This is a genomic window from Streptomyces sp. NPDC055239 (assembly GCF_053606205.1).
Window position 1 is genome coordinate 886,872 of the sequence record NZ_JBSGRD010000003.1, and the last position, 56,646, is coordinate 943,517.

Sequence of the window (56,646 nt, forward strand, 5' to 3'; positions counted from 1 at the left end):
ATTGTCAGGTTTGACGGTATCGGGTGAAGAGGAACCCGGCCTCTTCCAGTACGGAAACCAGTGCGAACCGTTCCGGCACCTGGACCCCGGACCCCCAGGAGATCCGCTGCGCGTCCCCCGCCGTGAGCATCGGGGACACCGTCAGACAGAGCTCGTTCAGGGCCCCGGCCGCCACGAACTGGCCGAGAAGACGGGGTCCGCCCTCCGTGAGCAGCCTGGTCAGGCCGCGCTCGGCCAGGGCGGGCGCGACCCGCTCCGGCTCGACCGCCGCCCCCTCCCCCGCGATCACCACAACGGCGCCCGCCTTCTCGGCCGCGGCGATGCGGTCGGCGGGCGCGGCGGCGCCGGTCACCACGAGCGTGGGCACCAGCGGCTCGGTGAAAAGCGGAAGGGTGAAATCCAGGTTGAGGCTCGCGCTGACGACGGCGATCGCGGGCGCCACCGTCTGCCCGGCCGCCGCCCTACGCTCGGCGAAGGCTTCACGCGCGCGTGCCGGTCGGTAACCCTCTTGGCGGACCGTTTCGGCGCCGACGATCACGGCGTCGGCGATACCGCGCAGGGTGCCGAAGATCCGCATGTCCGCGTCGTTGGAGATCGGCTGCGAACGGCCGTCGTGCTGGGCCGCGCCGTCGAGCGTGGACACCATGTTGGCGCGCAGCCAGGCGGTGCCTCCCGAGGGAGCGGTTCCGTCAAAAGGAGCTGCGTCACCCGAGGGATAGGCGTACGCGTCGGCCAGCTCCCCCAGCTCCCATTCTCGTACCGCTGTCTCTCGTACTGCTGTTTCTCGTACTGCTGTTTCGTCCGTCTGGTCGGTCACAGGGAACAGGCGTCGCATGTCCAGCAGTCTTGCACGGCGCTTAGAGTTAGGAACCGTGTCGTCCTCCACCGCCGCCCCCGGCCATAGCCCCATAGCCGAAGCGGGTCCCCAGTCGCTCTGCGCCCGCGAGCCCCACGTCCCCGCCGACCGTCTGGTCGCCGAGATGGTGCCGCCGCCGCGCTTCGACTCCGTCCGCTTCGATACGTACATCCCGGACCCGAATCAGCCGAGCCAGACCGAGGCCGTGCGGGTCCTGAGCGGCTTCGCTGCCGGGCTCGGCGGGGCGCACGCGTCCGGTGCGGGCAAGCGCCGCTGGTTCCAGAAGAAGGCGGCAGCACCCACAGGACCCCGCGGTGTCTACCTCGACGGCGGCTACGGAGTGGGCAAGACCCACCTCCTCGCCTCCCTCTGGCACGCGACCCCCGCGGCGCCCGAGCAGAAGGCCTTCGGCACCTTCGTCGAGCTGACGAACCTGGTCGGGGCCCTCGGCTTCCAGCAGACCGTACGCACCCTCAGCGGGCACCGGCTGCTCTGCATCGACGAGTTCGAGCTCGACGACCCGGGTGACACCGTGCTCGTGTCCTCGCTGCTCGCGCGCCTCGTCGACGAGGGCGTCGCGCTCGCCGCGACCTCGAACACGCTGCCGGGCAAGCTCGGTGAGGGCCGGTTCGCCTCCGCCGACTTCCTGCGCGAGATCCAGGGCCTCGCCACCCACTTCAAGTCGCTGCGCATCGACGGCGAGGACTACCGCCACCGGGGCCTTCCGGAGGCGCCCGCTCCGTACTCGGAGGAGCAGGTCACCAAGGCCGCGTACGCGACCGAAGGCGCGAGCCTCGACGACTTCCCGCACCTGCTCGACCACCTCGCGCGCGTCCACCCCAGCCGGTACGGAGCGCTCACCGACGGGCTCGCAGCCGTCTGCCTCACCGATGTGACGCCCGTCCCCGACCAGTCGACCGCGCTGCGCCTCGTCGTGCTCGCCGACCGCCTGTACGACCGCGAGGTCCCCGTGCTCGCATCGGGTGTCCCCTTCGACCAGCTGTTCAGCGAGGAGATGCTGAACGGCGGCTACCGGAAGAAGTACTTCCGGGCGATATCGCGTCTCACGGCCCTCGCGCGGGACGCCCAGGGCCTCGTCAAGGCATAACGACTCACCGCTACGCGCGTGGTTCCCGCACGCCTAGGCGCGTGGTACACACATCCGGTCATGTTCCTGTCCGCCAGCAGGAGGTCGACCTTTTATGTCCACGACACGACGTCAGGTGCTAGCCCGTACCGGTGCGGTAGGTGCGGGAATCGCCTTCACCGGCGCCCTCTCGGAACTCTTCGCGGGGAGCGCGGCAGCTCAGGGCAAGGCCGGGTACGGGCCGCTTGTGCCCGACCCCGCCGGTCTGCTCGATCTGCCGAAAGGTTTCCGCTACAAGGTCCTCTCACGGGAGGGCAGCGATCTTCCCTCCGGTGAGGGCAAGGTCCCGAGCAACTTCGACGGCATGGCCACGTTCCGCGGCAAGCGCGGCGGAACCAACCTCGTACGCAACCACGAGAACCGCGTCACCGGCAGAGTCGCCGTGCCCACGGTCGAGGGCATCACCTACGACCCGATGGGCAAGGGCGGCTGTACGGCGCTCGAACTCGACCGCCACAACAACGTCCTCGGCGAACGCGTCGCGATCGCCGGGACCGCGGTCAACTGCGCGGGCGGCCCTACCCCTTGGGGCACCTGGCTGACCTGCGAGGAGACCGAGGACAAGGCCGGCACGAACGGCTACACCAAGGACCACGGCTTCATCTTCGAGGTCGACCCCGTCGACCCGCACCGCACCGGAGCCGTGCCGCTCACCGCGATGGGCCGCTTCCAGCACGAGGCGATCGCCGTCGACCCCAGGCGCGGTGTCGTCTACGAGACCGAGGACGCCTTCCTCAAGCCCTTCGGCCTCTTCTACCGCTTCCTGCCCAAGAAACCCGAGGGCGGCCGGGGCTCGCTGCGCGCGGGCGGCAAGCTGCAGGCCATGCGGGTGCCGGGCGTGCCCGACCTGTCCGCGATCCAGGAGACGGGTGCCAGCTTCAAGGGCATCGAATGGGTCGACGTACCGGACCCGCTGGCCGCCAAGACGCCCATCAGGGACCAGGACTTCGGCCCCAAGGGCATCACCCACGCGCAGAAGCTGGAGGGCTGCTACTGGGGCGGGAAGTCCGTCTACTTCGTCTCGTCGTTCGCCCACAGCGCGGAGGGCTCCGCGGCCGACCACTTCGGCCAGATCTGGCGCTACGACCCTTCCGAGCGCCGTCTCACCCTGGTGATCGTCTTCGGCCCGAGCACCGACATCCAGCTGCCCGGCGAGTCCCCCGACAACATCTGCCTCGCCCCCAGCGGCGGCCTGATGGTGGCCGAGGACGGCGGTGGCGCACAGCACGTGTACGGCCTGACGCGCCGCGGCGAGGTCTACGCGATGGCCCGCGGGCAGCAGAACATCGGCACGCCCCAGGAACCCGAGTGGGGTGAGTTCGCGGGCGTCTGCTTCTCGCCGGACCACGACACGATGTACGTCAACTGCTACACGCCCGGCACGACGTTCGCGGTGACGGGGCCCTGGCACAGGACCTGACCAGACCGGACCGGACGCCGGGTGCGTGGCGACCGCCGCGCACCCGGCCCACGGCGGCTAGGAGCCGATCAGCGGATAGTGGTCGGACAGGTTGGTGTAGGTGTACTTCTTGCCCCAACTGGAGACCGTCCAGGGCGCGCTCTGCTCCTTGACCACCTCGTTGTGCCAGGTGGCGGGGCGGGCGTTGCCCTTGCGGTGCAGGACGTAGTCCAGGTCCTCGCGGGGGTCGTCCGGGTAGCGCTCGGCGGCGATGGAGTTGTCCCGGGTGTCGAAGGAGTACGGGTGCCCCGTACGGCCGTCGGCGGGGGCGAAGCCGCCGTCGGCGAGCATCGAGGCGTACTCACCGCTGTGGGAGTCGACGTTGAGGTCGCCCGCCACGAGGACCTGTTCGTCCGCCGGGATGTTCTTGGCGTCCAGGAAGGCGTCCATCTCCTTGAGCTGCGAGGAGCGGGTCGCGGCCGCCTCGCCGGAGCCGCAGCCCGGGTCGGTGGACTGGGTGTGGGTGCCGACGACGTGCACCTTCTTGCCGTTGACGTTCAACTGGGCGTAGACGAAACCCTTGTTGGAGTACGAGTCGGAGCCGCACGCCTCCTTGTAGACGTACTGCTCCTTGCGCTGGATCGGCCACTTGCTCAGGACGGTCACTCCGCCGTCCTCCGGGGTCACCGAGGAGTACGCGCCGCCGGTGGCGTCCCAGCCGTCCTTGCTCCGGCCCAGGACGGGGGTCTGGTGCGGATAGCGGTCCGCGGCATTCGCCTTCAGGGCGTCGGACGAGGAGTTGTCGAAGGCCTCCTGGAGGACGACCACGTCCTTGCCCTGGAAGAAGTCCGCGTCCGCGATCGCCTTGGCGCGGTGGTCCTGACCCCAGTTCGGGTAAAGGTTCTTGCTCATGAGAAACGCGTTGTACGTGAGCACTTTGAGTGCGGGAGTGTCGACAGAGGCGGCAGGTGCGTCGGCGGCGGTCGCGGAAGGGGCGACGGCAACGAGCGTGGCCGCGGCGAGCACCGTGGTGATCGCGACGGCGTGAGTCCTGCGCAGCGCTGGGTGCGGCACTTGGTCTCCTGAGAGTGGGGGGGTGTGGCGCCGCATATCCAATCAGCCGCGATTACTTCTGGGGATACGTCGAGTGAACAAAGATCCCGCGGCAGGGGCATGACGTTTTTGTGTGGGCTGTTCCGTGTGAGCTGCTCCGTGTGAGCCGTTCCGTGTGGGCCGTCAGAGATCGGCGAGTGTGCTGTCGACCGTGTCGAGGAGTGCTTGTCGGTCGTCCTGGACGCGGGCGAGGACGCGCAGGCCGTAGTACGTGCTCTGCACCCTGCGCGCGACGGCACTTGCGTCGGCCGGGGAGCGGAGCTCGCCCGTGCGTCTGCCGGTCGCCACGACCGCGCGCAACTCCTCCTCCACCCGGTCGAAGTTGCGCCGCACCGCGTCCTTGACCTCCGGGTCGATCCCGGCGATCTCGACGGCCGCGTTGATCGCGAAGCAGCCGCGTCCTTCCGCCTCGTCGAGATCGGCGTCCACGGCGTGGACCATCATGTCCCGCAGCCGCTGTTTCACCGGTCCTTCGCCGCGCAGGATCTCGATCTGCTCGGCGGTGATGGTGTCGTAGTAACGCCGCAGGGCGCGCAGGTAGAGCTGACGCTTGCCGCCGAAGGTGTTGTAGAGGCTGGAGGGCCCGAGTCCGGTGCTTTCGCACAGCGCGCGCGTCGATGTGCCCTCGTAGCCGTGACGCCAGAACGTCTCCATGGCCGCGGTGACGACGCGGTCCTCGTCGAACTCTCGTGGCCTGGCCATGGTCCTCACAGTACGGGTTTTGGAATACGCGTACAAAACGCGTGGTCCCGCTCCGCCCGCTGGAGCCGTGCCGCCCAGAGCACGGCCACCGTTCCGGCGGTGGCGAGCGCGGCACCGACCCAGGCCACGGAGGCGTAGCCGAGTCCGGCATCGATGGTCATGCCGCCGAGGAGCGGGGCCAGGGTGTTGCCGACGTTGAACGCGGCCGTGTTGGTGGCGCCGACCAGCGTCGGGGCCGCCGGGGCGAGGGTGAACACCCGTGACTGGAGTGCCGGGTTGGTCACGTACCCGACGAGACCGAGCAGAAAGACCAGCGCGATCACTACGACGGTGGAACCGGCCGTCAGCGCGAGCAGCGCGGAGAAGAGGGCGAGTGCGCCGAGCCCGAGGCCGAGGGTCCGCAGGGGGCGCGCTTCGGCCGTGCGCCCGCCGATGACCAGGCCCACCATCCCGCCGACGCCGAACAGGGCGAGGACGGCGGGCACCCACCCCTCGGACACTCCGCTCACCTCGGTCAGCAGGGGCGCGAGATAGCTGAAGGTGACGATGACCGCGCCGAAGGCGAAGGCCGTGATGGCGTACGAGAGCCAGAGCTGAGGCCTCGCCATGCCGCGCAGCTCGGCCTTGACCGACGTGCGCCCGGTTTCACCCCGGCCGCCCGGGACCACGAGCAGCGTGCACACCAGGCTCACCACGGTGGCCGCGGCCACCGCCCAGAACGCGGCGCGCCAGCTGGAGTACTGGCTCAGGACGGTGCCGGCCGGTACGCCGACGACCGTGGCAAGGGTCAGGCCGCCCGCCACGACGGCGACCGCCTTGCCCTTGGCCTCCGGTGGTACGAGGGCGACCACGGTGGCCACGGCCACGCCCCAGTACCCGGCGTACGCGAGGGCGCTGACCACGCGCGTGACGAAGAGGACTCCGTAGCCGGGCGCGAGCGCGCCGATCACGTGGGCGACGACGAAGGCCGCCTGGAGCGAGACGAGGGCGGTCCGCCGGGGCCAGCTGAGGGTGGCCACCGCGAGCAGCGGTGCGCCGACGACCATGCCGATCGCGAAGGCCGAGATCAGCAGCCCCGCGTCCGGGATCGACACCCCCAGATCGGCGGCCATGCCCGGCAGGAGGCCGGACAGCATGAACTCCGAGGTGCCTTGGGTGAAGATGCCGAGCCCAACTATGTATACCGCAGGTGGCATTGACGTACGCCCTCCGATCGCGACCTACCTTTTGAAGCACTCGCTCCAAAATCGACGATCAGGACGCTAGCACATTATGAATCGATCGCTTCAAAATGGCCGTCGCGGGGGGCGCGCCCAAGTGCCGTTGTCAGTGGCGGGTGCCAGTCTGGCCGTCATGAATCCGCTGCCCCTGACCGGTGCGAATCCGCTGACTCTGACCGGCATCGACGCGGCGCTGCGCGCCGCGTGGTCCGCCGACACCTGCTCGCCCGACGACGCCGACCGCTCCCCGTGGACCACCGAGAACCCCGCATGGGGGCACTGCGACATCACCACGGTCCTCGTGCACGACATGTTCGGCGGCGAGTTGCTGGTCGGCGAGGTGTGGTCGGTCGACGGCGAGCAGCAGGGCTTCCACTGGTGGAACCGTCTCGCGAGCGGGGTCGAACTCGACCTGACGCGGGAGCAGTTCCTGCTCGGCCAGCGCGTCACGGTGCCGCGCTCCGTGGTGCGCCCGCCGGGCCGCCTGCCGCGCCGCCAGGAGGAGTACGAGCTGCTGCGGCAGCGGTTCACCGAGGCGGCGTCGCCGACGGCGGTGATTGCGGCGCGTTGAACACTCCGGCGTGTGCCGCGTGAAAGGCGGCTTCGGCGCCCGTGTGGACCAGGCGTTCGTCGATGGCGCCGCGGAGGATGAGGAGGCGGTAGTAGAAGGGCGCGCTCAGGGCCGCGAGACCCACCTGACGGTTCGATGGTTCGGCCGTCCGGGGCAGTGCGGCTCAGCCTTCAGCATTTAATCCTTTTTGTGCCGATACGTTCGCCACATGATCACCCTGGCACGGAGACTGACCGCACAGAGGTTGGCCGCCACCTGCGCCCTGACCGCCCTGACCCTCACCTCGCTCGCCGCCTGTGGTTCGGACCCTGCTCCGGGCAGCCGCGATCAGGCAGCCGTGCGTGCCACGGCGAGTGCTCCGCCCCGCCCCGCGACGCTCGCCCCCGGCCCCGCGGGCCTCACCCCGGTCTTCAAGAACGCCCCCCGCACCCCGGCATCCGCCGCCCCCACCGTCGCCCTCACCTTCGACGCCGACATGACCGCCGATCAGGGGCCCCGCGCCGCGGCCGGTGAGCGCTTCGACCATCCGGCACTGGTGGCGACGCTGCGCCGGCTGAAGGTACCGGCGACGTTCTTCATGACGGGACGGTGGGCCGAGGAGTACCCGGCGCAGGCCAAGGACATCGGACGGGACCCGCTCTTCGAGGTCGCCAACCACTCGTACAGCCACTACGCCTTCACCAAGCGCTGCTACGGCCTGCCGACCGTCCCCGCCTCCGGCATGCGCGCCGACATGGAGCGCGCCTTCGCCGCCTTCCGCAAGGCGGGCGTCGAGCACCCGGTGCCGTACTTCCGTTTCCCCGGGGGCTGTTACGACAGGCGGGCGCTGCGTGCACTGGCCCCTGGCGGGGTCACGGCCGTGCAGTGGGACGTGGTGAGCGGCGACGCGTTCGCGACGGACGCCGACGCGGTGGCCCGGCAGGTGCTCGACGGGGTGCGTCCCGGCTCGGTCGTCGTCATGCACTGCACGCGCAGCGCGGCTCCCACGACGGAGCGCGCCCTGCGGAAGATCGTCCCGAAGCTGCGCGAGCGCGGCTTCCGGTTCGTCCGGGTGTCGGAGCAGATCCGGTCGGCGGGCGCACGCGGACAGCACGGATAGCCAGGACAGCGGGGATAGCCTGGCCCTCATGGTCGACACCGCAGACACCTCCGACGCCTCCGACTCTGCCGAGGGCCCGTTCGCCGAGTGCGTGCTGTGCCGCGAGCCCACCGAGTATCCGGAGACGCACAAGGGCGTGACGCTGTGCCCCGTATGCGAGTGGCACGAGGCGCAGCGCACGGCCTGCTCGGGCTGAGTCACCGGGCCCCCACGGGCATTTCGGGGCGCTCAGCCCCGGCGTGAAGCCGTCCCGCCGGCCACCCACACCGCCGCCACCGCGAGCACCCCTGCCGCCGCGGCAGGCAGCGGCTGCACCGGCACCACTCCGTCCCGTGACCCCGTGACGAGCCCGGTAAGGACCGCCTTCGCGGGAGAGCCCGCGGTCACCAGGGCGAGCAGCGAGGCGAGCAGCATCACCGGGATCGCACGCCCCGGCGACCGCACCAGCGGCGGGCTGGTGACGGCGCCGATGGCGGTGCCGAGGAAGGCGCTCACCAGCATCGCGAGCAGCCCGGCGCCGCTCGCCGCGAGCCGGTTCACAGCCGTCCGGTGGTCCGTGCTCGCCGGGTCGCTGATCACCGCGACGACGACGGTGGCGACGGTGCCGAGCACGGCCGTCGCGAGGAAGGCGGAGAGCAGGCAGGCCAGCTGCGCCCGCAGGGGGCCGACCGCCGCCGCCACGCAACTGCGGGCGGCGGGAGGCTCGTTGGTGGCGCAGATCCGCACGATCCAGGCGGCGACTGGCAGCAGCGCGGCGGCCCCGTACGCGAGGGAGTCGAGGATCGGCTGCCCGCTCTGTACGCCGATCGCGAGGAACGCGGCGTACAGGATGACGGGGGCGAGCCAGCGCTGGGAGCGCAGGAGGAGAGCGGACTGGTAGCGGAGCAGGGCATTCATCGGTCACGCACCTCACCGGTCGTGGGCTCGGCGGAGGACTCGAAGGACGCGGGCTCGGGGACGGCCCCCGACGCCGGGGAGGACCCGGCAGACGCGGGCCCGGGAACGGACCCCGACGCCGGGGAGGACCCGGCAGACGCGGGCCCCGAAACAGCCCCCGCCGCCGCAGACCGCCCAGCAAGCGCGGGCCCCGAATCAGACTCCGAAGCCGGGGAGGACCCGGCAGACGCAGGCCCTGGAACAGATCCCGCCGCCACGGACGGCCCAGCAGACACGGACCCCGGAACAACTCCCGCCACCGCAGGCCCCGTCACCGACACCACATGCCACGGCGGACGCGCCGTCAGGAGTGCGCGCAAGGCCACGTCCGAGTGCGTCGCCGCCACCCTCAGCCGCAGTGCCCCCTCCGGGGAGTGCCCGGTGACGACACCCGGCAGGGAGGGCGGCGCGGCGCCCGCAGAGCCCTGCGCCTCGATCACGACCGAAGGGACTCCCGCGGCAGTAGCTGCGCCTTCCCGCGAAGTTCCTTCCTGCGTAAGGGAGTTCACCGCCGAGCCGATCACCGCGTACGTCATGTCCACCGCACCCAGGAGCCGCCGGGGGTCGTGGTCCACGAAGACGACGGCGCCGCCCTCCGCGACCCGCTCGGCGACCGCGCGGTCGAGCTCGTCGCGGGCCTCGGCGTCCAGGCCCGTCCATGCCTCGTCGAGGACGAGCAGTTCGGGTTCCGCGAGGAGCGCCTGGGCCACGGCGACCTTCTGGCTGCTGCCCTTGGACAGCTCCGACAGGGGCGTACGCGCGTGGTTCCCGGCGCCGAAGCGCTCCAGCCACTCCTCCGCGCCCCGCGCCGCCGCTCCCTTCGTCAGGCCGTGGATGCGGCCCAGGTGCGTGAGATACCCGGCGGCCGTGAACGGCAGCGCCGCCGGGAAGCGTTCGGGGACGTACGCCGTGCGCGGCCGTCCGACGACGCGGCCCTCGGTCGGGGCGTCGATCCCGGCGATCAGCCGCAGCAGCGTCGATTTGCCGGTGCCGTTCGCTCCCTCGATCCGCACCAGCGCGCCCGCGCGCAAGCCGAGCCCGACGTCGCGCAGGACCCACGGCCCGCCCATGGCATAGCGCCGCCCCACCCCGTCGAGCCGCAGCGCGGCCCCCGCAAGATCACTGTCCATGCGGACATCCTCGCGCAAGGGTGGGGCAGCGGGACAAGAGGCGAGAACGGGAAGCAAAGCCCCTGACCGGTCAGGGACCGGCCCCTGACCGGCCCGATCTTCCGCCGGGCGGACTGGCAGACTGGGGCCGTGAGCAGCGACCAGACCTCCGCCGGGAAGCCCCAGCCGCAGGACACCCCAGACCCCCAGGACAGCCCCTTCCGCGTGGAGCAGACGACGCGCGACGAGGCACCGCAGTACGTACTGCCTCTGGTGGCGCGCATCGAACGCGCCGAGCCCCCGCACCGTACGGACGCCCTGGAGACGGCAGCACGCGCGGTGCTCGTCATGCTCGGTGACGAGCGGTCCCTCGGTGACGGCGAGTGGGCGCAGGCCATGCGGGACTGGCAGGACGCCCGGATCCGCAAGGTGGTGCGGCGGGCGCGCGGCGCCGAGTGGCGGCGGGCCGAGGCGCTTCCGGGCATCACGGTCACGGGCAAGTCGGCGGAGGTGCGCGTCTTTCCGCCGGTGCCGCTGGACGGCTGGCCCAAGGACCTGGCGCGGCTCCAGGTCTCGGGCACGGACCTGGACGATCCGGAAGCGGTGCCGCCGCCGGACGCGGCCTCACCGGTCCTGTGGATGAGCCCCGACGTCGAGATGTCGGCGGGCAAGGCGATGGCGCAGGCCGGGCACGGCGCCCAACTGGCCTGGTGGGAGCTGTCGGACGAGGAGCGCGCTGCCTGGCGGGACGCCGGTTTCCCGCTCTCCGTCCGCACCCCGGACGCCGCGCTCTGGCGCGAACTCGTGGCGAGCGGCCTGCCGGTGGTGCGGGACGCGGGCTTCACGGAGATCGCGCCCGGTTCCTGCACCGTGGTCGCCGACCACCCCGCCCTGCGTTGAGTCAGGTAGTGACGGTGGCGACGGGGGCGAGGCCGTAGGTACGGGCGTAGCCGTTCTCGGTGCCGACGAGGAGGTCGACGATCTCGAAGTAGCGGTCCCAGAACGGGGTTTCGCGCAGTGCGTCGATGAGGTGCTGGTAGGCCTCGTGGTCGTCGGCCTCCCAGACCCACACGTCGGTGACGCGGGTGGAGTAGAACTCCGTGTCGTAGAAGCGTGACCGGACGCCGGTCGTCCTGGCCTTGATCGCGGGGATGACCTGGGTGGAGAAAGCGTCCACCCGCTCCTGAACGGTCATGGCGAGCCACTCAGGCATGGTCTTGATGAGCATGAACGCGGTGACCGGGGGTGTGGTGTTCTCGGCGGACATGACAGGTGCCTCCTGGGCGTTGGGTGGTTCGGCTTGGTGGTTCGGCCGAGTGATTCGCCGGGTGGTTCGAGTCCGGCGGCTCGGGTCCGGCGGTTCGGTGGGGCGTGCCGGATCGGTACGTCCCTCATCCTGCGGAGGATCACGGTGTTGCCACAATGGGAACATCAGCAAGGGATCATTGCCTGAAATGGAATTACGCCTGTGAGCAGCAGTCCAGGGTCGCCAGAGGCCTCAGAACCCGTCATCGACGCCAACCTCGCCGTCGCGCTCGACGCCCTGCTGGCCGAGCAGAGCGTCACTCGCGCCGCCGCGCGTCTGCACACGTCCCCCGCCGCCATGAGCCGCACGCTCGCCCGTCTCCGGCGCATTCTCCAGGACCCCCTCCTTGTCCGGGCCGGCCAGACGATGGTCCCCACCCCCCGCGCCCAGGCCCTGCGCGACGAGGCCGCCACGGTGGTGCACCGGCTCGGAGCGCTGCTCACTCCCGACGCCGGGGCCGACCCCGCCTCGCTGCGCGGCACCTTCACCCTCCAGGCGGCCGACCTGGTCGGCGCGGCCCTTGCCCCCGGGCTGCTGCGCCTTGCCCACCAGGAGGCGCCGGGGGTGTCGTTGCGGTTCCGGGCCGAGGATCTGGAGGCCGGACCGGCTCTCCGCGACGGCCGGATCGATCTGGAGGTCGGATCCATCGACCACGTCGATCCCGAGACCCGGGTCGAGGAACTCGTCACGCTCCGGATGGCGGCAGCCGTCCGTCCCGGACACCCCCTCACCCAAGGGACGTTGACCCCGGACCGGCTCGCCGCCGCCGAGCACGTCGTGGTGAGCCGCCGCGGCCGGTTCAAGGGACCCATGGACACCGCCCTGGCCGAGCTGAACCTCCGGCGGCGGGTCGCCGTCGTCCTCCCCAGCCACATGGCCGCGATGGCCCTGAGCGCCGCCAGCGATGTCGTCTGCCTCGTCCCCACCGCGCTCCCCGGCGCCGCCCCCTCTCCCCTCACCGACCCGGCCACCACCCTCGGCCTGCGCCTTCTCGACATCCCTCTGCCGCTGCCGCCCGTGTCCGTCGGCCTGGCATGGCATCCACGCCAGGCGGCCGACGGAGGCCACCGCTGGCTCCGCGACACCGTCCGCAGGACGCTCCTCGCACCCCGGAGCCCGGCTGTCTGACGTGTGCGCCCACAGGCCGGGGGCGACAGGAGAGGATGTACCTCGAGAAACGCACGACGGACGGAACGGCGCTGAGGAGACCGGCATGGCGAGCGAGACCGGCATGGCGAGCGAGCTCGGCGTGAGCGACGACGCGCAGGCGGGAGCGGCGGGAGCGAGAGCGGGGGGCGCCAAGCTCGACGGCCGCGTGGAGCGCGGCAACCAGACCCGCCGTCTCGTCCTGCGCCGCACGGTCGACATCGCGTCGGTCGAGGGCCTGGACGCGCTCTCGGTCGGCCGCATCGCCACCGAGCTGAAGCTCAGCAAGAGCGGGGTCTTCGCGCTCTTCGGCTCCAAGGAGGAGCTCCAGCTCGCGACCATCCGCGCGGCGGGCCGCATCTTCCTGGACAACGTGGTGGAACCGGCCCGGCAGACCCCGCCCGGCATCGGCCGCGTGTGGCAGCTGTGCGCGCGCTGGCTCGACTACTCGGAGCAGCGGGTCTTCCCCGGCGGCTGCTTCTTCTACGGGGTGATCGCGGAGTTCGACGCCCGCGAGGGCGCGGTGCACGACGCCCTTGTCCACGCCGACCGCGACTGGAACGGCCAGGTGCGGGAGTGCATCGCCGAGGCACTCGACACCGGTGAACTGCGCCCGGACACCGACATTCCCCAGCTCGCCTTCGAGTTCATCGCCCTCATGGAGACGGCGAACGCGCACTCGGTGCTGCACGACGAGCCGGTCGCCTACCGCAGGGCGGGCGTCGCCATCACGGCACGGCTGCGTGGGGCGGCGACGGATCCGTCGGTGGTGCCGCAACTCCCCTGAGGCTCCGGCCGATCGGAGCCGGGACCAACTCCGGGACCGAGTCCAGGATCAGTTCTGGGACCAACTCCGGGAAACAAGCAGCACGACCGTTCGTTTAGATTTATGCTTGCCGCATGCTCCCACCGATAACGCGCTCGATCATGCGTACGACCTGGCAGCCGGGACCCGAGACGATCACGCCGGATCCTGGCCCGACCCTGGTGAGCCTCACCGAGTTCACCGCCCACCGGCACACCCAGACCGCCGCGATCGCCCTGGCGGGGCTGCGACTGCGCCGGAGGTGGCCACAGACTCCCGGCGCCATCGGCATGTGGCTCTGGGTCGACCCGTGGCGCAAGCGCTCGGGGTCGCTCTCGGTCTGGGCCGACGAGCGATCGCTGTACGCGTTCGTCGGGCGCCCCGACCACGTACGGATCGTCCGCGCCCACCGGGACCGGGGCACGATGCGCGCCACCGCGTGGACGGCGGACCGGCTCGACCCGGATGCCGCGTGGGCCACCGCGCACACGCTGCTCACCCACTCAAGTCCCTGGCCGGATCCGGCCGTTCACGCCCAGGAAGGACCGTGAGGACCTCATGACCGACCTCGCCACACCCGACCTCATCGCACTCGACCGCACCGCCGTCCAGGAATCGCTCCGCGTCCTGCGCGCCGCCCGGGACGCAGACTGGGAACGCCCGTCCCCCTGCGCCGGCTGGACGCTGCGCGACCTGGTGGCGCACATGACCGCACAGCACCACGGATTCGCGGCGGCGGCACGGGGATCGGGCGCCGACCGTACGTACTGGATCGCCCCGGATCTCGGCCGCGACCCGCTCAAGATCTACGAAGAGTCGGTACGCCACGTACTGGCCGCGTTCACCGAAGAGGGCACCATGGAAAGGGGGTTCACGCTTCCCGAGATCGGCGGGACGTTCACGGGACGGATCGCCGTCGGCTTTCACTTCCTGGATTACGTGGTGCACTCCTGGGACGTGGCGACGACCATCGGCATCGACGTCGACCTCCCCCTGCCGGTCGTCGAGGCCGCGCTCGAAATCGCCCGCAGGGTGCCGAAGGACCCCGAACGCCGGGTCCCGGGTGCCGCGTTCGCACCCGTCCTGCCCACACCGGAGCACGCGTCACCACTGGAGGAGATGCTCGCTCTCCTCGGACGTCCGGACGGACGCCCGGACGGACACCCGGAGCGTTGAACATCACGCACGCCTCTTCCGTATCTCCTGGTACCAGGAAGTAGCTTGCCCTCCACAATCAGGTGCACGGGCAGGTTGACGGGCAGGAAGGCACGGCACATTGCGGCGCATCAACGGCACGGCTCTGATCATCGCGGCACTCGTGGCCACAGTGGGCGCGCTCGCGTTCCCCATGTGGTCCTACGCCGACCGTTCGGGCACCGGGCCCGCCAACCTGGCCGCCGGGTCCGTGGCCACACAGTGGGGCCCGCTCTCGACGGCCGACCGCGATCTGCTGGTGAAGGTGCGGCTCGCCGGTCTGTGGGAGATACCCGCGGGCCAGCAGGCGGTCGAGCGGGCACCGACGAAGGCGATCAAGGAGGCCGGTGACCATCTGATCGTCGGCCACACCGACCTCGACAAGCGGGCCCGTTCGGTCGCGGCGCAGCTCGGCGTGGAGCTGCCGAACCAGCCGACCGCCCAACAGCAGGGATGGCTGCAGGAGTTGACGGAGGCCAGCGGCGAGACGTACGAGCGGAAGTTCGCGAATCTGCTGCGCGCCTCGCACGGCAAGGTGTTCGCCGCGATCGCGCAGGTGCGGGACAGCACGCGCAACTCGCTGATCCGGCAGCTGGCCACCGACTCCAACCAGACCGTCCTCGACCACATCACGATGCTGGAAGCGACCGGACGCGTCGACTTCGACGACATCGCGAACGGCGGCGCCGCCACCGCGACGGCCAGCCCCACCGGGCCTCCGCCGCCCTCCGGCGTCGCTCCCCCGGAGCCGCCTCCCGCCGGTCCGACCGGCGACGTGTCCACGACATCACGGCCTTCACCGGCCGCACCCGGAGAAGTCAACACGAACAGGCCGGAACCTCAAATGTAGCTCTGAACGTCCCCCCTCATGGGTTCGGCCGCGGCTGCCGGGGCCATCACCTCTGCACACGTTCACAAGACACGGGCACGACGCGGGGTCTTGGCGGCGGGGTGTTGGCGAAGGAGGGGGAACATGAAGCATTTGGGGACCGGAATCGGGTGGCGTCCGGAGATCGCGGACGCCGTGGAGCGGATGCCCGGCATCGACTGGGTCGAGGCCGTCGCGGAGAACCTGTGCCCCGGGCACCTCCCCGATTCCCTCCTGCGGCTGCGCGAGCGCGGTGTCACGGTGGTGCCGCACGGCGTCTCGCTCGGCCTCGGCGACGCCGGGCGCCCCGACGAGACGCGCCTCGCCGCGCTCGCCGAGCGCGCGCAAACTCTCGGCTCGCCACTGGTCACCGAGCACATCGCGTTCGTACGCGCCGGGGGCCCGCTGACGGCTTCGCAGCCCCTTGAGGCGGGCCACCTGCTTCCGGTGCCGCGCACCCGTGACGCCCTCGACGTGCTGTGCGAGAACGTACGCATCGCGCAGGACGCGCTGCCGGTGCCGCTCGCGGTGGAGAACATCGCGGCGCTGATCTCCTGGCCCTGCGAGGAGATGACAGAAGGGCAGTTCCTGTACGAGCTCGTCGAGCGCACGGGCGTACGCCTGCTCATCGACGTGGCCAACCTCCACACGAACCACGTCAACCGCGGCGAGGACCCGGCGAAGGCCCTGGACGAGCTGCCGGTCGAGGCCATCGCGTACGTCCACGTCGCGGGCGGCTTCGAGCGGGACGGCGTCTGGCACGACAGCCACGCCCACCCCGTCCCCGAGCCGGTCCTGGACATCCTGGCGGACCTGGCGTCGCGGGTGACCCCGCCGGGCGTCCTCCTTGAACGCGACGAGAACTTCCCTGCGCCGCAGGAGCTCGAGCGGGAGCTGGACGCGATACGGGAGACGGTACGGGCGAGTGCGCCGACCACCGGTGAGCCCGCCGCGGCCACGTCATCGGCGACACTCCCCGCCTCCGCTCCCGTCGTCCCCGCCCCCACCCGGCAGCGTCTCGCCCTCGCGCAGACCGCGCTCCTGTCCGCGCTCGTCGCGGGGACGCCCGCGCCCGAGGGGTTCGACCGGGCCCGGCTGACCGTGCAGAGCCGGGCACTTACCGGCAAGCGGGCCGATGTCGTGGCGAAGGTGGCGCCCGAGCTGCCGGAGATTCTCGGCGAGGCCTATCGCGCGCAGTTCTTCTCGTATGCCCAGACACGGCCGATGTCCGGCGGGTACCGGCGCGACGCCCTTGACTTCGCCGAGCGGCTGCTGCTCGCCGGGCAGCCCGAGGACTCCGAGGCGCGCGGCCGGTTGACCCAGTGGTGGCTGGAGCGTTCGGGGCCCGCGCCGCTTGACGCGCGGCCGGTCACGCGGTGGCTGCGGGCGGCCCGGTTCGCCCTGCGGCGGGGTTAGGGGGCGGCCGTGCAGATCCTGTCCATCTGCTTCGCCCTCCTTCTCGCGGCCTCGTCGTTCGGCCTCGTCGTCGGCGTCTCGCGCATACGGCAGGCCGCGCCCGAGCAGCCCGACGCACAGCACGGAGCCGTGTTCGACCCCCTGGAGGCCGCCTTCCTCGCGGGCGGCCCCGGCCGGGTCGCCGACGCCGCCATCGCGGCCCTGCACGAGGACGGGCGCCTTGTCGTCGCCTGGCCCGGCATCGTCGAGATCCAGTCGGCCGAGGCCCGCAACCCGGTGGAGGGCGCGGTGCTCCAGGCCCACGCCGACGCACCGAGCGGCGCCCTGCACTGGCTGCGTATCGGCGCGATGCGCAGCCCCGCCGTACAGGCGCTGGGCGACGGCCTTGCCCGACGCGGCCTGATGGCGCGGCCCGAGGCCCTGGACCGCTTGCGGCGCCGGAGGACCCGGCACAACGTCCTGAGCTTCGTCGGGTTCTTCGTCGTCGTCGCCGTCATCGCCGTCGAGGACGACGACGGTCCCTCGTGGGATCCCGTGAGCGTGCCGACCATCGTCCTCATCGTCACCTGGGTGCTCGGCGCGCTGATCGGCTGGCTCTGCCGCAGCGCCGCCCGCGCCCGGGTGACCGCCTCGGGCCGGACCGCGCTCGCGGAGTACCGCGCCGCCGGCGCGGACGCACCCGGCGCGGCGCACCGCGTGGCGGTGGACGGCCTGGTCGGCGTCCTCGACCCCGATCTGCACGCACAGCTGCGAGCCGCGCACAGCTTCCGCCCCGGGCGTACGACGACGGGGACGTCCACGTCGTACGCGAGCTCCGGGACCACCATCGCGTGGTGCGGAGGCGGCGCGGGCGGGGACGGAGGCGGGGGCGGCGGAGAGGGTTCGTCATGCGGCGGCTCCGGCTGCGGGAGTTCCGGCAGCTGCGGCGGAGGCGGCGGCTCGTCGTGCGGTGGAGGCGGCGGGGGCGGCTGCGGGGGCGGAGGGGGCAGTTCCTAGCGCTCCCGCCCGGGGAGGAGCGCGTACCCGCATCCGATATCGCGTGGTGCGGCGGGGGCGGAGAAGCAGGAGAAGGTTCGTCATGCGGCGGCTCGGGCTGCGGGAGTACCGGCGACGGGAGCGGCTGCGGGGGCGGAGGGGGCAGTTCCTAGCGCTCCTGCGCGGGGAACAGTGCACGCCCGCACCCGATGCCCCTTACCCGTACGGCGGTTGACGTACTCCGGGAGGTATCCCGCAGGCGCGTCCTCGCGGCGCACTAACGTGCGGTGCCGCAACAGGAGGCACCATGCGATCCATCAACGGCACCGGCCTCATCGTCGCGGGGCTCGTCGCGACCCTGGCCGCGCTGCTCTTCCCCCTCTGGTCGTACCAGGACAGGTCGGGCACCAACCTGGCCCAGCTCAACGCGGAGACCGTGTCGACCCAGTTCGGCCCGCTCTCCGCGCTCGACCGTGAGTTCATCACCAAGGTCCGGCTCGCGGGACTCTGGGAGCTCCCCGCCGGACAGCAGGCGGAGGTGCGCGGCACGACCAAGGCCGTCCAGACCGCCGGCAAGCATCTCGTCGAAGGCCATACGTTCCTGGACGCGCGGGTACGCGAGGTGGCGACGCGGCTCAATCTCGAACTGCCCAACCAGCCGAACCCGCAGCAGCGGAGCTGGCTCGACACGCTGAGCGCGGCGCACGGCGAGGCGTACGACGAGAAGTTCGCCAACATTCTGCGCGCCGCCCACGGCAAGGTCTTCGCGGTGGTCGCCCAGGTCCGCGCGAACACCCGCAACTCGCTGGTGCGCGCGCTCGCCGACGACGCGAACACGACCGTCCTCGACCACATCAAGGCCCTCGAAGGCACGGGCCTCGTCGACTTCGACAAGCTGGCACGCGACGCGGCATCGGCGAGCCCCGCCCCGGTGACCCCGTCCCCCGCCCCACCGGGCCCGACCGAGTCGCCCGCTCCGGCGACTCCCGTCTCCCCCTCCCCCACGTTCCCGCTCCCGCCACCGGCGTCCCGCCCCAAGCCCACGACGAAGGACAAGGGAGACCCGCGTCCACATGCTGAATAATCCGTGGCGCCACCCTCGCTCCCTCGCATAGAACACCGGCATGTTCTGGCTCCCCCTCCTCCTCGTGGCCTGGGTCGTGTCGGGCCTGGCCTGCGCCCGGCTCTGCCTCACCGCGTTCCGCGCCGCCCCGCACGGCGCGACCCCGGGGCACCTTCACGAACTGACGCTCTACGAAGCCGCCTTCCTCTCCGGCGGCCCCGCCCGCGTCACCGACCTCACCCTGGTGTCGATGGCCCGCACCCGGCGCCTGCTGCTCGCGCACACCGGATGGGCGACGGTCGTCGACCCGGTGGGCGGGGACGACATGGAGCGTTCCGTGCTCGGCGCGATAGGGCCCGCGGGGCAGTCGCCGATAGCGCCGGTGCGCCGGGCAGCGGCAGGCACCGACGCCATGCGCGCCCTCGCGGACCGACTCGTCGCGGCGGGCCTCGCCCTGCCGGACGGCACCTGGTCGGGGGTCGCGGGAGCGGTCAGACAGGTGCGGGCGGCCACCGTCGCGGTGGCCGCCCTTGGCGCCGTCGCGCTCCTGATGCCCGCCCAGGAACCGCCGGGGCAGGTGCCCGTGGCGCTCTGGTTCGCGCTGCCCCTGGTCCTGAACGCGAGCTGCCTGGCCGTCGCCCGCTTCGAGGTCCACCCCTACCCCCGCTGGGCCTCACCCGCGGGCCAGCTCCTTCTGAGCGCGCTGCCCGCGCGCGGCGGCTCCGACCTCACCGTCATCGCCGTACGAGGCACGCGCGCGCTTGCCGACCCGAAACTGCGTGCGGCTTTCGCACACCGGGATGCGGCGCATCGGGGTCATTGAGCCGACTTCGGCGGGGCGGTGCTTTACTTCGCCATTTACCGAACGAATCATCCCTTTTATTCGAGCAACGCACGGCCGAATGAAGGAATGAAGAGCGATGAGAGCAGCAGCCGCCCTCTACGGAACCGCCGGATCCCTGGTCCTGACCGCACTCGTCGTCGCCCCCACGGGAAACGCGTCCGCGGCCGGTCCCTCCCCCTACCCGGAAGCACACGGCACCATGGTCGCGGCCCAGCGCGCCCAGGCGGCCGGTGTCCGCTTCGGCGCCTGTCCCGCGGCGGAGGGCCTGCCCTCCTCGGTCAAGTGCGGCACCGTGTCGGTGCCGCTCGACTACGCGAACCCGGACGGCAAGCAGATCAAGCTGACCGTCAGCCACACCAAGGCCACGCGGAAGGCGGAACCACGGCGGGGCAAGGCCGTCAAGCGGCAGGGCGCCCTCGTGTTCAACCCCGGCGGCCCCGGCGGGTCCGGCATGTACTTCCCGATGGTCGGCATGCTCCCGGAGTGGAAGCGCATCGCGGCGGCGTACGACCTCGTGGGCTACGCCCCGCGCGGTGTCGGCCGCTCGGCCCCGATCTCCTGCCAGGACCCGAAGAAGTTCGGCAAGGCACCGAGCCAGGCGCCGACCCACCCCGACGACGCGTACAAGCAGAAGCGCATCAAGCAGGCGAAGGCGTACGCGGAGGGCTGCGTCAAGCGCTCCGGGCAGGCCGTGCAGTACTACACGAGCCTGAACAACGCCCGTGACCTCGATGTGCTGCGGGCCGCGCTCGGCGAGAAGAAGCTGACCTTCATGGGTGCTTCCTACGGCACCTACTTCGGCGCCGTGTACGCATCGCTCTTCCCCTCGCACGTGCGCCGCATGGTGTTCGACTCGGCGGTCAACCCCGACCCCCGGCAGATCTGGTACGGCAACAACCTCGACCAGTCGGCGGCCTTCGAGCACCGCTGGGGCGACTTCCGCACCTGGGTGGCCAAGCACGACAAGGCGTACCACCTGGGCAAGACGCCCCAGGCGGTCCTGCGCAGCTACGAGAAGGTGCGCGACAAGCTGGCGGCCAAGCCCGCGGGCGGCAAGGTCGGCCCCGGCCAGCTGCAGTCGGCGTACCTCCAGGCCGGTTACTACGACGACTACTGGCCGACGCGTGCGTCGGCGCTCTCGGCGTATCTGAAGGGCAACCCGAAGCCGCTGATCGAGCAGGCCGCGCCCGAGCCGAAGGCGGCCAAGGAAGCGGAGAACGGCAACGCCGTCTACACCGCGGTCGAGTGCAACGACGCGCCCTGGCCGACGGACTTCGAGACCTGGAACCGCGACAACTCGGCGCTCGCGCGCAGCGCTCCCTTCGAGACGTGGGACAACGCCTGGATGAACCTGCCGTGCGCCTACTGGCCCGCGCCCCGGCAGCGGCCCGTCGACGTCCGCACCCAGGAGGGCGAGCTTCCCCCGACGCTGATCCTGGCCGCCGAGCGGGACGCCGCGACCCCGTACGAGGGCGCCAAGGAGCTGAACCGCAGGCTGGGAGGCTCGGTGCTCGTGACCGAGCGGGACGCGGGTACCCACGGCATCGGCGCGGGGCCCAACAAGTGCATCAACGGCCACATGGAGTCCTACCTCCTTGAGGGCAGGCTCCCCGTGCGGCGCGCGGCGTGCGCACCGCACAAGGAGCCCCAGCCGCTGTCCGGCGCGCGGGCGGCGGCTCTTCCCAAGGGACAGCACTAGCTCGACTGGCTACAAGGCGCCGAGCCGTTCCAGCGGGAACGGCGGCTGTGCCAGTGGGCGCACCGCGAGCCGGGTGAGCGGCAGGACGTTGTCGTCGCCCGCCGTGCGGTTGGCGTGCAGGACGCCGCAGTGGGTGCAGCGGTGGACGAGGATCCACTCGCCGTCTCCTCGTACGGAGATGGCGAGGGGTTCCATCCTGGCGCCGCAGTCCGCGTCCCGGTCGCCCGGGGTGTCGTCGAGGTGACGGCTCCACAGGCAGTTGGGGCAGTGGTTGCGGTGGTCGGTGCCGGGCGCGGTCATCGATACGTCGAGACCGCAGTGCAGGCAGCGGAAGGACTGGGCGCGCGCTTCAGTGCGGGCCCGCCGAGAGGTGTTGCGGGACATGTTGCGGGACATGGTGGGAGTGACTCCAGTGCGTCGCGGAATGGGCTGACTTCGAGCTGTTCCGCGGGGCCCTGGGCATACACGCACCATCTTCCTGTTCTCGGGTTCGACCTCTCGATGAAAACGCGGACCGGGCGGGCGCGGCAACCGAATTACGGCTGCCGCGCCCGCCCGGTGCACGGAACGGAGGGGGTTACGGGGTTACGCAAGACCCGCCACGAGCTCGGCCACGGACTTGCGGCGACCGGTGTAGAACGGGACCTCTTCGCGTACGTGCATGCGGGCCTCGGAGGCGCGCAGGTGCCGCATGAGGTCGACGATGCGGTACAGCTCGTCGGCCTCGAAGGCGAGCAGCCACTCGTAGTCGCCGAGCGAGAACGAGGCGACCGTGTTGGCGCGCACGTCGGGGTAGCCGCGGGCCATCATGCCGTGGTCCTTGAGCATGCGGCGACGGTCCTCGTCGGGCAGCAGGTACCAGTCGTAGGAGCGCACGAAGGGGTAGACGCTGATGTAGTTGCGCGGCGTCTCGTCGGCCAGGAAGGCCGGGACGTGCGACTTGTTGAACTCGGCGGGACGGTGCAGCGCCATGTTCGACCAGACCGGCTCCAGGGCGCGGCCCAGCTTGGTGCGGCGGAAGAGGTTGTAGGCCTCCTGCAGCTCGTCGGCGGTCTCGGCGTGCCACCAGATCATGACGTCCGCGTCGGCGCGAAGGCCCGACACGTCGTACGTGCCGCGGACGGTGATGTCCTTGGCGGCGAGCTGGTCGAAAAGATCCTGGACCTCGTCGGCGTAGCCCGCGCGGTCCTCGGGGAGCAGGTCCCGAAGCTTGAAGACGGACCACAGCGTGTAGCGGATGACCTCGTTGAGGTCCTTGGCCTTCTTGCCCGCGTTCGGGCTCTTGGCGGGGGCGTCGTCACTCATGGCCCTATTCTCCTCCGCCGCCGTGCAGGCTCTGCACCGGGTTGGCGGTGAGCTCCTGCACACCGGCCAGGTCACCGCCGAGCTCGTCGACGGCCGCGTACGCGCTCGCGATGCACGCGGGGATGCCCACTCCGTCGTACGCCGCTCCGCACACGGCGAGGCCCGGCAGCTTGCTCACGTGCTCGCGGACGCGGGCCACGCGCGCGTGGTGGCCCACGGGGTACTGCGGCAGGCCGTCGTGCCAGCGGGTGACGCGGGTGGCGACGGGCTCCGCGTCGAGGCCGGTGGCCGCGCGCAGGTCGCGCCGGGAGAGCGCGATGAGGTCGGCGTCGTCGCGCCCCAGGATCGCGCTCTCCCCGTACCGCCCCACCGAGGTCCGCAGCACCAGCAGGTCGGGGTCCTCATCGGCGATCCAGCCCCACTTGCGCGAGGCGAAGGTGGACGCCTTGATGGTGTGCCCGTCGACGGGCGGCACGAGAAAGCCGCTGCCTTCGGGGAGGTCGGTCTCGCTGCGGCGGTACGCGAGGGTCATCAGGGCCATGGAGGCGTACTCGATGCCCGCGAGCTCGGCCGCGGCGGCGGGGGCCTCGACGCCGAGCAGCGCGGCGGCGGCGTAGGCGGGCACGGCGACGACCACGGCTTCGGCGTCGATGGTCTGATCCGCGGTACTCACCTGCCAGCCGTCCGGGGTGCGCCGCAGCTCGGTGACCGGCGTCCCGGTGCGGATCTCCCCGCCCCTCGCGCGCACCGAATCGGCGACGGCGAGCGGCAGTTGGCCGACGCCGCCCTCGATGCCCATGAACACAGGGCCGGTCTGCTGGTTCTGCGCGGCGCGGGCCTGGATGGCGCGGACGCCCTCCGTGAGCGAGGCGTGGGTGCGGGCGGCCTCGAAGAGCTGCGGGACCGCCGAGCGCATCGAGATGCGGTAGGCGTCGCCCGCGTACACCCCGCCGAGGAGCGGTTCCACGAGGCGGTCGACGACCTCGCGGCCCAGGCGCGCGGCGACGTACTCGCCGACGGCCACGTCGTCGCCGATCTCGGTGGGCGGCAGGTCGCGGTCCTGTTCGATGCGGCGCAGGCCCTCGTCGGAGAGCACTCCGGAGAGGGCGGACGCGTCGCCGGGTACGCCCATCACATGGCCCTTGGGCATCGGGCGCAGGGCCCCGCGGGTCCAGATCGCCGCGGTCGCGGTGGCGGGCGGCTGCAGCCGGTCGGCGAGGCCCACCTCGCGCGCGAGGGCGATGGCCTCGGGGCGGCGGGCCAGCATCGACTCGGCGCCGAGGTCGACGCGGACGCCCTCGATCTCGCCGGGGAGCAGCTTGCCGCCGAGCCTGTCGGACGCCTCGAGGACGGTCACGCGGGCTCCGGTGTCGAGCAATCGGTGGGCGGCGGCCAGTCCGGCGATCCCGCCACCGATGACAACCACATGACCCGTACGTGTGTCCGTTTCGCGCATGCCTCCACTCTACGAGGCGGCCACTTCGCGTCGGGCGAGTCCCGACCGTGACCCCATCGGGACCGGTCGGCAACCACCGTTCCGGCCTTCCCGGGCGTCAAAGGAGCATCAGTCACCACGACCCTCGGGGGGTACGTCGAAATGCACGCGTCCAGCACGTCAAGGCACCGCACCGCCGTCCAGGCACTCTCGGCCGTCCTGCTCGCGGCAGCCCTCGCGCTCACGGGGTGCAGCGCGGGCAACGGCGCCGGCGACAGCGGCAGCAACGACAAGGCGGCCGCCAGCCGGGCGGACGAGGGGGTGGGCGGCAGCGGCGCGGCGGACAAGTCCGGCCGGAAGGAGCCGCCCAAGCTCAACGGCACGCACATCATCCGCACCGCGACCCTGACCGTCCGCGTCAAGGACGTGCCGAAGGCCCTGGCCGAGGCACGCGCGGCGGCCACCGACGCGGGCGGTGTCGTCGGCGACGAGACCACGGACCGCGACGGCCAGGGCCATGAGCGCTCCCGCATCGTGCTGCGTGTCCCGCAGGACCAGTACGAGGAGGTCCTCACGTCCCTCGAAGGCACGGGCAGGCTGATCGAGCGCAAGGCCAAGGCGCAGGACGTCACCGATCAGGTCGTCGACGTCGAGAGCCGCGTCAAGTCGCAGCGGGCGAGCGTGGCCCGCGTGCGGGAGCTGATGGACAAGGCGACGAAGCTGAGCGATGTCGTCTCCTTGGAGGGCGAGTTGAGCAGCCGTCAGGCCGAGCTCGAGGCGCTGCTCGCACAGCAGTCCTCGCTCAAGGAGCGTACGAGCCTGTCCACGATCACGCTCTCGCTCAGCGAGACGGCCGTGAAGAAGGCGGAGGCGGACGACGGCGACCCGACGTTCGTGGACGCCCTGTCCGGCGGCTGGAGCGCCTTCGTGGCGATGCTGCGGTGGGTGGCGGTCGTCATCGGCGCGATGCTGCCGTTCGCGGCGGTGGCGGCGCTCCTGTTGGTGCTGTGGCAGCGCGTGGTGCGGCCCCGGCGGCCACAGCGCCCGCAGCGGCCTGCTGCGGCGACGGCCCCCGCGGCTGTGGCGACACCGGCGCGCGAGGGCGACGACGACTAGACGGCCGTCAACTGCCGCCGCGTCGTAGCGTGTCCGTATGAGTAGCGCGAGAGAGCGACTGGTGATCATCGGGGGCGACGCGGCGGGCATGTCCGCCGCGTCGCAGGCACGCAGGCTCAAGCGGCCCGACGAGCTGGAGATCGTCGCGTTCGAGCGCGGCCACTTCACCTCGTACTCGGCCTGTGGCATCCCCTACTGGGTCGGCGGCGACGTCCCTTCGCGGGACGAGCTGATCGCGCGTACGCCCGAGGAGCACCGGGCCCGCGACATCGATCTGCGGATGCGCACGGAGGTCACGGAGATCGACCCCGCGGGCCGCCGGGTCCGCACCCGGGACCTGGAGTCGGGCGCGGAGGAGTGGACGGCGTACGACAAGCTCGTGATCGGCACCGGCGCCCGCCCGGTCCGTCCGTCCCTGCCCGGCATCGACGCCCCCGGCGTGCACGGCGTACAGACCCTGGACGACGGCCAGGCGCTCCTGGACACGCTGGCCCGCACGCCGGGCCGCAGGGCGGTCGTCATCGGCGCGGGCTACATCGGTGTCGAGATGGCCGAGGCCCTGATCCAGCGCCGCTACGAGGTCACGGTCGTCAACCGGGGCACGGAGCCGATGTCGACGCTCGACGCGGACATGGGCCGCCTCGTCCATGACGCGATGTCCGGCATGGGCATCGAAATGGTGAACGACGCCGAGGTCACCAAGATCCTCACCGGTGACGACGGCCGGGTCAGGGCGGTGGCCACCGAGGACGCGGAGTATCCGGCGGACGTGGTGGTGCTCGGCATCGGCGTGCGCCCCGAGACGGAGCTGGCGAAGGCGGCGGGCCTGCCCACCGGCCAGTACGGCGGACTGCTCACGGATCTCGCGATGCGGGTGCGCGGGCACGAGAACATCTGGGCGGGCGGTGACTGCGTCGAGGTCCTTGACCTGGTCTCGGGTCGCGAGCGCCACATCGCGCTCGGCACCCACGCCAACAAGCACGGCCAGGTCATCGGCTCGAACGTGGGCGGGAGTTACGCGACCTTCCCCGGTGTCGTCGGCACGGCCGTCAGCAAGGTCTGCGACCTGGAGATCGCCCGTACGGGTCTGCGCGAGAAGGACGCGCGGGCGTCCGGTCTGCAGTACGTGTCGGTGACCATCGAGTCGACGAGCCGCGCGGGCTACTACCCGGGCGCGGCCGTGATGACCGTGAAGATGCTCGCCGAGCGCCTCACGGGACGGCTGCTCGGCGTCCAGATCGTCGGCCGCGAGGGGGCGGGCAAGCGCGTCGACATCGCGGCAGTGGCCCTGACGGCCCGGATGACGGTGGACCAGATGACCGCGCTCGACCTCGGCTACGCCCCGCCGTTCTCACCGGTGTGGGACCCGGTCCTGGTGGCGGCGCGCAAGGCGGTCGCGGCGGTGCGGTCGGCGCGCTAGGACCGTCGGAGGGACCCTGGGGCCTCGGAGGGGTCGTCTTCCACCACGGATTCTGCGGATTCCGCAGCGGAAGCGTCCCCTCCCCCGTCCCACCCGTCACATTCAGGCGAGATTTTCAGCCAACTACGAAGCGGCTCAGCACCGGCTCCGTACCGGCTCCGTCAGCGCGCGGTCCGGGTGTGGACGTGGTCCACGAGTCGCGTCAGCGCCTCCGGGTCCGTGGTCGGCAGGACGCCGTGGCCGAGGTTGAAGATGTGCCCCTCGAGGCCGGACGCGGCGGCAAGGACCTCGTCCGTCTTGGCCTCGACGGCCTCCCGCGTGGAGAAGAGGACCGCCGGGTCGAGGTTGCCCTGCAGCGCCTTGCCGGGACCGACCCTGCGGACCGCCTCGTCCATCGGCACGCGCCAGTCGACGCCCACCACATCGGCACCCGCGTCGCCCATCAGACCGAGCAGTTCGCCCGTACCGACGCCGAAGTGGATGCGCGGGACGCCGTACGGGGCCACCGCGTCGAACACCTTCTTCGAAGCGGGCATCACCGAGCGCGTGTAGTCGGCGGGAGCCAGCGCGCCCACCCATGAGTCGAAGAGCTGCACGGCGCTCGCGCCCGCCTCGATCTGCACCTTGAGGAAGGCGCCGGTGATCTCAGCGAGCCGGTCGAGCAGGTCGGCCCACAGCTCCGGGTCGCCGTACATGAGCGCCTTGGTGTGCTCGTGGTTACGGCTCGGACCGCCCTCGACCAGGTAACTCGCGAGGGTGAAAGGCGCACCGGCGAATCCGATGAGCGGGGTCGACCCCAGCTCGGCCGTCAGCATGCCCATCGCCTCGGTCACGAAGCTCACGTCGTCCGGCGTCAGATCCCGCAGCTGGGCGAGGTCGGCGCGCGAACGGATGGGGTTGGCGACGACCGGGCCGATGCCCGGCTTGATGTCGAGGTCGATGCCGATGGCCTTGAGGGGTACGACGATGTCGCTGAAGTAGATCGCGGCGTCGACCTTGTGACGGCGCACCGGCTGCAGCGTGATCTCCGTGACCAGCTCCGGCATCATGCAGGACTCCAGCATGGCCGTGCCCTCGCGCACCTTGCGGTACTCGGGAAGTGAGCGCCCCGCCTGCCGCATGAACCAGACCGGCGTGTGCGGCACGGGCTCACGCCTGCAGGCCTTCATGAAGGCGGAGTCGTACGTCGCTGCGTTCGTCGTCGCTGCGTTCTGCTGGCCCGCGGGGCTGTTGTTGGCGCTCACGCGGAAAGTCTCGCACGGGTCCGTCGGCCACCGCCCCGAGGGACACCCTGCCTTGACCGGGGCCCCTCCCAGGGGTGTCTCTCCCTGCACGAAGCCGCAGTTCCCCTTAACCTTCCCCGCATGGCTGCGGCTCAAGGACAACGGTCGGACGGCGCTGGCGAGATGGAAAGTACGGAGGGGAAGGTGGCGGAATCGGCTCCGTTGCCCTTCCGCGCGGCGGTCGAGGCGCTGCGCGGGGCACGGCTTAGGCCTGAGATCGAGATCGACCCGACGCGGCCGCCACAGCGCCTCGCCCCGCATGCGTACGCCCTGGAGGCGGCGGTGGTCGAGGAGGACGAGGATCTCGCGGACGGGCGTCTCGTCCTGCTGCACGATCCTGCGGGGCACGAGGCCTGGAAGGGCACCTTCCGCCTCGTCACGCTCGTCAGGGCGGAGCTGGAGGCGGAGATGGCTGCGGATCCGCTGCTTCCCGAGGTCTGCTGGTCCTGGCTGACGGGCGCGCTGCAAGGGCGCGGACTGGCCTGCGGGGAGCCGAGCGGCACCGTCACGCGCGCGAGCTCCCACTACTTCGGCGGACTCTCCGAGCGGGCGCCCGCGTCGCAGATCGAGATCCGGGCGTCGTGGACGCCGCGCGAGGGGCTCGGCGGGGTGCCGGACACGGCGGCGCATCTCGCGGCGTGGTGCGATCTGCTCGCCCAGGTGGCGGGGCTTCCACCGGCTAACCAGGGACAGGGCCAGAGTGACGGGTCCGTGGTGTCGCTGCCGCAGCGTCGGGGGCCGCAGAGCCAGTGACCGAGGGCGGGGCCGGGTGGGGCTGGTGCGAGTTGGCCGGCCGGTGCGGGCTGAAAGGTCACGCGGATGAGCGATTCTGAACGACTGCGATTCGGGTTGATCTTCGGATGATCGATCACATGTCCGAATGGTCCGAATTGTTACTCACCAAATCGTGATCATTCTCTAAAGGCGGGCGGGTTTGATGCCGAAGAGGTTGGTGACCTTGAAAGCACGGTTCGTCCCGGCTTCATCCCCGAGCCGGTTCAGTCCCGCACCCCAGGAGGCCTGGTGTCCGTTCTCCTCGAGCAGCCTGCAAGCCTGGTCGCCTACCGCCCGAACAAGCCGACCGCCATGGTCGTCGTGGCCGACCCGCGCGTCCGTTCCACCGTCACCCGCCACCTGTGGGCCCTCGGTGTACGCGACGTCATCGAGGCCTCGTCGATCGCGGAGGCTCGTCCCCGCATCGGCAACCCCCGTGACATCTGCGTCGCAGATGTGCACCTCCCCGACGGCTCCGGCCTGACGCTCCTCTCAGAAACCCGCGCGGCGGGCTGGCCCAACGGCCTCGCCCTCTCCGCAGCCGATGACATCGGTGCCGTACGCAACGCCCTCGCGGGCGGCGTCAAGGGCTACGTAGTCACCGGCACCCGCAACAATGTCGGTCTCCCCACCCGTCCCGGCGCCGCGCCCATCGGCTCGGCCGCCGCCCGAATGCACCGCCGCCCGCCGGGCTCCCCGAGCCACCCCGGCGGCTATCGCGAGCTGTCCGGCCGCGAGGTGGAGGTTCTCCGCCTCGTCGCGGAGGGCCAGTCGAACAAGGCCATCGGCGTCTCGATGGGGCTCTCCGCACTGACCGTGAAGAGCCACCTCGCCCGGATCGCACGCAAGCTCGGCACGGGTGACCGGGCCGGGATGGTAGCGGTGGCTCTGCGCACCGGAATCATCCACTGACTGATTTACACCCCTCGCACGCCCGTCGACGGAACGTTCCGTCGACGGGCGCTGTACATACACAGATACCCTTGACAGGTGACCGACGCCCAAGAGACCGCAGCAGACAATTCACTGCGAACCACCGGAGGCGGCCCTCCGGACGACGTCGAAACGGCGCCGATCCCTTTGGACGAGCCGCGTGATGGCATCCCTCCGGTGGTCGCCGACGAGACCTCGCTCGCCGAGGTGATCGCCGCGTTCGCGGCAGGCAGTGGCCCCGTGGCCGTGGACGCCGAACGTGCGTCCGGCTATCGGTACGGCCAGCGTGCCTACCTCGTGCAGCTGCGCCGTGAAGGCGCGGGCAGCACTTTGATCGACCCCGTGGCGTGCCCCGACCTCTCCGGACTCGGCGAGGCGATCTCCGGCGCGGAGTGGGTTCTGCACGCCGCCACGCAGGATCTGCCCTGCCTCCGCGAAATAGGCATGATCCCCACCAGCATCTTCGACACGGAACTCGCGGGGCGCCTCGCCGGTTTCCCCCGGGTCGGCCTCGGCGCGATGGTCGAGGGCGTACTGGGCTTCGTCCTGGAGAAGGGCCACTCGGCGGTCGACTGGTCGACGCGGCCGCTGCCCGATCCGTGGCTGCGGTACGCGGCGCTCGACGTCGAGCTGCTCGTGGACCTGCGGGACGCGCTGGAGAAGGAGCTGGACCGGCAGGGCAAGCTGGAGTGGGCCCGCGAGGAGTTCGACGCGATCTCCTCCGCACCGCCGGCGCCGCCCCGCGTGGACCCCTGGCGGCGTACGTCCGGCATGCACAAGGTGCGGCGCCGTCGTCAGATGGCGGTCGTACGTGAGCTGTGGACCGCTCGCGACAAGGTGGCCCAGCGGCGTGACGTGTCGCCGGGCAAGGTGCTCAGTGACGGCGCGATCGTGGAGGCGGCGCTGGGGCTGCCGCCCAATGTGCACGCGCTTGCCGGGCTCACCGGCTTCGGACACCGCATGGGACGGCGTCAGCTTGAGCAGTGGCAGGCCGCGGTGGACCGGGCCAAGGCCCTGCCCGACTCCGAGCTTCCGCAGCCCGGGCAGGCCGTGTCCGGGCCTCCGCCGCCCCGGTCCTGGGCGGACCGCGACCCGGCTGCGGCGGCGCGGCTCTCCGCGGCGCGGGCGGCTGTCTCGGCGCTGGCCGAGGAGTTGAACATGCCGCAGGAGAACTTGATGACTCCGGACACGGTGCGCCGCGTCTGCTGGGAGCCTCCGGCTCAGGTCGACGCCGATTCCGTCTCGGCGGCGTTGGCCGCGCACGGGGCGCGGCACTGGCAGATCACCCAGGTAACCCCGTCCCTGGTAACGGCCCTCACCACGGACTGACCGCTGTCCCGCCGTTCCGGACTGTTCCGCCGCTTCGCGGCGGATGTCTCCCACCCACCCACCCGTTTACCCCGCGTTGCGGGGTGAGGGGGTGGGTGGGTGGTGCGCGTTGTGGTGTCGTCGGGGCGCGGCGCCCCTACGGTCCCTGGCGGATGCGGGGCACTCGGGCGGGTGGGCGGGAAAACATCCGTCGCGAAGCGACGGGCCGGGAACCGCCCCACCGGACCGCAGGAACACACCGACCCGCCCCGGTGGATGCCGGGCAATCGGGCGGGTGGGTGGGGGACATCCGCCGCGGAGCGGCGGGACAGGAACCGCCCCACCCTGCGGCGGAGACATAACCACGCGCGCACCCGACACAGCTCCCGGTCCGGCGCGGAGCGGCGGGACAGAGGGACGCCCCGCCCGGCCGTGGAGGCACATCGACGCGCACCCACCACGGCGCACCCCCCACCGAAACCCAAGTGTGACCTTCGCCTCCCCGAGGCACCCCGCGCCAGCCCTTGGCCGCGTAGTTACCGGCAAGTAGCATGGACGAGGAAAAGCGCCGCCAGGCGCCCCGCACCCTGGAGGAGAGCCATCGTGCCTCGTACCGTCAGGGACGTCGTCTTCGTAGATGGCGTCCGCACCCCGTTCGGCAAGGCGGGCCCGAAGGGCATCTACCACGAGACCCGTGCGGATGACCTGATCGTGAAGGCCATCCGGGAGCTGCTCCGCCGCAACCCGGCCCTCGACCCCGCCAAGATCGACGAGGTCGCCATCGCCGCGACCACGCAGATCGGCGACCAGGGTCTGACGCTGGGCCGCACCGCCGGGATCCTGGCGGGCCTGCCCCAGTCCGTGCCCGGCTACTCCATCGACCGCATGTGTGCGGGCGCGCTGACCGCCGTGACGGCGACCGCGGGCTCCATCGCGTTCGGTGCGTACGACGCCGTCATCGCCGGTGGCGTCGAGCACATGGGCCGCCACCCCATGGGCGAGGGCGTCGACCCGAACCCCCGGTTCGTGAGCGAGAAGCTCGTCGACGAGTCCGCCCTCTTCATGGGCATGACCGCCGAGAACCTGCACGACCGCTACCCGGGCATCACCAAGCAGCGCGCCGACGAGTACGCCGTGCGCTCGCAGGAGAAGGCCGCCAAGGCCTACGCCAACGGCAAGATCCAGCAGGACCTCGTGCCCGTCTCCGTACGGCGGACGAACGAGGAAGCCGGTGAGACCGGTTGGGGCCTTGCCACCGCCGACGAGCCGATGCGTCCCGGCACCACCCTGGAGAGCCTCTCCACCCTCAAGACGCCGTTCCGTACGCACGGCCGCGTCACCGCGGGCAACGCGGCGGGCCTCAACGACGGCGCCACGGCGTCGATCATCGCCTCCGAGGACTTCGCCCGCGAGCACGACCTGCCGGTCAAGATGCGGCTCGTGTCCTACTCGTTCGCCGGTGTTGAGCCCGAGGTCATGGGCTACGGCCCGATCCCGGCCACCGAGAAGGCGCTCGCCCAGGCGGGCCTCTCCATCTCCGACATCGGTCTCTTCGAGATCAACGAGGCCTTCGCCGTGCAGGTGCTCGCCTTCCTGGAGCACTACGGCATCGCGGACGACGACACGCGCGTGAACCAGTACGGCGGCGCCATCGCGTACGGCCACCCCCTCGCCTCCTCCGGCGTACGTCTGATGACGCAGCTGGCGCGGCAGTTCGAGGAGCAGCCGGACGTCCGCTACGGCCTGACGACGATGTGCGTCGGCTTCGGCATGGGCGCCACCGTCATCTGGGAGAACCCGAACCACAAGGACGCCGGAGGCGACAAGTGAGCAGCTCCACCAGCTCCACCACGGAGCTTCTGAAGGGCGCGGCCGAGCTGTTCCCGGACGAGGTCGTCACGCAGGCGCACGTACGCCACCTCGACCTGCCGGCCGGCGCCGGGCGCTTCGCGCTCATCACGCTCGACAACGGCTTCGACCACACCAAGCCGACCACCTTCGGCCCGGGTTCGCTCGCGAACCTGAACACCGCCATCGACCAGGTCGAGAAGGAGGCGGCCGAGGGCACGATCGTCGGTGTCGGTGTCACCGGCAAGCCGTTCATCTTCGCCGTCGGCGCCGACCTCAAGGGCGTGGAGATCCTCAAGCACCACGAGGACGCGCTCGCCATCGGCAAGGGCGGCCACGAGGTCTTCAAGCGGCTCTCCGGGCTCGCGGTACCGACCTTCGCCTACTACAACGGCGCTGCGATGGGCGGCGGTGTCGAGGTCGGTCTGCACTGCTCGTACCGCACCGTCTCCAAGGCGCTTCCCGCCTTCTCGCTGCCCGAGGTCTTCCTCGGTCTCGTACCGGGCTGGGGCGGCTGCGCGCTGCTCCCGAACCTGATCGGCGCAGACAAGGCCGTCTCGGTCATCATCGAGAACTCGCTGAACCAGAACCGCCAGCTCAAGGGCAAGCAGGTCTTCGAGCTCGGCATCGCCGACGCGCTCTTCGAGGGCGCGGACTTCCTGGAGCAGTCGCTGATCTGGACGGCCTCCGTCCTCAACGGCTCGCTCACGGTGGACCGCCCCGCGATCGACCGCGGTGAGGCCTGGGACGCCGCTGTGGCGCGCGGCCGTGGCATCGCGGACTCCAAGGTGCACGGTGCGGCCCCCGCCGCCTACCGCGCCCTGGAGATCATCGCGGCCGCGAAGGACGGCGACCTGCAGCAGGGCTTCGACGCCGAGGACCAGGCGCTCGCCGACCTCATCATGGGCGGCGAACTGCGCAGCGGCATCTACGCGTTCAACCTCGTCCAGAAGCGCGCCAAGCGCCCGGCGGGTGCCCCGGACAAGAACCTGGCGCGCCCGGTCACGAAGGTCGGCGTCGTCGGCGCCGGTCTGATGGCCTCGCAGCTCGCGCTGCTCTTCCTGCGCCGCCTCGAGGTCCCGGTCGTCCTGACCGACATCGACCAGGCCCGCGTCGACAAGGGCGTCGGCTACGTCCACGAGGAGATCGACAAGCTCCTCCTCAAGGGCCGCGTCAACCAGGACAAGGCGAACCGTCTGAAGGGGCTCGTCTCCGGCGTGCTCGACAAGGCCGAGGGCTTCTCCGACGCCGACTTCATCATCGAGGCCGTCTTCGAGGAGATCGGCGTCAAGCAGCAGGTGTTCGCCGAGGTGGAGGCCGTCGCTCCGGCGCACGCCATCCTCGCCACCAACACCTCCTCGCTCTCGGTCTCCGAGATGGCGTCGAAGCTGAAGCACCCCGAGCGGGTCGTCGGCTTCCACTTCTTCAACCCCGTCGCGATCCTCCCGCTCCTGGAGATCGTGCGCGGCGAGCAGACGGACGACGCCTCCCTTGCCACGGCCTTCGGTGTCGCCAAGAAGCTGAAGAAGACCGCGGTCCTGGTGAAGGACGCCCCGGCGTTCGTCGTGAACCGCATCCTCACCCGCTTCATGGGCGAGATCCAGAACGTCATCGACGAGGGCACCCCCGTCGAGGTCTCCGAGAAGGCCATCGAGCCGCTCGGTCTGCCGATGTCGCCGCTGGTGCTCCTTGAGCTTGTCGGTCCCGCCATCGGTCTGCACGTCTCCGAGACGCTCAACCGCGCCTTCCCCGAGCGCTTCACGGTCTCCCCGAACCTCGCGGCGGTCGTCAAGGCCGGCAAGCGCGGCTTCTACGTCTACGACTCCGGCAAGCCGGAGCTCGACCCCGAGGTCGCCGCTCTCCTCAAGCAGGGCGACGTCGTCCTGACCGAGGAGCAGGTCCGCGACCGCGTGCTCGACGCCGTGGCGCAGGAGATCGGGCTCATGCTCGACGAGGGTGTCGTCGCCGAGGCCCAGGACATCGACCTCTGCCTGATCACCGGTGCGGGCTGGCCCTTCCACCTGGGCGGCATCACGCCGTACCTGGACCGTGAGGGCGTCAGCGAGCGGGTCAACGCCAAGCGGTTCCTCGCGCAGGGCGTGGCGAGCGTCCCGGCGTAACTCTCCGCCTCGACACGTAAAACGGCTGGGCCGTACGGGATTCACTCCCGTACGGCCCAGCCGTCGTTTTTCCACCAGCCAAAAGACAAGGCGTCAGAGCGTGGTCCACGCCTCCAGAGCGAGCCCCTTCTCCTCCTTCTGGCGGGCGAGCCGCAGCCTCCCGTCGGCGCCGACCGCCGCGATGACCACGCGGCCTTGCGCGTCGAGGGCCAACGCCGGGGCGCCGACGCACGGTTCACCGGTCTCGGCCCACCACAGTCCGGCGTCCTCGTCCTCGGTGGGGAACGCGGCGATCGCCGGGCGGCCGGTGCTCGTGCGGTGCGCCAGGACCGTACAGTCGTGGCCGTCTATGGTCGTCCGCACCGCCGCCGTGGCCTCGGTGCCGGGGTCGCCGCCGAGCGGGAGGGCGGGGCCGCCGTCCGAGGGGCGGTGGGACAGGACGCCGCTGCCGTGGACGTCGGCGGCGTAGTACGTGAGGCGGTCGGGCGTGGTCTCCAGGGCCGTGCCGGAGCCGGGGGCCGGGGCGAGCGGGATGTCGTCCGCGCGAAGGAGCTCACCGCCACGCTCCTCCTGGGCCCAGCGCAGGGTCGCTTCGGCGCCCGGCGCGAGGACCTCCACGCGGCCCGCGGACGTGGCGAGGGCGACGATGCCGTCCAGGGCTTTGCGGACCTTGAAGTCCTTCCAGCCCTCCCACTTGCCGCCCTTGCCCTCGCGGCGCATCCGGACGCTGTTCACCGCGTCCCGTACGAAGACGTGGACCGTGCCCGTGGAGTCCACCGCGGCGGCGGGAGCGCCCAGGTGCGGCGCGCGCTCGACGAGCTTGGTGTGCGGGTTGCCGAGGGACCGCCAGTCCATGAGGGGCCGACCCGACTGGTACTGGACCGAGTGCACGATGTCGACGGCCTTCTTCCCCTCGCCGTCGAGCTTCTCCCTGCGGCCCAGGAAGTGCACGTAGCCGTCGGCTCCCTGTGCCAGGGTGAGGTAGGTCAGGTCGGGCACCTCGAAGAACTCAGGCCCCGTCCAGTCGGGGCCGCCGGGCGCGCTCTCCGTCCAGCGCAGCAGTCCGTCTTCGGTACGGGTGTAGGCGGTGAGGCGGCCGTCCCGGCCGCGCAGCAGCCAGCGGGCACTCTCAAGGACACCCGTGCTCACGGTTCTCGACCCCGACGACATGACTCGGCGGCACCCCTTCCATGTTCCTGTCCCCGTCCACGTACGCACAACGTTCTACTTGCTTAGTTTACGTTTGCCGTATGAGAACTCTCGTCGTGGTGGACGCCGCGAACGTCGTCGGTTCCGTACCCGACGGCTGGTGGCGCGATCGCCGCGGTGCCGCGGAGCGACTGCGGGACGGGCTCGTGGGGTACGCGGACGAAGGCCTGCCGGGATATCCGGGGCCGCTGGAGATCGTCCTCGTCGTCGAGGGCGCGGCACGCGGCGTGGATTCCGTGCCCGGCGTACGCGTCGAGAGCGCGCCGGGCAGCGGCGACGACCGTATCGCGGAGCTGGCCGCCGAGGCCGACGGCCGCCCCTGCCTCGTCATCACGGCCGACCGCGAACTGCGGGGCAGGGTGGCCGAGTCGGGGGCCCGGTGCGCGGGCCCCCGTACGGTTCGTCCCTAGAGCCACCTGCGTCAGAGCCTCTTCGCGCTGCGCAGGGTGGAGGCGTAGTAACCGTTGCCGTCCAGGCGCGATGTGCCGCCCTTGTCGCCGATCGTCGGACCGTTGACTTCCTCGCGGCTGGAGATGAAGAGCTTGTGGCCGTCGGCGTCGTGGCCGAGGAAGATCCCCACGTGGTCCAGGCGCTGCTTCGTACGGGCATCCAGCTTGAAGAAGACCAGGTCACCGGGTTGGACGACGTCGATGGACTTGGGGCGGTCCGCCGAGCCGACACCCTTGAGCTTGATGACGTCCGTACCGGCCTTGCCGCGCGCCATGCCGTTGGCGGTGCGGGGCAGGCCGTCGCCCGCCTGGTCGTTGGCCATCAGGGGGTAGCGGGCGCGGTAGCCGAAGACCGTGCGGATGAACCCGGAGCAGTCCATGGAACGGGCCCGCATCTTCTCCGGCTGGATGGTGGTGCCGTTGCGGAACGTGTACGGGATGCCGAGGTAGTCGAAGAAGTCCGACTGTTCGAGGCGCAGGTCGTTGCCCGCGCTGCCGTCGGGGTTCAGCGGGCCGAAGTTGGCGTCGCCCGCGTAGGAGATGCCCTCGTCGTCCTTCTTGACCGGCGCGCCCTCCACGTACTGGAAGGCCATCGCGAAGATGTCGTCCTCCTCGCTGCCGGAGAACTCCTTGTACCAGTCCTTGAACCACTTCTCCTTCTCGGCGCCCTCACGCCAGTTCTCCGGCATGAGGCGCACCCAGTCGTTCGTCACGACGCGGGACTTGGTGTTCGCGGGCTCGGTGAAGGTGCGGCTGGGTCCTGTCAGCGTCGCGCTGCGGGCGCCGTCCGTGAAGGTGGCGATGACCTTGCCGCCCTCGGTGCGCAGGACGGAGCGGTCGGGGTTCTTCAGGCGCTCCCACTTCTGCTTCCCGCTCCCCGGCTGACCGTTGCTGTTCTGCAGGCCTCCGGGGGTGTCGGTGACGGCCTGCACCTTGGGCGCTTTGGCTTCTTCGTCCTTGCGCAGTTCCACGGTCAGGTACGCGCTGCCCGCGAGGAGGGCGAGCACGGTCGCCGCGTGCAGGACGGGACGCTTCTTCTTGGGCGGCATGAATGACTCCTGGGAATCAGGCGGACGGCATGAAGCCGAGGAGGATCCCGGCGGTGAGGACGACGTAGGCCATGAGCGTCACCGAGCCCGTGGCGAGCAGAGTGGGGCCCTTGGGCTGGCGCACCAGCTGATAGGCGATCAGGCCGGGGACGATGAAGCCCAGGGTCTGGTTCGCGTACATGAGCGGGAACTCGATCGAGAGGACGATCATCACGGTCGCCTGGAGCGTGACGCCGAGCAGGACGACCGCGGCGAAGAGCCGCTTGCCGTACAGGATCACGTACTTCTGCATCAGCAGGGTGCCGGCGTAGGTCAGGACGGTCACGCCGAGCACCATGGCCGCGCGCTGCAGGTCCTCGACGAGGGTCAGGGCCAGCCAGCCGGGGGTGATCATGCCGCCGGGCGAGAGGTTGGTCGTCAGATAGCAGACCAAGGAGAAGAGCAGCCCGAGCGCGATACCGACCGCGGCGATCTCAGGGGTGAGGACGGAGGGAATCAACGGGGCTCTCCTGGACTGTGCCACTGCTGGTTGTCGTCATGGGCGGGCGGTACGGGGGGCACCCGCGGCTCGAACATGCCGCGGGGCGCTGGGGGTTGCGGACGCGGTTGCGGCTCCTGGGACGCGTGCGGCGCGTAAGTCTCGTACTGCTGGTCCGGGGTGCGCTGCACAGGAACGTGGACCTGGGGCTCCGGAATCTGGATCTGCTGGAGCTGGGCCGTGGAGTACCGCGACTCGTACGCCTCCGGATAGTGCTGGTACGGGTCGACGTGCGGCTCGTAGAACGGAGCGGGCTCCTCGGGGGCCACCTCCTCGCTCTCGTCCGGCGGCAGTTCCGCGAGGCGCTCCAGGAGCAGCTCGCCCTGGCCGTGGATGTTGCCGATCGCCACGAGCGAGGAGTCGGCGCCGAGCTGCGCGAGCATCTCGGCCATGAACTCCTCGGGGTCGCGCCGGTCACCGCCGAGGTCCACGGCGCGCCCGCGCCACTCGGCGGGGATCGCGTCGATGGCGGACTTGGCGGGGTGGCCGATGACGAAGACCTTCTCCGGCTGGAGCTCGGGGATGATCTCGCCCATCTGGCCGTTGCGCTCGACACGGTCGGGACGGCAGTTGATGACCACGTGGAGCGGGCGGTGGATGGCGCCGAGGTCGAGCAGCTGGTTGATGTTCATCAGCGTCGACTCGGGGTCGTTGGCCGCGAAGACGTTGGCGAAGCGCACCTTCTTGCCGTCCTCGGTGGCATACCGCTCGACCGAGAGGACACCGGGGTCCGGCGGGGCGTCGTACATGCCCTGGAGTGCGACCTCGCGGCCGACGCCGAGGAGCTCGGCGACCTTCAGGGCGATCGCCACGTTCTCCTTGAAGGTGAACCAGCTGAAGCCGCGCAGCTCGTCGTCGCTCACCGTCTCGGGGTCGGCGTAGATCAGCTCGCAGTTCCGCGCGTCCGCCTCTTCCTTGAGGATGTCGAAACGATCCTGCTCGGCGGTGACGCAGATCCCGCCCTCCGGCATGGAGCGCGAGAGGGAGCGCGCCACGTCGTCGAGGGTCGGGCCCATCTCGGCGAGGTGGTCCTCACGGACGTTGCAGAGCACGCCGATCGTGGAGCGGATCAGCTTGGACTGGTTGATCTCCTGGAGCGCGGGCATGACGGCCATGCACTCGATCACCAGGGCGTCCGGGTTGTACGCGGCGGCCCGGCGCACGATGCCGATCTGCTCGACGACGTTGGCGATGCCGAACTTGCGGTAGACGGGCTCCTCGGTGGCGTCCGGGTGGATGAACCGGGCCGCGGTGCCGGTGGTCTTGGCGACCGTGTTGAGCCCGCCGCCCCGCAGGGCGCCCGCGCAGAGACGGGTGATGGAGGACTTGCCGCGGATGCCGTTGACGAGGACCCGCGACGGAATGTGCTCCAGGTTGGTGAAGTGCCGCCGCTGTTCGACGACTCCGGCCACCAACAGGATGGCGCCGCACACCACGAGCACGGTGTAGAGGAAGAGCACGGGGTTCAGTTCCTTCCGGCGAGGTCGGCCGTGACGCCGTCCCGCTTGCGCTGTGTGCCCGTCGGCAGCTGCTGCCGCAGGAGTTCCAGGCTGCGGGTGACGGCGCCGACCTCGTCGTGATGGCGCGGGTAGAGGACGGTGCGGCGATCCCCGTCGGCGAGTGCCTCGGCCTGGTCCGCGAGGTGCCGCAGCGGCCGTACGACGACGATGTGCAGCCAGCCGAGACAGGCGGCAGCGGCGGTGATGCCGAGGAGACCGGCGAGGACGGTGCGGTTCTGCAGGCTGTACTCGGGGATGGCGAGACTCGACGCGGGCTGCCAGCTGAGCACGGTCCAGCGCAGCGAACCTGCGGCGCCGCCGCCCGCGAAGGGCGCGGCGGCCGCGATCTCGATCCCGTCGCCACCACCCCGGTAGAGGACGCCGCTGGGGCGCGGGCTGAGGCCCACCTTCTGCCCTGTGCCCTCCGCGAGCGCGTTGAGCCGGCCGTTGGGCAGGCTCTCGAACTCGCGGTAGCCGGTGTTGGCGCCGATCACCTTGCGCTTCTCGTCGACCACGCGGACCTCGCCGAGGCCGGGGCGCTTGAGCAGCGAGTTGAGGAATTCGATACGGAACTCGCCGACCACGGCGGCTCCTTCGCGGCCGGGCACCTCGGCCGTACCGAAGATGACCGGCTCCTTGCCGCCCTCGTCGACGACCCGGATGGCCTCGTTCGACGGTCCCTTGTCCGATGGGCTGCGCGGGTCGTCGCCCGCCTTCGCGAGGACCTTGCCCTGCGCGTCGAGCACGTAGAGGGACTGGTAGCGGGCGTGCTGGTTCAGGGTGCTTTCGAGGACCTTGGCCATGTCGGAGGCCTCGGTGCGGTCGCCCATGAGGGAGGCGACCGAGGTGAGGTCGGCGTGGCCTTCGTTGAGGGCGCGGCGGACCCGGTCGGTGAGGGTGTCGGTGCGTTCGCGCTGGTCGTTGACCATCTGCTGGGGTACGACGACGGTGTCGCCCGCGCGGTTGAGCATCAGCATGAGCGGCGCGGACCAGGCGAGCAGGAGCACCGCGCAGACCCCGATCAGGGTGCGGCTGCCGAACCTGCGGCGGCGGGCGGGCTCCGCATGCGTGTCGGCGGGCGCGCCGAGCAGCTGGCCGCGCAGCCGTTCGAGGGCGGCGCCGATGCGGGCTGCCTCGCCGCGGCGCGGTACGGAGACCGGCCGTTCGAGGTCGCCCCGGGTCAGCCTGCGGCCCTCGAGGAACAGCTGGATCAGCGGGCGCTGCACGGTCCGCAGGAGCAGGAAGACGGTGACTCCGCCGATGAGCAGCAGGGCGGCAGCGGCGAAGATCCCGAAGGCCGAACTGCTGGTGGCCGTCGGGTCCTCGGCGACCGGGACCATCGCGACGACGCTGAGGCCGAGCCGCGTCGCCACGGTGGCCTCGCCCGCCTCGGGCCCGGCGAGGCTCGCGTAGCCGCCGATGGCGCGCTCACCGAGGTAGCGCTCGCCGGTGAGGTGGCCGCTGACGCCGAGGAAGCCGCCGGAGCCGGGCTCCTTGGACTTGATCGGGTGCGCGCGGGTCTTCTTGGCGGCGGTCGCGGCGAAGGCCTTGAGCTGCTTGTTGGACTGCTTGACCTCGTCGCGCTGCAGATCGGTGAGGACCTGCTCCGGCTCGGGGATGCCGTCGGTGCTCAGCACCTTGCCGTCCTGGCCGACGACGGCGATGGAGCGGAACTTGCCGAGGCTGATGCCGGGGAAGCGCAGGCTGCCCGAGGCGACGAGGAGCTGCTGCGGCTGTCCCTTCCAGGTGAGCAGGGCGAAGGAGAGCAGGCGCGTCTCGCCGTTCTCCAGGCGCACCATGCGCGGGGCGAGGCCGTCCTCGTCCGCGAGCTTGCCGCGGTCGATGGCGGTCAGCGGCAGGTTCTCGCCGCGGGCGGCGAGGAGCTTGCCCGATGAGATCTCGACGACCGCGGTGCCCATCCACTTCTGGTAGACGCTGCCGATCTTGTCGAGGACGGCGTCGGCGGGCACCGGCTCGCCCGCGCTGAAGAGTTCGGCGGTCCGGGTCAGGTCGGTGACGGACTCGTCGACGGAGGCGCGCAGCGCGATGGCGCCGTCCTCGGCGAAGTGCTGCTGCGACGACTTGATCGCTTTGGGTACGGCTTCCTGGCCGGCACGGCCGAGGGTCAGGGCGGTGATGCCCGCGAGGGCGAGGAGCAGGACCGACAGCATGGCGATGGGGGGACGTATGCCACCCAACAGGGACATGTCGGTTCTTCGGCGGACCTTGTGCCGCCGCTTCGAACGCGAAGCGGCCAAGGGGGGCTCCTCTCCTGGAGTGACGCGGGGATGACGCGGGGACGTAGGTGACGCGGGAACGTATGAGCGCAGAGTGATGCGTTCCGGAGTGCTTGGACCTACGAGACACCCGAAGGGATGTACGAGATATGGGAAATGTGAGCTAGCTCGCGCCGATCGCCCGACGGCTCTTACGTCAGGAGACGCACGACTCCTCCGCCAGCCGATGCAGGCGGGCCCGGAAGGATGCCCGCCCGCGTCAGCTGTCGGGCAGAGCCTCCAGCGGTTCGAGGCCGTCCTTGCTCGCGCCCCGGTTCAGGAGCGTGCCCTGGGTGCGCTCGAAGGCGAGGCGGTAGCGGGAGCGCTGCTCCTCGCTGAGGTCGTCGCCGTCCCGGAGCGTGGCGGCCAGGTCCAGGAGCCGGTGGTCCTGGACCGCGTCCTTGGGCAGGGCGCCCGCCTCGTCCGGGTCCGGCGGGATGTCCACGAACGTCGGTACGTACTTGGCGTCGACGTCCCACTTCCCGCCGCGCTTGACGAACTCGAACCAGCCGATGGCGCCCTCTTCGGTCAGCCCGTTCGGCACGTCGTGCCGGGCGATCTGGTTGCCCAGTCCGTACGCGATCCAGGTGCCGTCGACCTTCTCCATCGGCTGGACGACGTGCGCGTGATGGCCGATGACGAGGTTGATGCCGGTCTCGCGCGCGATCCTGCGGGCGAGGCTGAGCTGCGAAGAACTGGCGTTGGGCTGGTTCTCACGCCCCCAGTGGATGCTGAGGATCACGACGTCGGCGCCCGCCGCGCGCGCCTTCTTCTCGGCCGCGGCGATCGCGTCGAACTTGGTCTGGTTCACGATCCACGGCTTGTCCTTGGGGACCTCACGGCCGTTGAACCCGAAGGCGAAGGCTATCTGCGCGACCTTGACGCCCTTCACCTCGGTGATGAGCGGTTTGCCCGCTTCCGCCGCGCCACGCGCCGACCCGGTGTGCTTCAGGCCCGCCTTGTCGAGCGTGTTCAGGGTGCGGGTGACTCCGGCGGGGCCGTGGTCGAGCGTGTGGTTGGACGCGGTCGAGCACTGGTCGTAGCCGACGTCCTTGACCGCCGTGGCGATCTGCGGCGGCACGAGGAAGTCGGGGTAGCTCTGGAAAGGGCCGTCCGGTTTGCCCACCACCGGCTCGAAGTGGCAGATGCCCAGGTCGGCCTTGCTGATGACGGGTTTGATCCCGGCCATCATCGGCCCGAAGTCGATGCCCTTCTCGCCCTTGCCCGAGGCCTTGGCGTCCTTGCGGGCCTGCTCGGTCAGTTGTGGGTGGATCAGGATGTCGCCCGCGGCGGCGACGGTGAACGAGGGGCCGCCGTCGGCGGCGGGCTTGTCGTCGTCGCCGAAGGGGCCGCAGGCAGTGGCGGTGCCGGCGAGCAGGAACGCGGAGGCCGCACAGGTCACAAAATGCCTGCGGGAGGGACGTGTCATCACAGGGATATCTTTATACAACCATGAAGTCCTACCGCACCCGCCTGATGACGATCGCAAAGAAGCTCGGGGTCGCCGCCGCCGTGACGGCGGTCGCGCTCAGCCTCGTACAGTGCGAATCGGCCCCCTCAGAAACCTCGGACACCTCGGGCAAGGGCCGCAAACCCGCCGCCCGCCCCGGCCTGGAAGCCCTGATCACCGACTACACCTCCGGCTTCCACGAGGACAGCGGATACCGTCACCCCACGCGCGAGGACCGGCGCACGATGGCCGCGGGCGTCGCGCTGCTCCTCGACCACAAGCGCACGGAGGCCGAGCACCGCCTGGCCGACGTGGACTTCGCGGTGCGCACGGTCACCGACCCGGCGAGCGGCCGACGGTTCGCCGAGGTCGCCGACCGCTCCGAGGACGGCGCGGCACCGCGCGGCTGGGGGCGCGTCTACATCGACCTCGAATCGCCCGTCCGCTGGTCGGTCCAGATCCCCCACCCCGTCGCCGACCGGTACACGGAACGGCTCGGCGCGGAGCTCCTGAGCCGCTCCCCCGGCGGCGTACTGGTCGTCGCGGGAGCACATCGCAAAGCCGGGCGCGGTGACGCGGCGGACGTGGCGCACCGCAGGGACAGCGTCTTTCACGCGATCTGCGCCGAACTCGTACGCCGTGGGCTCCCCGGCGTGCAGCTGCACGGGATGGATGACGACTCCGCGCCGAAGCACGATGTCGTCGCCTCCACGGGCCGGGGCAGGGAGGCCGTCGCCGAGGGCCGCGACCTCGCGGACGCGCTGCGGGAGCGGGGCTACGACGTCTGCCGGGCCTGGGCCAGGTCCTGCCCTCTCGCGGGGCGCACCAATGTGCAGGGGCGGACTGCGGCGGCACGCGATGTGCCGTTCCTGCACGTCGAGTTCGGCGCTCGCATCCGCGAGGACCGCGACCGTTCGCGGGAGACGGTCGAAGCGCTGGCGGACGTCACGCGCACGTGGCGGCGCGACGGTCAGCCGCCCCGCTCGTAGACCACCGCCCCCTCGACCCGCACCACAGGACGGTAGCCCTCCGCGAGGATCCGCCGCAGTGAAGGCACCCGGTCCGGGCCGTACGGCTTGCCCCGGGAGTCGTCGATCACGAGCTTGGGCGGGTGGCGGCGCAGCTCTTCGCGGAAGACGGGCCAGGCGCCGTCGACCGCGTACTTCTCCCCCACCTGGGGGCCGTTGCGGCCCCCGCTGTAGTTGGTGAGCAGCCCGGCCGTGAGGTAGCGGCTCGCGGGGGCGCGGTCGGCGAGCCAGTACGTCTCCGGGTGTATGCCCCACACCAGCACCTTGTCCTGGGGCCCGGTGGTACGGGACTCGATCACCTCCGCGAGCCGTGCCGCGTGCGCGAGGTCGGGGCGGGGCGCCAGGAAGCCCCAGGCCAGGAACACCGCGCACGAACACCCCGTGACGACGATCGCCCTGGCCGTCCTTTCACGCGGCAGGATCTGCAGCGCCGCCGTGCCGAGCAGGGCGAGCGGCGGCATGAGTTGCAGGTAGTAGTGGCCGAAGAAGTGGAAGCCGAGCAGTACCGCCGCCGCCGATGAAGCGAGCCACAGCCACAGCTCCGGCGCCCCTGTACGGGCGACGCGCAGAACGCGTACGACCGCCGGGACGATCCCGGCGCACGCCCCCGCGAGGAGTATGGCGTTCAGCAACCCGCGCCCCAGTACGTGGAGTTCGGAGCCCGTGAAGGAGGCGTACGCTCCCGAGCCCGTCACCGTCCAGAACACGAAGCCCGAAGGGGTCGTCAGGACGGCGGCGGCGATCACGGGTCCGCACAGGCCCGCCGCGAGGCGCGCCACGCACCGCCGGGGCGCCCCGCCCCGCCACAGCAGCCAGGCCACCGGCACGAGCACCGCTCCCCCGGTCTGCTTGGCAAGCAGCGCGCACGCCACCGCCACTCCCGCGGCGCCCCATCTGCGGCGGTCCGCGCACCACATGGCGGCCGCCGTGCACGGCAGCATGAAGGTCTCGAAGGTGGCCGCCTGGGCGTCCTGCGGGTTCAGGCCGATCGAGATCAGGAGGTACAGCACGCCCGCCGTACGTCCCGCGCCGTCCCCCCAGCGCCGCCGGGCCAGGGAGGCAAGGAGCACCGCTGTCAGGAGCTGCGCGGCGACGGCGAGCACCTTCAGCGGGAGGAGCGAGGAGTCGCCGAAGAGGGCGAAGGACCCCTCGTAGAGCCAGGGGACGAGGGGCGGCTTGCGGTCGACGACCGTCTCGTAGAGCTCGCCGCCGTGCGCCAATATCCGCGCCTGCACGGCGAGATAGCCCTCGTCCGGGCTCCACAGCGGCCCCCGGAAGGAGGGCAGCCGGGTCACGCACGCCAGCGCGGCGAGCAGCGGGAGCAGGCGCGCCCAGTAGGCGCCTCCGCCACCGGGAACGCGCACCCGGAGCGGACCCGACCCTTGAAGGGTGCGTACGGAACGTAGCGAGGTGGTGGGCGCGACGGGCATGCGACGCACGCTATCCGGCCCCGTAGCCCCTATCGAAACGGGACATACGGGGCTGGAGGTGAAGGAGTGCCGGAGAGCGGTGACTACCCTGCGTCGTCAGCCTGCGTTTCGCGCTGATGCAGACGGCTGTGCGAACGCCCGTACACGAAGTAGATCACCACGCCGATGACCATCCAGACGGCGAACCGCAGCCAGGTCTCGGCGGGCAGGTTCAGCATCAGCCACAGCGAGGCGAGCACCGAGAGGACGGGGATGAAAGGCACCAGCGGGGTGCGGAAGGCGCGCGGCAGGTCGGGGCGCTGCTTGCGGAGCAGGACGACGCCGAGTGCCACCACCACGAAGGCGAACAGCGTCCCGATGTTGACCAGTTCGGCCAGCTCGTCGATGGAGGTGAAACCCGCGACGATCGCGACGATCCCGCCGAGCAGCAGCGTCGAGCGGTAGGGAGTGCCGAACTTCGGGTGGACCTTGGAGAAGGTCTGGGGCAGCAGTCCGTCACGGCTCATCGCGAAGAACACGCGGGCCTGGCCGAGCAGCAGGATCATGCAGACCGAGGTCAGACCGACCGCCGCGCCGAAGCTGATCAGGCCCGCCCAGAAGGGGTGCCCGACGGCCTTGAAGGCGTCCGCGAGCGGCGCGTCCGTGGAGAGCTCGGTGTACTTCTGCATCCCTGTGACGACGACGGAGACGGCGACGTACAGGACCGTGCAGATGATGAGCGAGCCGAAGATGCCGCGCGGCACGTCCCGCTGCGGGTTGTGCGTCTCCTCCGCCGCCGTCGCGACGACGTCGAAGCCGATGAACGCGAAGAAGACCACGGCCGCCGCGGTGAAGATGCCCATCACGCCGAAGTGCGAGGGCGTGAAGCCGAACATCAGCTGGACGAGGGGCGCCGCGATGCCGCTGCCGCCGTCGGCGGGCTCGGACGGCGGGATGAACGGGTCGTAGTTGGAGCCGGTGATGAAGAACGCGCCGACGATGACGACCAGGAGCACCACGGTCACCTTGATGGCGACGATGACGTTCGTGACCCGCGAGGACAGCTTCATGCCGACGACCAGGATCCCGGTCAGGACGAGCACCAGGACGCAGGCGAGCAGGTCGAAGCCGAACTTCCCCTCGTGCGTGCCGCTCAGCGCCTGCGGCATGTGCAGTCCCGCCGTGTCGAGGAGCGAACGCATGTAGCCCGACCAGCCGACGGCCACCACCGCGCAGCCGAGCGCGAGCTCCAGGATGAGGTCCCAGCCGATGATCCAGGCGGGCAGCTCCCCCAGCGACGCGTAGGAGAAGGTGTACGCCGATCCCGCCACCGGCACGGTCGAGGCGAACTCGGCGTAACAGAGCGCAGCGAGGCCGCAGACGAGCCCCGCGACGACGAAGGCCAGGGCGACCGAGGGCCCCGCCGTCTCCTTGGCGATCTTTCCGGTCAGTACGAAGATGCCGGTGCCGATGATGACGCCGACGCCGAAGACCGTGAGATCGAGGGCGGAGAGCGACTTCTTTAGCGCGTGCTCCGGCTCCTCCGTGTCCCTGATGGACTGCTCGACACTCTTCGTCCTGAAGAGGGTGCTGCTCACGGGCGTACCTCCCACGCTTGTCGTCCCACGCGCTCGTCGTCGCTTGGCGTCCTCGACATGATCGAGAGGCCGAGTACCCCGTATGCCCCGGCACGGGCCTCTTCACGCGAATGGGCCGGTTCCACCACCCGTACAGGGTGCTGAAACCGGCCCATCGGCGGTGCGGGTTGACTCAGTCGCGCGCGGGCTCCCCCGCCTCGACGGAGTCCACGGCGGCCGTGCGCTCGAAGCGCCCGTCCAGCTTGGCTACCAGGCCGGTGACCTGGCGGGAGATGTCCGGCGCTGTCAGGCCGATCTCGGCCATGACCTCCTTGCGCGAGGCGTGGTCAAGGAAGCGCGGCGGGATGCCGAAGTCACGCAGCGGGACGTCGACGCCCGCGTCGCGCAGGGCCTGGGAAATGGCCGAACCGACACCGCCCGCGCGGGAGTTGTCCTCGACGGTGACGACCACGCGGTGCTGCTCGGCGAGCGGGGCGAGTGCCTCGTCGACGGGCTTGACCCAGCGGGGGTCGACGACGGTCGTCGTGATGCCCTGCTTGTCCAGGAGTCCCGCGATCTCCAGGCACATGGGGGCGAGCGCGCCCACGGAGACCAGGAGGACGTCGGGGCGGTTGGTGCCCGCCTTGCGCAGGACGTCCATGCCGCCGACCTTGCCGACGGCCTTGACCGCGGGACCGACCGCGCCCTTGGAGTAGCGGACGACGGTCGGGGCGTCGTCGACCTCGACGGCCTCGCGCAGCTGGAGGCGGACCTGGTCGGCGTCGCGCGGGGCGGCGATCCGCAGGGTCGGCACGCACTGCAGGATCGACATGTCCCACATGCCGTTGTGCGAGGCGCCGTCCGTGCCGGTGACGCCCGCCCGGTCCAGGACGAAGGTGACGCCGCACTTGTGCAGGGCCACGTCCATCAGGAGCTGGTCGAAGGCGCGGTTGAGGAAGGTCGCGTACACGGCGAAGACGGGGTGCAGTCCGCCGGTGGCCAGGCCCGCCGCCGATGTGGCCGCGTGCTGCTCGGCGATGCCCACGTCGTAGACCCGGTCGGGGAACGCCTTGGCGAACTTCTTCAGGCCGACCGGCTGGAGCATGGCGGCGGTGATCGCGACGATGTCCTCGCGCTCGTGGCCGAGCTTGACCATCTCCTCGCCGAAGACGGACGTCCAGTCCATGCCGCCCGCGGCGATCGGCAGGCCCGTGTCGGGGTGGATCGGGCCGATGCCGTGGAAGTGGTCGGCCTCGTCCTCCTCGGCGGGCTTGTAGCCGCGGCCCTTCTCGGTGATGCAGTGCACGATGACCGGGCCGCCGAAGCGCTTGGCGCGCACCAGGGCGGACTCCAGGGCCTCGATGTCGTGGCCGTCGATCGGGCCGACGTACTTCAGGCCGAGGTCCTCGAACATGCCCTGCGGGGCGATGAAGTCCTTCAGGCCCTTCTTGGCGCCGTGCAGCGTCTCGTAGAGGGGCTTGCCGACGACCGGGGTGCGCTCGAGGAAGTCCTTGCCGCGGGCCAGGAAGCGCTCGTAGCCGTCCGTGGTGCGCAGGGTCGCCAGGTGGTTCGCGAGGCCGCCGATGGTCGGGGCGTACGAACGCTCGTTGTCGTTGACGACGATCACCAGGGGGCGGTCCTTGGCGGCGGCGATGTTGTTCAGCGCCTCCCAGGCCATGCCGCCGGTGAGCGCGCCGTCGCCGATGACGGCGACGACGTGGTCGTCCTTGCCCCGCACCTCGTTGGCCTTGGCGAGGCCGTCGGCCCAGCCGAGGACCGTCGAGGCGTGCGAGTTCTCGATCACGTCGTGGTCGGACTCGGCGCGCGAGGGGTAGCCGGACATGCCGCCCTTGGTGCGCAGCTTGGCGAAGTCCTGGCGGCCGGTGAGCAGCTTGTGCACGTAGCTCTGATGGCCGGTGTCGAAGAGAACCTTGTCCTGCGGGGACTCGAAGACGCGGTGCATGGCGATCGTGAGCTCGACCACACCGAGGTTGGGGCCGAGGTGGCCGCCTGTCTTGGAGACTGCGTCGACGAGGAAGGCGCGGATCTCGCCGGCCAGCTGGTTCAGCTCCTCCGGGCTGAGCCGGTCCAGATCGCGCGGTCCCCTGATGCGGGTCAGCAGCGGCACCCGTGCCTCCTTGCAGTAGAGCTGTTCGAGCGTTCACCGATGTTGCCGGGCCTGTTGAGTCTAATGTTCCGTCGTTGACGACGGCGCCTGGGCCGTGAGTTCCGCGTCACGCGATCGGCGGTACGCCGAGGCCGCCCGGTGGCACACAGAGAACTGCCCGGCACCGCGCCATTGCGGTACCGGGCAGCTCTGCTCTGGGTTCTGGCAGGTCAGGCGCGTCCTGCCGTCTTCTGGGTCTTACGGGTGATGGAGTCGATCACGACCGTGGCGAGCAGTACGCCACCGGTGATCATGTACTGGACCGGCGTCGCGATACCTTCGAGCGCGAGGCCGTACTGGATCGACGTGATGACCATGACACCCAGGAGGGCGTTCCAGGTGCGGCCACGGCCACCGAAGAGGCTGGTGCCGCCGATGACGGCCGCCGCGATGGCGTTCATCAGGAGGTCACCGGTACCGGCGCCCTGGTTGGCCGCCGCGATCTTGGAGGCCATGAAGAGGCCGCCCGCCGCCGCGAACGTACCGGCGATCGCGTAGACCGACGTACGGATCAGCGTGACGTTGATACCGGCACGGCGGGACGCCTCGACGCTGCCGCCGAGGGCGAAGACCTTGCGGCCGTAGGTCGTGCGGCGCAGCACGAAGTCGGTGCCGACCAGGAAGACCAGGAAGATCACCAGGGCAAGGGGCAGGCCCTTGTACTGGTTGAACATGATCGCGGCGGCGAAGGCCACCACGGCCAGGACCGCGGTGCGCACGATGATCTCGCTCAGCGGCCTGGACGGCACACCGGCCGCGTCACGGCGGCGGCTGTCGAAGAACGCGGAGAGGAAGAAGGCGGCGACCGCGACGACCGCGAGGCCATAAGCCGCGGCGACGTCCGTGAAGTAGTACGAGGTCAGCTTGGCGATCAGGCCTTCGGAGTCCAGGTTGATCGTGCCGTTGTCACCCAGGATCTGGAGCATGAAGCCCTGCCAGAACAGCAGGCCTGCCAGGGTGACGGCGAACGCCGGGGCGCCGATGCGCGCGAAGAAGAAGCCGTGGATGGTGCCGATCACGGTGCCGGAGAGGATGGCGACGATCATCGCGATCCACTCGGGTGCTCCGTGCGTGACGGCGAGCACGGCGGCGACCGCGCCCGCGACACCGCTGACCGAGCCGACCGACAGGTCGATCTCGCCGAGAAGGAGCACGAAGACGATGCCGACCGCGATCATGCCGGTGCCGACCATGGCGACGGAGATGTTGTTGAGGTTCTCCGCGGTCAGGAAGCGCGAGTTCATCGAGGCGAAGATCGCCCAGATGATGATGAGGCCCACGACGACCGGGATGGAGCCCAGGTCACCTGCGCGCATCTTCCGCTTGAACTCGGTGATGTATCCGGCGAAGCCCTGCTCGCGCACGAGCAGGCGGGGGTCGACCGCGGTGACGGCGTCAGCGGCGGCGGCCGGGGCGTCGACCGGTGCGTCGCCGGGCGTGGAGGTCTTGTCGATACTCACTTCTGGGCCTCCCCATTGCGCGCCGCGCGACGGGTCACGGCATTTTCCGTGGCGCCCGTGATGGCGGAGATGATCTCTTCCTGCGAGGTCGCCTTCACGTCGAAGACTCCGTTGTTCCGGCCGAGCCGGAGCACCGCCACCTTGTCCGCGACGGCCTTGACGTCCGCCATGTTGTGGCTGATGAGAATGACCGCGTGGCCACGCTCGCGCAGCCGCTCCACCAGGTCGAGGACCTGGGCGGTCTGCTCCACGCCGAGGGCGGCGGTGGGCTCGTCGAGGATGACGAGCTTGGGCTCGCCGAGCATCGAGCGGGCGATCGCCACCGTCTGGCGCTGACCGCCGGAGAGCGAGGCGATCGGGATACGGACGCTGGGTATGCGGATCGAGAGCGTGGTGAGCAGCTCGCGGGCGCGGCGCTCCATCTCGACCTCGTTGAGCACGCCACGCTTGCGCAGCTCACGACCGAGGTAGAGATTCCCCACGACGTCGATGTTGTCGCACAGCGCGAGGTCCTGGTAGACGGTCGCGATGCCCAGGCTCTGGGCGTCGTGCGGCTTGTTGATCGATACGGCCTTGCCGTCCCACTCGATGACGCCGTCATCGATGGGATGCACGCCGGCGATCGTTTTGACCAGCGTGGACTTTCCTGCGCCGTTGTCGCCCACCAGGGCGACCACCTCACCGGCGTGGACCTCAAGCTCTACGTCGGTGAGCGCCTGGACGGCACCGAATCGCTTGGAGACCCCGCGCAACGCCAACACGGGCGTAGCGGACACGTGAACCATCTCCTTCGCCGCCTGACCGGCGGGAGGTTGAACAGAAGAGAACGAGAAGTAGCGAGAAGAACCAGCAGGACGTGAAGACCAGAGCGCGTTTCTGTCCGGCGCCCCGCCATAGCTGCGGGGCTGTTGGAGCGGGGCGCCGGACAGGGCTCAATGGTGGTGAAGTCCCTTGGAGACGCGGAGACTTACTTCAGGCCGACCTTGGCGCAGTCGGCCTTGTACTTGGCCGTGCAGATCTCGTCGACCGAGTAGATGCCTTCCTTGATGACGGTCTCCTTGATGTTCTTGTCGGTCAGCGAGACGACCGGCACGAGCACCGTGGGAACGCCCTTGGTGGTGGGGCTGTCGACCTTCGTCTTGGCGATGGAGTCGAGCTTCTCGCCCTTGCCGAGCGCGACGGCCATCTCCGCGGCGACCTTGGCCTCCTGCGGGTAGGACTTGTAGACGCTCATGAACTGCTCGCCCGCGACGATGCGCTGCACACCGGCGAGTTCGGCGTCCTGTCCGGTGACCGGCGGAAGCTTGGAGATGCCCGCGGCCTTGAGCGCGGTGATGATGCCGCCCGCCATGCCGTCGTTCGCGGAGTAGACACCGACGATCTTGTCCTTGCCGATCGCCGAGATCGCGCCCTCCATGTTGGCGTTGGCGTTGACCGCCTTCCACTCCTTGGTGTCGTACGACTTGCCGATCTTGACCTTGCCCTTGAGCTCGGACTCGGCGCCCTTCTTGAAGAGCTTGGCGTTCGGGTCGGTGATCGCGCCGTTCATCATCACGATCTCACCGTCCTTCGCCTTGTCGCCGAGCTTCTCGACGAGGGCCTTGCCCTGGACGCGGCCGACCTCTTCGTTGTCGAACGAGGTGTACGCGTCGATGGGGCCCTCGGCGAGGCGGTCGTACGCCACGACCGGGATGTTCGCTTCCTTGGCCTTCTTGACCGACCCGGCGATCGCCTTGGAGTCCACCGCGTCCACGATCAACACGTCCACCTTGTTGGTGATCATCGTGTCGGCCTGCTGGTTCTGCGTGGACGCGTCCTGCTTGGCGTTCGCGTAGGTGATCTTGCCCTTGCCGTCGGTCAGATCCTTGACGGTCTTCTCGATCAGCGGCTTGTCGAACTTCTCGTAACGCGCGGTCTCGTTCTCCGGCAGGAGCAGACCTATGTTGAGCGCGTCGCCCTTCTTGGACGCACCCTCATCACTCTTGTCACCGTCGGACTCCTTGGCACTGCCACAGGCGGCAAGGGTGACGGCCATGGTGGTGGCGGCAACGGCAACGGCGGCACGACGCATACGCGTGTTCATTCGGGAACCTCCCTGACGTGGCCGCGTCGTTGCGGCCGAGGTGGCTCGAAGTCAACTCGGCCGCCACACCGGCGTCAAGGAGTAAATCCTTAACGAGATGACAACGGTGCCATGCGTTATCTAAGTGAAGGCAGGTGTCGTCGCGGACAGGGAGCCGTCCAAAAGCGTCGAATCGCCCATCTCGCTCAGCGCGAGGGCAAGGGCGCCCAGGACTTCGGCACGGCCCCCGAGGGCCCCAGGGAGCACGGAGAGCTGGCGCGCGGCGCTGGGGATCGCATAGCGCCCCACGGACTCCCTGATGGGCCCCAGGACCAGCTCACCGGCCTCCGCGAGATCACCGCCGAGTACGACCCTGCTGGGGTTCAGGAGGTTGCAGAGGTTCGCCACACCGCTGCCGATGTGCCGCCCGACGTCCGCGATCACGCGCCGGCAGCCCGGGTCCCCGTCGCGCGCCAGGGAGACCACGCGCTCCATGGTCAGGTCGGTGCCGTGGCTCGACTGGAGCAGGGGAAGGACATAGCGGGCCGCCGTGAAGGTCTCCAGGCAGCCGCGGTTGCCGCAGCGGCAGACCGGGCCCGACTCGTCCAGGGTGATGTGCCCGATCTCGCCCGCGGTGCCGCCGGGGCCCCGGTAGATCCGCCCGCTGATCACGAGCCCGGCGCCGACACCGCTCGCGACCTTGATGTACGCGAGGTCCTTGACGCCGCGCCCGCTGCCCCAGACCAGCTCGCCGAGCGCGCCTAGGTTGGCGTCGTTGTCGACGTGCACGGGGACGCCGATGCGGTCCTTGAGCTCCTCGGCGGGCTTGGTGCCCGTCCAGCCCGGCAGGATCGAGGTCGAGCCGAGCGTGCCCGACTCCACGTCGATGGGCCCCGGCACGCCGAGACCGATGCCCGCGATCTTCTCGCGGTCCACGCCGGTCACCGAGATCAGCCTGCTGACCAGCTGCTCGGCGCGGTCGAAGCCCTGCGCGGCGGACGCGTCCACGTCCAGCGGCTCGGACTCCTCCGCGAGCACCTGGTGGGCGAGGTTGCCGACCGCCACGCGCAGGTGCGTATGGCCGAAGTCGACGCCGATGACGATGCCCGCGTCACCGCTGAGCGAGACGCTGCGGGCCCTGCGGCCCCCTGCCGAGGTGGGCGTGACCTCGACCGTTCCGCCGTCCTTGAGCTCCCGGACGATGTTGGAGACCGTGGCCGCGGACAGACCTGTCGTCCTGGCGATCTCCGCCTGAGTGAGCGACCCGGCGAGCCGTACGGCACGTACGACCCGTTCGAGATTGGCCCGGTGCAGCGACGACTGCGACCCCGGAGTCTCCATTGACTCAGCCACCCTTTTCCGTATGACGTAACGGCGACTTCGCCGCCCGTACAAGTTGTGAACTCCAAGCTCTGCCGAACGGGTTGGCGCAGTCAAGTCCTTGACCCAAATCGGCACTCCTGAACAGCGGACAGGCCGGGTCCAAGTGGCGAGGATGTACCCCAAACCACCCAGACCCGGCCTGAGAGGGCCGATCCGTTACTTGACCGATCCCGCGGTGAGACCCGAGACGACGTGCCGCTCGATGAAGGCGAACAGCACGATGACCGGCACGATCGCCACCACGGAGGCCGCGAAGAGGTAGTTCCACTCCACGGTGTAGGCGCCGATGAAGTTGTTGATACCAACGGTCAGCGGCTGCTTGTCGGGCTCGGTGGTGAGCGTGAGGCCCATCACGAACTCGTTCCACGAGGTGATGAAAGTGAAGATCACCGCGGTGACCACGCCGGGCAGCGCGAGCGGCATCGTCACCTTGATCATGGCGCCGAACCGGCTCGTGCCGTCCACCATCGCCGCCTCTTCGAGCTCGGGCGGGATCGAGCTGATGTAGGCCGTCAGGATCCACACCGCGAACGCGAGGTTGAACGCCGCGTTGGTGATGATCAGCGTCCAGACCGAGTTGAGCATGTCCAGCTGGTGGAACTCGCGGTAGAGACCGACCAGAAGGGCGGTGGGCTGGAACATCTGCGTGATGAGGACGAGGAGCAGGAAGGCCTTGCGTCCGCGGTAGCGCATGCGGGCCGTGTAGTACGCGGCGGGCAGCGAGACCAGGAGCACCAGGAGTGTCGCGCCGCCCGCCACCAACAGGGTCACCTGGAGGTTCTGGCCGAGCTCCGACTCCTTCCAGACCTCGATGAAGTTCGACCACTCCAGGTCGGTCGGCAGATAGGTCCGGTCCCGCAGCTCGCTCTTGGGGCGGAGCGCGGTGATCACCATCTCCAGGTACGGAGCCAGGAAGATCGCCGCGAGCGCCCAGGCGACCACCGTGATGACCAGGGTGCGCGGCCGGAACGTGCGCTTGGGCTTGAGCTGCTGCTTCGGCGGGCCCTTCGGGGACCCCGCGCGGGGCGCCGTCGCGGTGGCCATCAGTCCTCCTCGTTCCACCGGCTGACCTTCAGGAAGATCAGCACGAGCACGACGACCATCGCGAAGTTGACCACGGACATCGCGGCGGATTCGCCGATGTCGGTCTCCTTCAGCTTGTACATGAACACCATGGTCGTGGAGGTGTCATAGCCGGGACCGCCCTGCGTCATGGCCCAGATGATCGGGAAGGAGTTGAAGACGTTGATGAGGTTGATGACCACACCGACGAGGAACGCGGGCCGCAGCATCGGCACCGTGATGTGCCGGTACGTCTGCCAGGGGCTCGCCCCGTCGATCCGTGAGGCCTCGTAGACCTCGTGCGGGATGGTCTGCAGACCGGCGAGGAGCGTGTACGTGGTGAAGGGCAGCGACACGAAGATCGCGACGGCCATCATCCACGGCCAGGCCGTCTCCGGTTTGCCGAGCCAGTCCTTGGAGTTGTCGATGAGGCCGAGGTCGAGCATCAGCGTGTTGAGCACGCCCGCGGTCTGGTTGAGCATCCACTTGAAGCCGATGGCGGTCATCAGGACGGATGCCGCCCAGGGCGCGATGAGCGCCCAGCGGGTGACGGTGCGGCCGGGGAACTTCTGGTTGAAGAGCTGGGCGAGGGCGAGCGAGAGCAGCATCGTCACGCTCACGACGACGACGGTCCACACGACCGTCCAGAGCAGGACCGAACCGAAGTCGGTCTCCTCGAAGAGCTTCTTGTACTTGTCGGTCCCGGCGCTGCCGCGCACGATCCCGGCGATGGAGATGTTGAGGAACGAGGTGCGGATCAGCTCGACGACCGGCCAGATGACCACGGCGAGGATCAGCAGAATGACGGGCGCTATCCAGGGCAGCGGGCCGAGTCGGGCGATACCGCTGCGACGGCTGACCGGCCTGGGTGCGCGCCCGCTCCGTCCCCGGCCGGTGTCGGCCGGGGGCGGAGGGGCCTTGAGTGACACAAGGTCTCCTAGCGAACGGGACTACGGAACGAAGTGCGGCTGTTGTCTGCCTGCCAAGTACGTCTGGCTACGTGCTACTTGTTCTCGGC

At 70.5% G+C, this 56,646-nt stretch carries 51 protein-coding genes and 1 pseudogene (1 of these 52 cut by a window edge); 25 read left to right on the top strand and 27 right to left on the bottom strand.

The genetic code is table 11. The features are described 5' to 3' along the window. Positions 1–4: 4 nt before the first annotated feature. Entirely contained in the window at positions 5–835 is an 831-nt protein-coding gene (locus ACWFRJ_RS14685) for a pyrimidine reductase family protein (protein WP_453529165.1), read from the bottom strand. Positions 836–872: 37 nt separating this feature from the next. Between ACWFRJ_RS14685 and zapE the strand changes: the two genes are divergently transcribed. Further along, on the top strand, positions 873–1,964 hold the full coding sequence (gene zapE / locus ACWFRJ_RS14690; protein ID WP_453529169.1) for a cell division protein ZapE: 1,092 nt from the start codon (positions 873–875) through the stop codon (positions 1,962–1,964). A 94-nt stretch (positions 1,965–2,058) separates the two neighbouring features. After that, positions 2,059–3,423, top strand: a complete 1,365-nt coding sequence (locus ACWFRJ_RS14695; protein WP_453529172.1) for an alkaline phosphatase PhoX — start codon at positions 2,059–2,061, stop codon at positions 3,421–3,423. A 57-nt stretch (positions 3,424–3,480) separates the two neighbouring features. On the opposite strand, the gene sph is transcribed toward ACWFRJ_RS14695, so the two are convergent. The 3 genes from sph to ACWFRJ_RS14710 form a co-directional block, all read right to left on the bottom strand. Beyond that, positions 3,481–4,476 (bottom strand): sphingomyelin phosphodiesterase, encoded by a 996-nt coding sequence (sph, locus tag ACWFRJ_RS14700; RefSeq protein ID WP_453529175.1) that lies wholly within the window; start codon positions 4,474–4,476, stop codon positions 3,481–3,483. A gap of 162 nt (positions 4,477–4,638) precedes the next feature. Continuing rightward, positions 4,639–5,217, bottom strand: a complete 579-nt coding sequence (locus ACWFRJ_RS14705) for a TetR/AcrR family transcriptional regulator (protein WP_453529178.1) — start codon at positions 5,215–5,217, stop codon at positions 4,639–4,641. A 5-nt stretch (positions 5,218–5,222) separates the two neighbouring features. Beyond that, on the bottom strand, positions 5,223–6,413 hold the full coding sequence (locus ACWFRJ_RS14710) for a Cmx/CmrA family chloramphenicol efflux MFS transporter (protein WP_453529181.1): 1,191 nt from the start codon (positions 6,411–6,413) through the stop codon (positions 5,223–5,225). Between the two features lie 157 nt (positions 6,414–6,570). Here ACWFRJ_RS14710 and ACWFRJ_RS14715 point away from each other — a divergent pair, with 157 nt between their 5' ends. The 3 genes from ACWFRJ_RS14715 to ACWFRJ_RS14725 all read left to right on the top strand — a co-directional run bounded on the left by ACWFRJ_RS14715 (position 6,571) and on the right by ACWFRJ_RS14725 (position 8,303). Further along, complete coding sequence (locus ACWFRJ_RS14715; protein ID WP_453529184.1) at positions 6,571–7,008, top strand: YunG family protein; 438 nt, start codon at positions 6,571–6,573, stop codon at positions 7,006–7,008. A 208-nt stretch (positions 7,009–7,216) separates the two neighbouring features. Then, positions 7,217–8,107 carry a polysaccharide deacetylase family protein gene (locus ACWFRJ_RS14720; protein WP_453529187.1) on the top strand — a complete coding sequence of 297 codons (891 nt, stop codon included), beginning with the start codon at positions 7,217–7,219 and terminating at the stop codon, positions 8,105–8,107. 28 nt (positions 8,108–8,135) lie between these two features. Then, a complete protein-coding gene (locus ACWFRJ_RS14725) occupies positions 8,136–8,303 on the top strand; it encodes a hypothetical protein (protein ID WP_453529190.1) in 168 nt (55 codons plus the stop codon). Positions 8,304–8,335: 32 nt separating this feature from the next. Here the strand turns inward: ACWFRJ_RS14725 and ACWFRJ_RS14730 are convergent, their stop codons facing one another. Continuing rightward, positions 8,336–9,004, bottom strand: coding sequence for an ABC transporter (locus tag ACWFRJ_RS14730; RefSeq protein WP_453529196.1), 669 nt, complete (start codon positions 9,002–9,004; stop codon positions 8,336–8,338). A 302-nt stretch (positions 9,005–9,306) separates the two neighbouring features. Further along, positions 9,307–10,173: pseudogene (locus ACWFRJ_RS14735) on the bottom strand (ABC transporter ATP-binding protein); the annotation flags it as partial. A 129-nt stretch (positions 10,174–10,302) separates the two neighbouring features. Here ACWFRJ_RS14735 and ACWFRJ_RS14740 point away from each other — a divergent pair. Then, on the top strand, positions 10,303–11,052 hold the full coding sequence (locus ACWFRJ_RS14740; protein WP_453529199.1) for an aminoacyl-tRNA hydrolase: 750 nt from the start codon (positions 10,303–10,305) through the stop codon (positions 11,050–11,052). Between the two features lies 1 nt (position 11,053). Here ACWFRJ_RS14740 and ACWFRJ_RS14745 read toward each other — a convergent pair whose 3' ends face one another. After that, a complete protein-coding gene (locus ACWFRJ_RS14745) occupies positions 11,054–11,419 on the bottom strand; it encodes a darcynin family protein (RefSeq protein ID WP_453529202.1) in 366 nt (121 codons plus the stop codon). A 192-nt stretch (positions 11,420–11,611) separates the two neighbouring features. Here ACWFRJ_RS14745 and ACWFRJ_RS14750 point away from each other — a divergent pair, with 192 nt between their 5' ends. From ACWFRJ_RS14750 to ACWFRJ_RS14795, 10 genes are all read left to right on the top strand, one after another. Beyond that, positions 11,612–12,586: a LysR family transcriptional regulator gene (locus tag ACWFRJ_RS14750; RefSeq protein ID WP_453529697.1), complete on the top strand. Its 975-nt coding sequence runs from the start codon at positions 11,612–11,614 to the stop codon at positions 12,584–12,586. A 103-nt stretch (positions 12,587–12,689) separates the two neighbouring features. Then, entirely contained in the window at positions 12,690–13,391 is a 702-nt protein-coding gene (locus ACWFRJ_RS14755) for a TetR/AcrR family transcriptional regulator (RefSeq protein WP_453529700.1), read from the top strand. Positions 13,392–13,504: 113 nt separating this feature from the next. Continuing rightward, complete coding sequence (locus ACWFRJ_RS14760) at positions 13,505–13,960, top strand: hypothetical protein (protein ID WP_453529205.1); 456 nt, start codon at positions 13,505–13,507, stop codon at positions 13,958–13,960. Positions 13,961–13,967: 7 nt separating this feature from the next. Continuing rightward, positions 13,968–14,585, top strand: coding sequence for a TIGR03086 family metal-binding protein (locus ACWFRJ_RS14765; protein ID WP_453529208.1), 618 nt, complete (start codon positions 13,968–13,970; stop codon positions 14,583–14,585). Between the two features lie 100 nt (positions 14,586–14,685). Next, a complete protein-coding gene (locus ACWFRJ_RS14770; protein WP_453529210.1) occupies positions 14,686–15,453 on the top strand; it encodes a DUF4142 domain-containing protein in 768 nt (255 codons plus the stop codon). Positions 15,454–15,576: 123 nt separating this feature from the next. Further along, positions 15,577–16,887, top strand: a complete 1,311-nt coding sequence (locus ACWFRJ_RS14775) for a DUF692 domain-containing protein (protein WP_453529213.1) — start codon at positions 15,577–15,579, stop codon at positions 16,885–16,887. Positions 16,888–16,896: 9 nt separating this feature from the next. Then, the gene (locus tag ACWFRJ_RS14780) at positions 16,897–17,883 is read left to right on the top strand and encodes a TIGR04222 domain-containing membrane protein (RefSeq protein WP_453529216.1); all 987 of its coding nucleotides are present in this window, start codon (positions 16,897–16,899) and stop codon (positions 17,881–17,883) included. Between the two features lie 286 nt (positions 17,884–18,169). Next, positions 18,170–18,946, top strand: coding sequence for a DUF4142 domain-containing protein (locus ACWFRJ_RS14785; protein WP_453529219.1), 777 nt, complete (start codon positions 18,170–18,172; stop codon positions 18,944–18,946). A gap of 40 nt (positions 18,947–18,986) precedes the next feature. After that, complete coding sequence (locus tag ACWFRJ_RS14790) at positions 18,987–19,748, top strand: TIGR04222 domain-containing membrane protein (protein WP_453529222.1); 762 nt, start codon at positions 18,987–18,989, stop codon at positions 19,746–19,748. 97 nt (positions 19,749–19,845) lie between these two features. After that, positions 19,846–21,468, top strand: coding sequence for an alpha/beta hydrolase (locus ACWFRJ_RS14795; RefSeq protein ID WP_453529225.1), 1,623 nt, complete (start codon positions 19,846–19,848; stop codon positions 21,466–21,468). A 9-nt stretch (positions 21,469–21,477) separates the two neighbouring features. Here ACWFRJ_RS14795 and ACWFRJ_RS14800 read toward each other — a convergent pair whose 3' ends face one another. The 3 genes from ACWFRJ_RS14800 to hemG all read right to left on the bottom strand — a co-directional run bounded on the left by ACWFRJ_RS14800 (position 21,478) and on the right by hemG (position 24,229). Next, positions 21,478–21,864: an RNHCP domain-containing protein gene (locus ACWFRJ_RS14800; protein WP_453529228.1), complete on the bottom strand. Its 387-nt coding sequence runs from the start codon at positions 21,862–21,864 to the stop codon at positions 21,478–21,480. Positions 21,865–22,053: 189 nt separating this feature from the next. Beyond that, entirely contained in the window at positions 22,054–22,773 is a 720-nt protein-coding gene (hemQ, locus tag ACWFRJ_RS14805; protein ID WP_453529231.1) for a hydrogen peroxide-dependent heme synthase, read from the bottom strand. 4 nt (positions 22,774–22,777) lie between these two features. Beyond that, positions 22,778–24,229, bottom strand: a complete 1,452-nt coding sequence (hemG, locus tag ACWFRJ_RS14810) for a protoporphyrinogen oxidase (RefSeq protein WP_453529234.1) — start codon at positions 24,227–24,229, stop codon at positions 22,778–22,780. A gap of 141 nt (positions 24,230–24,370) precedes the next feature. Here hemG and ACWFRJ_RS14815 point away from each other — a divergent pair, with 141 nt between their 5' ends. Together ACWFRJ_RS14815 and ACWFRJ_RS14820 are read left to right on the top strand one after the other, a co-directional pair. Continuing rightward, the gene (locus ACWFRJ_RS14815; RefSeq protein ID WP_453529237.1) at positions 24,371–25,324 is read left to right on the top strand and encodes a DUF4349 domain-containing protein; all 954 of its coding nucleotides are present in this window, start codon (positions 24,371–24,373) and stop codon (positions 25,322–25,324) included. Positions 25,325–25,361: 37 nt separating this feature from the next. Further along, complete coding sequence (locus tag ACWFRJ_RS14820) at positions 25,362–26,744, top strand: FAD-dependent oxidoreductase (protein WP_453529240.1); 1,383 nt, start codon at positions 25,362–25,364, stop codon at positions 26,742–26,744. 161 nt (positions 26,745–26,905) lie between these two features. Here the strand turns inward: ACWFRJ_RS14820 and hemE are convergent, their stop codons facing one another. Continuing rightward, entirely contained in the window at positions 26,906–27,988 is a 1,083-nt protein-coding gene (hemE, locus tag ACWFRJ_RS14825) for a uroporphyrinogen decarboxylase (RefSeq protein ID WP_453529243.1), read from the bottom strand. Positions 27,989–28,108: 120 nt separating this feature from the next. Between hemE and ACWFRJ_RS14830 the strand changes: the two genes are divergently transcribed. From ACWFRJ_RS14830 to ACWFRJ_RS14850, 5 genes are all read left to right on the top strand, one after another. Further along, a complete protein-coding gene (locus ACWFRJ_RS14830; RefSeq protein WP_453529245.1) occupies positions 28,109–28,780 on the top strand; it encodes a DUF3000 domain-containing protein in 672 nt (223 codons plus the stop codon). 270 nt (positions 28,781–29,050) lie between these two features. Next, positions 29,051–29,713, top strand: a complete 663-nt coding sequence (locus tag ACWFRJ_RS14835) for a LuxR C-terminal-related transcriptional regulator (protein WP_383268565.1) — start codon at positions 29,051–29,053, stop codon at positions 29,711–29,713. Positions 29,714–29,791: 78 nt separating this feature from the next. Next, complete coding sequence (locus ACWFRJ_RS14840; RefSeq protein WP_453529248.1) at positions 29,792–31,063, top strand: HRDC domain-containing protein; 1,272 nt, start codon at positions 29,792–29,794, stop codon at positions 31,061–31,063. Positions 31,064–31,645: 582 nt separating this feature from the next. Continuing rightward, positions 31,646–32,872 carry a thiolase family protein gene (locus ACWFRJ_RS14845; protein ID WP_453529251.1) on the top strand — a complete coding sequence of 409 codons (1,227 nt, stop codon included), beginning with the start codon at positions 31,646–31,648 and terminating at the stop codon, positions 32,870–32,872. Continuing rightward, the gene (locus ACWFRJ_RS14850) at positions 32,869–35,010 is read left to right on the top strand and encodes a 3-hydroxyacyl-CoA dehydrogenase NAD-binding domain-containing protein (RefSeq protein WP_453529254.1); all 2,142 of its coding nucleotides are present in this window, start codon (positions 32,869–32,871) and stop codon (positions 35,008–35,010) included. The genes ACWFRJ_RS14845 and ACWFRJ_RS14850 overlap by 4 nt, the downstream gene beginning before the upstream one ends. A 93-nt stretch (positions 35,011–35,103) precedes the next feature. Here ACWFRJ_RS14850 and ACWFRJ_RS14855 read toward each other — a convergent pair whose 3' ends face one another. After that, positions 35,104–36,159, bottom strand: coding sequence for a hypothetical protein (locus tag ACWFRJ_RS14855; RefSeq protein ID WP_453529256.1), 1,056 nt, complete (start codon positions 36,157–36,159; stop codon positions 35,104–35,106). A gap of 101 nt (positions 36,160–36,260) precedes the next feature. Between ACWFRJ_RS14855 and ACWFRJ_RS14860 the strand changes: the two genes are divergently transcribed. Next, the gene (locus ACWFRJ_RS14860) at positions 36,261–36,629 is read left to right on the top strand and encodes an NTP pyrophosphohydrolase (RefSeq protein WP_453529259.1); all 369 of its coding nucleotides are present in this window, start codon (positions 36,261–36,263) and stop codon (positions 36,627–36,629) included. Between the two features lie 11 nt (positions 36,630–36,640). On the opposite strand, the gene ACWFRJ_RS14865 is transcribed toward ACWFRJ_RS14860, so the two are convergent. The 5 genes from ACWFRJ_RS14865 to ACWFRJ_RS14885 form a co-directional block, all read right to left on the bottom strand. After that, positions 36,641–37,717: a C40 family peptidase gene (locus ACWFRJ_RS14865; RefSeq protein ID WP_453529262.1), complete on the bottom strand. Its 1,077-nt coding sequence runs from the start codon at positions 37,715–37,717 to the stop codon at positions 36,641–36,643. Between the two features lie 16 nt (positions 37,718–37,733). Beyond that, positions 37,734–38,216: a poly-gamma-glutamate biosynthesis protein PgsC/CapC gene (locus tag ACWFRJ_RS14870; RefSeq protein ID WP_453529265.1), complete on the bottom strand. Its 483-nt coding sequence runs from the start codon at positions 38,214–38,216 to the stop codon at positions 37,734–37,736. After that, on the bottom strand, positions 38,213–39,715 hold the full coding sequence (pgsB, locus tag ACWFRJ_RS14875) for a poly-gamma-glutamate synthase PgsB (protein WP_453529268.1): 1,503 nt from the start codon (positions 39,713–39,715) through the stop codon (positions 38,213–38,215). The genes ACWFRJ_RS14870 and pgsB overlap by 4 nt, the downstream gene beginning before the upstream one ends. 5 nt (positions 39,716–39,720) lie before the next feature. Next, positions 39,721–41,961, bottom strand: coding sequence for a HAMP domain-containing protein (locus ACWFRJ_RS14880; protein WP_453529703.1), 2,241 nt, complete (start codon positions 41,959–41,961; stop codon positions 39,721–39,723). A 289-nt stretch (positions 41,962–42,250) separates the two neighbouring features. Next, positions 42,251–43,459 carry a CapA family protein gene (locus tag ACWFRJ_RS14885; protein WP_453529271.1) on the bottom strand — a complete coding sequence of 403 codons (1,209 nt, stop codon included), beginning with the start codon at positions 43,457–43,459 and terminating at the stop codon, positions 42,251–42,253. A gap of 23 nt (positions 43,460–43,482) precedes the next feature. On the opposite strand from ACWFRJ_RS14885, the gene ACWFRJ_RS14890 reads away from it, so the two are divergent. Continuing rightward, positions 43,483–44,469: a hypothetical protein gene (locus tag ACWFRJ_RS14890; RefSeq protein WP_453529273.1), complete on the top strand. Its 987-nt coding sequence runs from the start codon at positions 43,483–43,485 to the stop codon at positions 44,467–44,469. Here ACWFRJ_RS14890 and ACWFRJ_RS14895 read toward each other — a convergent pair. The 10 genes from ACWFRJ_RS14895 to ACWFRJ_RS14940 all read right to left on the bottom strand — a co-directional run. Continuing rightward, complete coding sequence (locus tag ACWFRJ_RS14895) at positions 44,451–45,938, bottom strand: ArnT family glycosyltransferase (protein WP_453529276.1); 1,488 nt, start codon at positions 45,936–45,938, stop codon at positions 44,451–44,453. The genes ACWFRJ_RS14890 and ACWFRJ_RS14895 overlap by 19 nt on opposite strands. Positions 45,939–46,021: 83 nt before the next feature. After that, positions 46,022–47,515, bottom strand: coding sequence for an amino acid permease (locus tag ACWFRJ_RS14900; protein WP_453529279.1), 1,494 nt, complete (start codon positions 47,513–47,515; stop codon positions 46,022–46,024). A gap of 172 nt (positions 47,516–47,687) precedes the next feature. Next, the gene (dxs, locus tag ACWFRJ_RS14905) at positions 47,688–49,622 is read right to left on the bottom strand and encodes a 1-deoxy-D-xylulose-5-phosphate synthase (protein WP_453529282.1); all 1,935 of its coding nucleotides are present in this window, start codon (positions 49,620–49,622) and stop codon (positions 47,688–47,690) included. A 209-nt stretch (positions 49,623–49,831) separates the two neighbouring features. After that, positions 49,832–51,121, bottom strand: coding sequence for a sugar ABC transporter permease (locus tag ACWFRJ_RS14910; RefSeq protein ID WP_453529285.1), 1,290 nt, complete (start codon positions 51,119–51,121; stop codon positions 49,832–49,834). Then, positions 51,118–51,906, bottom strand: a complete 789-nt coding sequence (locus ACWFRJ_RS14915; RefSeq protein ID WP_453529288.1) for an ATP-binding cassette domain-containing protein — start codon at positions 51,904–51,906, stop codon at positions 51,118–51,120. The genes ACWFRJ_RS14910 and ACWFRJ_RS14915 overlap by 4 nt, the downstream gene beginning before the upstream one ends. A gap of 182 nt (positions 51,907–52,088) precedes the next feature. Continuing rightward, entirely contained in the window at positions 52,089–53,204 is a 1,116-nt protein-coding gene (locus tag ACWFRJ_RS14920; RefSeq protein WP_453529291.1) for an ABC transporter substrate-binding protein, read from the bottom strand. Between the two features lie 120 nt (positions 53,205–53,324). After that, positions 53,325–54,524, bottom strand: coding sequence for an ROK family transcriptional regulator (locus tag ACWFRJ_RS14925; RefSeq protein WP_453529294.1), 1,200 nt, complete (start codon positions 54,522–54,524; stop codon positions 53,325–53,327). 198 nt (positions 54,525–54,722) lie between these two features. Then, entirely contained in the window at positions 54,723–55,610 is an 888-nt protein-coding gene (locus tag ACWFRJ_RS14930) for a carbohydrate ABC transporter permease (protein WP_453529297.1), read from the bottom strand. Continuing rightward, positions 55,610–56,557 carry a carbohydrate ABC transporter permease gene (locus ACWFRJ_RS14935; RefSeq protein WP_453529300.1) on the bottom strand — a complete coding sequence of 316 codons (948 nt, stop codon included), beginning with the start codon at positions 56,555–56,557 and terminating at the stop codon, positions 55,610–55,612. The genes ACWFRJ_RS14930 and ACWFRJ_RS14935 overlap by 1 nt, the downstream gene beginning before the upstream one ends. Before the next feature lie 74 nt (positions 56,558–56,631). Beyond that, positions 56,632–56,646: the final stretch of an ABC transporter substrate-binding protein gene (locus ACWFRJ_RS14940; protein WP_453529303.1), read on the bottom strand. The gene runs 1,248 nt beyond the window's last position; the window shows 15 of its 1,263 coding nt (coding positions 1,249–1,263); its start codon lies beyond the right edge, outside the window; it ends in the stop codon at positions 56,632–56,634.

What these genes read in the sequence shown, in the direction of transcription:
- ACWFRJ_RS14890 (WP_453529273.1), top strand. Translation starts at nt 43,483, where the DNA reads ATGAAGTCCTACCGCACCCGCCTGATGACGATCGCAAAGAAGCTCGGG.
- ACWFRJ_RS14710 (WP_453529181.1), bottom strand. Translation starts at nt 6,413, where the DNA reads ATGCCACCTGCGGTATACATAGTTGGGCTCGGCATCTTCACCCAAGGC.
- ACWFRJ_RS14720 (WP_453529187.1), top strand. Translation starts at nt 7,217, where the DNA reads ATGATCACCCTGGCACGGAGACTGACCGCACAGAGGTTGGCCGCCACC.
- ACWFRJ_RS14830 (WP_453529245.1), top strand. Translation starts at nt 28,109, where the DNA reads ATGGCTGCGGCTCAAGGACAACGGTCGGACGGCGCTGGCGAGATGGAA.
- ACWFRJ_RS14820 (WP_453529240.1), top strand. Translation starts at nt 25,362, where the DNA reads ATGAGTAGCGCGAGAGAGCGACTGGTGATCATCGGGGGCGACGCGGCG.
- ACWFRJ_RS14895 (WP_453529276.1), bottom strand. Translation starts at nt 45,938, where the DNA reads ATGCCCGTCGCGCCCACCACCTCGCTACGTTCCGTACGCACCCTTCAA.
- ACWFRJ_RS14745 (WP_453529202.1), bottom strand. Translation starts at nt 11,419, where the DNA reads ATGTCCGCCGAGAACACCACACCCCCGGTCACCGCGTTCATGCTCATC.
- ACWFRJ_RS14860 (WP_453529259.1), top strand. Translation starts at nt 36,261, where the DNA reads ATGAGAACTCTCGTCGTGGTGGACGCCGCGAACGTCGTCGGTTCCGTA.
- ACWFRJ_RS14815 (WP_453529237.1), top strand. Translation starts at nt 24,371, where the DNA reads ATGCACGCGTCCAGCACGTCAAGGCACCGCACCGCCGTCCAGGCACTC.
- ACWFRJ_RS14695 (WP_453529172.1), top strand. Translation starts at nt 2,059, where the DNA reads ATGTCCACGACACGACGTCAGGTGCTAGCCCGTACCGGTGCGGTAGGT.
- ACWFRJ_RS14925 (WP_453529294.1), bottom strand. Translation starts at nt 54,524, where the DNA reads ATGGAGACTCCGGGGTCGCAGTCGTCGCTGCACCGGGCCAATCTCGAA.
- ACWFRJ_RS14915 (WP_453529288.1), bottom strand. Translation starts at nt 51,906, where the DNA reads ATGGTTCACGTGTCCGCTACGCCCGTGTTGGCGTTGCGCGGGGTCTCC.
- ACWFRJ_RS14760 (WP_453529205.1), top strand. Translation starts at nt 13,505, where the DNA reads ATGCTCCCACCGATAACGCGCTCGATCATGCGTACGACCTGGCAGCCG.
- ACWFRJ_RS14800 (WP_453529228.1), bottom strand. Translation starts at nt 21,864, where the DNA reads ATGTCCCGCAACATGTCCCGCAACACCTCTCGGCGGGCCCGCACTGAA.
- ACWFRJ_RS14765 (WP_453529208.1), top strand. Translation starts at nt 13,968, where the DNA reads ATGACCGACCTCGCCACACCCGACCTCATCGCACTCGACCGCACCGCC.
- ACWFRJ_RS14725 (WP_453529190.1), top strand. Translation starts at nt 8,136, where the DNA reads ATGGTCGACACCGCAGACACCTCCGACGCCTCCGACTCTGCCGAGGGC.
- ACWFRJ_RS14785 (WP_453529219.1), top strand. Translation starts at nt 18,170, where the DNA reads ATGCGATCCATCAACGGCACCGGCCTCATCGTCGCGGGGCTCGTCGCG.
- ACWFRJ_RS14920 (WP_453529291.1), bottom strand. Translation starts at nt 53,204, where the DNA reads ATGAACACGCGTATGCGTCGTGCCGCCGTTGCCGTTGCCGCCACCACC.
- ACWFRJ_RS14705 (WP_453529178.1), bottom strand. Translation starts at nt 5,217, where the DNA reads ATGGCCAGGCCACGAGAGTTCGACGAGGACCGCGTCGTCACCGCGGCC.
- ACWFRJ_RS14775 (WP_453529213.1), top strand. Translation starts at nt 15,577, where the DNA reads ATGAAGCATTTGGGGACCGGAATCGGGTGGCGTCCGGAGATCGCGGAC.
- ACWFRJ_RS14715 (WP_453529184.1), top strand. Translation starts at nt 6,571, where the DNA reads ATGAATCCGCTGCCCCTGACCGGTGCGAATCCGCTGACTCTGACCGGC.
- ACWFRJ_RS14790 (WP_453529222.1), top strand. Translation starts at nt 18,987, where the DNA reads ATGTTCTGGCTCCCCCTCCTCCTCGTGGCCTGGGTCGTGTCGGGCCTG.
- ACWFRJ_RS14795 (WP_453529225.1), top strand. Translation starts at nt 19,846, where the DNA reads ATGAGAGCAGCAGCCGCCCTCTACGGAACCGCCGGATCCCTGGTCCTG.
- ACWFRJ_RS14885 (WP_453529271.1), bottom strand. Translation starts at nt 43,459, where the DNA reads ATGACACGTCCCTCCCGCAGGCATTTTGTGACCTGTGCGGCCTCCGCG.
- ACWFRJ_RS14880 (WP_453529703.1), bottom strand. Translation starts at nt 41,961, where the DNA reads ATGTCCCTGTTGGGTGGCATACGTCCCCCCATCGCCATGCTGTCGGTC.
- ACWFRJ_RS14930 (WP_453529297.1), bottom strand. Translation starts at nt 55,610, where the DNA reads ATGGCCACCGCGACGGCGCCCCGCGCGGGGTCCCCGAAGGGCCCGCCG.
- ACWFRJ_RS14755 (WP_453529700.1), top strand. Translation starts at nt 12,690, where the DNA reads ATGGCGAGCGAGCTCGGCGTGAGCGACGACGCGCAGGCGGGAGCGGCG.
- ACWFRJ_RS14865 (WP_453529262.1), bottom strand. Translation starts at nt 37,717, where the DNA reads ATGCCGCCCAAGAAGAAGCGTCCCGTCCTGCACGCGGCGACCGTGCTC.
- hemQ (WP_453529231.1), bottom strand. Translation starts at nt 22,773, where the DNA reads ATGAGTGACGACGCCCCCGCCAAGAGCCCGAACGCGGGCAAGAAGGCC.
- ACWFRJ_RS14685 (WP_453529165.1), bottom strand. Translation starts at nt 835, where the DNA reads ATGCGACGCCTGTTCCCTGTGACCGACCAGACGGACGAAACAGCAGTA.
- hemG (WP_453529234.1), bottom strand. Translation starts at nt 24,229, where the DNA reads ATGCGCGAAACGGACACACGTACGGGTCATGTGGTTGTCATCGGTGGC.
- ACWFRJ_RS14730 (WP_453529196.1), bottom strand. Translation starts at nt 9,004, where the DNA reads ATGAATGCCCTGCTCCGCTACCAGTCCGCTCTCCTCCTGCGCTCCCAG.